This window comes from Neobacillus thermocopriae, assembly GCF_010975035.1.
GTDB lineage: Bacteria > Bacillota > Bacilli > Bacillales > Cytobacillaceae > Neobacillus > Neobacillus thermocopriae.
Window position 1 is genome coordinate 1 of sequence record NZ_JAAIUV010000013.1, and the last position, 57,455, is coordinate 57,455.

64 protein-coding genes (1 of these 64 running past the window's edge) are annotated in these 57,455 nt (G+C 38.1%); 43 read left to right on the forward strand and 21 right to left on the reverse strand.

Annotated features, from left to right (window positions below; all coding sequences use genetic code 11):
- On the reverse strand, positions 1-478 hold a 478-nt coding region (locus G4Z05_RS09425; protein WP_205597402.1), incomplete at its 3' end, for a transposase.
- A gap of 499 nt (positions 479-977) precedes the next feature.
- Between G4Z05_RS09425 and G4Z05_RS09430 the strand changes: the two genes are divergently transcribed.
- The 4 genes from G4Z05_RS09430 (at position 978) to yunB (ending at position 4,118) form a co-directional block, all read left to right on the forward strand.
- Positions 978-1,823 (forward strand): DUF72 domain-containing protein, encoded by an 846-nt coding sequence (locus G4Z05_RS09430; protein WP_163251798.1) that lies wholly within the window; start codon positions 978-980, stop codon positions 1,821-1,823.
- Positions 1,824-1,852: 29 nt separating this feature from the next.
- Positions 1,853-2,674 carry a sulfite exporter TauE/SafE family protein gene (locus tag G4Z05_RS09435; protein ID WP_163251729.1) on the forward strand — a complete coding sequence of 274 codons (822 nt, stop codon included), beginning with the start codon at positions 1,853-1,855 and terminating at the stop codon, positions 2,672-2,674.
- A 67-nt stretch (positions 2,675-2,741) separates the two neighbouring features.
- Positions 2,742-3,044, forward strand: coding sequence for a YunC family protein (locus tag G4Z05_RS09440; RefSeq protein WP_038537085.1), 303 nt, complete (start codon positions 2,742-2,744; stop codon positions 3,042-3,044).
- Between the two features lie 279 nt (positions 3,045-3,323).
- Positions 3,324-4,118, forward strand: coding sequence for a sporulation protein YunB (gene yunB, locus G4Z05_RS09445; protein ID WP_163251730.1), 795 nt, complete (start codon positions 3,324-3,326; stop codon positions 4,116-4,118).
- 34 nt (positions 4,119-4,152) lie between these two features.
- Here yunB and G4Z05_RS09450 read toward each other — a convergent pair whose 3' ends face one another.
- A complete protein-coding gene (locus G4Z05_RS09450; RefSeq protein ID WP_163251731.1) occupies positions 4,153-5,151 on the reverse strand; it encodes a M23 family metallopeptidase in 999 nt (332 codons plus the stop codon).
- 192 nt (positions 5,152-5,343) lie between these two features.
- On the opposite strand from G4Z05_RS09450, the gene lipA reads away from it, so the two are divergent.
- Positions 5,344-6,261 carry a lipoyl synthase gene (lipA, locus tag G4Z05_RS09455; RefSeq protein ID WP_038537078.1) on the forward strand — a complete coding sequence of 306 codons (918 nt, stop codon included), beginning with the start codon at positions 5,344-5,346 and terminating at the stop codon, positions 6,259-6,261.
- A 46-nt stretch (positions 6,262-6,307) separates the two neighbouring features.
- Here the strand turns inward: lipA and G4Z05_RS09460 are convergent, their stop codons facing one another.
- Complete coding sequence (locus G4Z05_RS09460; protein WP_163251732.1) at positions 6,308-6,943, reverse strand: YhcN/YlaJ family sporulation lipoprotein; 636 nt, start codon at positions 6,941-6,943, stop codon at positions 6,308-6,310.
- A 115-nt stretch (positions 6,944-7,058) separates the two neighbouring features.
- Here G4Z05_RS09460 and G4Z05_RS09465 point away from each other — a divergent pair, with 115 nt between their 5' ends.
- The gene (locus G4Z05_RS09465) at positions 7,059-7,334 is read left to right on the forward strand and encodes a YutD family protein (protein ID WP_038537073.1); all 276 of its coding nucleotides are present in this window, start codon (positions 7,059-7,061) and stop codon (positions 7,332-7,334) included.
- Between the two features lie 35 nt (positions 7,335-7,369).
- Here G4Z05_RS09465 and G4Z05_RS09470 read toward each other — a convergent pair whose 3' ends face one another.
- The gene (locus tag G4Z05_RS09470; protein ID WP_163251733.1) at positions 7,370-7,663 is read right to left on the reverse strand and encodes a cytosolic protein; all 294 of its coding nucleotides are present in this window, start codon (positions 7,661-7,663) and stop codon (positions 7,370-7,372) included.
- Between the two features lie 64 nt (positions 7,664-7,727).
- A complete protein-coding gene (locus tag G4Z05_RS09475; RefSeq protein ID WP_163251734.1) occupies positions 7,728-7,994 on the reverse strand; it encodes a DUF3055 domain-containing protein in 267 nt (88 codons plus the stop codon).
- Between the two features lie 269 nt (positions 7,995-8,263).
- Between G4Z05_RS09475 and G4Z05_RS09480 the strand changes: the two genes are divergently transcribed.
- On the forward strand, positions 8,264-8,701 hold the full coding sequence (locus G4Z05_RS09480) for a DUF86 domain-containing protein (protein WP_163251735.1): 438 nt from the start codon (positions 8,264-8,266) through the stop codon (positions 8,699-8,701).
- Between the two features lie 56 nt (positions 8,702-8,757).
- Positions 8,758-9,522, forward strand: coding sequence for a TIGR01457 family HAD-type hydrolase (locus G4Z05_RS09485; RefSeq protein WP_163251736.1), 765 nt, complete (start codon positions 8,758-8,760; stop codon positions 9,520-9,522).
- Between the two features lie 27 nt (positions 9,523-9,549).
- Here G4Z05_RS09485 and G4Z05_RS09490 read toward each other — a convergent pair whose 3' ends face one another.
- Complete coding sequence (locus G4Z05_RS09490) at positions 9,550-10,050, reverse strand: phosphatidylglycerophosphatase A family protein (protein WP_205597512.1); 501 nt, start codon at positions 10,048-10,050, stop codon at positions 9,550-9,552.
- 175 nt (positions 10,051-10,225) lie between these two features.
- On the opposite strand from G4Z05_RS09490, the gene yutH reads away from it, so the two are divergent.
- Positions 10,226-11,236: a spore coat putative kinase YutH gene (yutH, locus tag G4Z05_RS09495; protein WP_163251737.1), complete on the forward strand. Its 1,011-nt coding sequence runs from the start codon at positions 10,226-10,228 to the stop codon at positions 11,234-11,236.
- Between the two features lie 61 nt (positions 11,237-11,297).
- Positions 11,298-12,293, forward strand: a complete 996-nt coding sequence (locus tag G4Z05_RS09500; protein ID WP_163251738.1) for a 2-hydroxyacid dehydrogenase — start codon at positions 11,298-11,300, stop codon at positions 12,291-12,293.
- A gap of 91 nt (positions 12,294-12,384) precedes the next feature.
- On the opposite strand, the gene G4Z05_RS09505 is transcribed toward G4Z05_RS09500, so the two are convergent.
- Positions 12,385-12,621: a NifU family protein gene (locus G4Z05_RS09505; RefSeq protein WP_038537052.1), complete on the reverse strand. Its 237-nt coding sequence runs from the start codon at positions 12,619-12,621 to the stop codon at positions 12,385-12,387.
- A 152-nt stretch (positions 12,622-12,773) separates the two neighbouring features.
- Here G4Z05_RS09505 and G4Z05_RS09510 point away from each other — a divergent pair, with 152 nt between their 5' ends.
- Positions 12,774-13,100 carry a YuzD family protein gene (locus G4Z05_RS09510; RefSeq protein ID WP_163251739.1) on the forward strand — a complete coding sequence of 109 codons (327 nt, stop codon included), beginning with the start codon at positions 12,774-12,776 and terminating at the stop codon, positions 13,098-13,100.
- 244 nt (positions 13,101-13,344) lie between these two features.
- On the opposite strand, the gene G4Z05_RS09515 is transcribed toward G4Z05_RS09510, so the two are convergent.
- Positions 13,345-14,415 (reverse strand): NAD(P)/FAD-dependent oxidoreductase, encoded by a 1,071-nt coding sequence (locus G4Z05_RS09515; RefSeq protein WP_163251740.1) that lies wholly within the window; start codon positions 14,413-14,415, stop codon positions 13,345-13,347.
- 248 nt (positions 14,416-14,663) lie between these two features.
- Between G4Z05_RS09515 and G4Z05_RS09520 the strand changes: the two genes are divergently transcribed.
- Both G4Z05_RS09520 and G4Z05_RS09525 read left to right on the forward strand, forming a co-directional pair.
- A complete protein-coding gene (locus G4Z05_RS09520) occupies positions 14,664-14,903 on the forward strand; it encodes a YuzB family protein (protein WP_163251741.1) in 240 nt (79 codons plus the stop codon).
- 323 nt (positions 14,904-15,226) lie between these two features.
- Positions 15,227-15,592 (forward strand): HesB/IscA family protein, encoded by a 366-nt coding sequence (locus tag G4Z05_RS09525; protein ID WP_163251742.1) that lies wholly within the window; start codon positions 15,227-15,229, stop codon positions 15,590-15,592.
- 41 nt (positions 15,593-15,633) lie between these two features.
- On the opposite strand, the gene G4Z05_RS09530 is transcribed toward G4Z05_RS09525, so the two are convergent.
- Positions 15,634-16,629 (reverse strand): NAD(P)/FAD-dependent oxidoreductase, encoded by a 996-nt coding sequence (locus G4Z05_RS09530; protein ID WP_163251743.1) that lies wholly within the window; start codon positions 16,627-16,629, stop codon positions 15,634-15,636.
- Between the two features lie 403 nt (positions 16,630-17,032).
- On the opposite strand from G4Z05_RS09530, the gene G4Z05_RS09535 reads away from it, so the two are divergent.
- From G4Z05_RS09535 to kapD, 8 genes are all read left to right on the forward strand, one after another.
- The gene (locus G4Z05_RS09535) at positions 17,033-18,259 is read left to right on the forward strand and encodes an NAD(P)/FAD-dependent oxidoreductase (protein WP_200878226.1); all 1,227 of its coding nucleotides are present in this window, start codon (positions 17,033-17,035) and stop codon (positions 18,257-18,259) included.
- A gap of 302 nt (positions 18,260-18,561) precedes the next feature.
- Positions 18,562-18,687: a YuiA family protein gene (locus G4Z05_RS09540; protein ID WP_158332802.1), complete on the forward strand. Its 126-nt coding sequence runs from the start codon at positions 18,562-18,564 to the stop codon at positions 18,685-18,687.
- A gap of 139 nt (positions 18,688-18,826) precedes the next feature.
- Positions 18,827-19,150 (forward strand): YuiB family protein, encoded by a 324-nt coding sequence (locus G4Z05_RS09545; RefSeq protein ID WP_038537034.1) that lies wholly within the window; start codon positions 18,827-18,829, stop codon positions 19,148-19,150.
- A gap of 1,159 nt (positions 19,151-20,309) precedes the next feature.
- The gene (locus G4Z05_RS09550; protein ID WP_163251744.1) at positions 20,310-20,918 is read left to right on the forward strand and encodes a 3D domain-containing protein; all 609 of its coding nucleotides are present in this window, start codon (positions 20,310-20,312) and stop codon (positions 20,916-20,918) included.
- Between the two features lie 70 nt (positions 20,919-20,988).
- Entirely contained in the window at positions 20,989-22,497 is a 1,509-nt protein-coding gene (locus G4Z05_RS09555; protein ID WP_163251745.1) for a leucyl aminopeptidase, read from the forward strand.
- A gap of 119 nt (positions 22,498-22,616) precedes the next feature.
- Entirely contained in the window at positions 22,617-22,811 is a 195-nt protein-coding gene (locus tag G4Z05_RS09560) for a hypothetical protein (RefSeq protein WP_038537027.1), read from the forward strand.
- 218 nt (positions 22,812-23,029) lie between these two features.
- Positions 23,030-23,410 (forward strand): hotdog fold thioesterase, encoded by a 381-nt coding sequence (locus G4Z05_RS09565; protein ID WP_038537025.1) that lies wholly within the window; start codon positions 23,030-23,032, stop codon positions 23,408-23,410.
- A gap of 164 nt (positions 23,411-23,574) precedes the next feature.
- On the forward strand, positions 23,575-24,198 hold the full coding sequence (kapD, locus tag G4Z05_RS09570) for a 3'-5' exonuclease KapD (RefSeq protein WP_163251746.1): 624 nt from the start codon (positions 23,575-23,577) through the stop codon (positions 24,196-24,198).
- 37 nt (positions 24,199-24,235) lie between these two features.
- Here the strand turns inward: kapD and kapB are convergent, their stop codons facing one another.
- Entirely contained in the window at positions 24,236-24,616 is a 381-nt protein-coding gene (kapB, locus tag G4Z05_RS09575; protein ID WP_163251747.1) for a kinase-associated lipoprotein KapB, read from the reverse strand.
- 122 nt (positions 24,617-24,738) lie between these two features.
- Between kapB and G4Z05_RS09580 the strand changes: the two genes are divergently transcribed.
- The 5 genes from G4Z05_RS09580 to gndA all read left to right on the forward strand — a co-directional run bounded on the left by G4Z05_RS09580 (position 24,739) and on the right by gndA (position 29,006).
- Positions 24,739-25,473 (forward strand): peptidylprolyl isomerase, encoded by a 735-nt coding sequence (locus tag G4Z05_RS09580; protein ID WP_163251748.1) that lies wholly within the window; start codon positions 24,739-24,741, stop codon positions 25,471-25,473.
- Positions 25,474-25,559: 86 nt separating this feature from the next.
- Positions 25,560-25,766: a hypothetical protein gene (locus G4Z05_RS09585; protein ID WP_038537016.1), complete on the forward strand. Its 207-nt coding sequence runs from the start codon at positions 25,560-25,562 to the stop codon at positions 25,764-25,766.
- A 109-nt stretch (positions 25,767-25,875) separates the two neighbouring features.
- On the forward strand, positions 25,876-26,145 hold the full coding sequence (locus tag G4Z05_RS09590; protein WP_240465358.1) for a hypothetical protein: 270 nt from the start codon (positions 25,876-25,878) through the stop codon (positions 26,143-26,145).
- A gap of 164 nt (positions 26,146-26,309) precedes the next feature.
- Positions 26,310-27,512: an alanyl-tRNA editing protein gene (locus G4Z05_RS09595; protein ID WP_412758529.1), complete on the forward strand. Its 1,203-nt coding sequence runs from the start codon at positions 26,310-26,312 to the stop codon at positions 27,510-27,512.
- 81 nt (positions 27,513-27,593) lie between these two features.
- Entirely contained in the window at positions 27,594-29,006 is a 1,413-nt protein-coding gene (gndA, locus tag G4Z05_RS09600; protein ID WP_163251750.1) for an NADP-dependent phosphogluconate dehydrogenase, read from the forward strand.
- A gap of 303 nt (positions 29,007-29,309) precedes the next feature.
- On the opposite strand, the gene G4Z05_RS09605 is transcribed toward gndA, so the two are convergent.
- Positions 29,310-30,473, reverse strand: a complete 1,164-nt coding sequence (locus G4Z05_RS09605) for a MalY/PatB family protein (protein ID WP_163251751.1) — start codon at positions 30,471-30,473, stop codon at positions 29,310-29,312.
- 86 nt (positions 30,474-30,559) lie between these two features.
- On the opposite strand from G4Z05_RS09605, the gene G4Z05_RS09610 reads away from it, so the two are divergent.
- Entirely contained in the window at positions 30,560-30,823 is a 264-nt protein-coding gene (locus G4Z05_RS09610) for a DUF1871 family protein (RefSeq protein ID WP_163251752.1), read from the forward strand.
- A 153-nt stretch (positions 30,824-30,976) separates the two neighbouring features.
- On the opposite strand, the gene G4Z05_RS09615 is transcribed toward G4Z05_RS09610, so the two are convergent.
- Positions 30,977-31,183, reverse strand: a complete 207-nt coding sequence (locus G4Z05_RS09615) for a helix-turn-helix domain-containing protein (RefSeq protein WP_163251753.1) — start codon at positions 31,181-31,183, stop codon at positions 30,977-30,979.
- A gap of 221 nt (positions 31,184-31,404) precedes the next feature.
- On the opposite strand from G4Z05_RS09615, the gene yugI reads away from it, so the two are divergent.
- The 9 genes from yugI to G4Z05_RS09660 all read left to right on the forward strand — a co-directional run bounded on the left by yugI (position 31,405) and on the right by G4Z05_RS09660 (position 41,883).
- Positions 31,405-31,806: a S1 domain-containing post-transcriptional regulator GSP13 gene (gene yugI / locus G4Z05_RS09620; protein WP_163251754.1), complete on the forward strand. Its 402-nt coding sequence runs from the start codon at positions 31,405-31,407 to the stop codon at positions 31,804-31,806.
- 391 nt (positions 31,807-32,197) lie between these two features.
- Positions 32,198-33,397 carry an ornithine--oxo-acid transaminase gene (locus G4Z05_RS09625; RefSeq protein ID WP_163251755.1) on the forward strand — a complete coding sequence of 400 codons (1,200 nt, stop codon included), beginning with the start codon at positions 32,198-32,200 and terminating at the stop codon, positions 33,395-33,397.
- A gap of 55 nt (positions 33,398-33,452) precedes the next feature.
- On the forward strand, positions 33,453-34,724 hold the full coding sequence (locus G4Z05_RS09630) for a Glu/Leu/Phe/Val family dehydrogenase (RefSeq protein ID WP_163251756.1): 1,272 nt from the start codon (positions 33,453-33,455) through the stop codon (positions 34,722-34,724).
- 51 nt (positions 34,725-34,775) lie between these two features.
- Positions 34,776-35,939 carry an iron-containing alcohol dehydrogenase gene (locus G4Z05_RS09635; protein ID WP_163251757.1) on the forward strand — a complete coding sequence of 388 codons (1,164 nt, stop codon included), beginning with the start codon at positions 34,776-34,778 and terminating at the stop codon, positions 35,937-35,939.
- Between the two features lie 163 nt (positions 35,940-36,102).
- On the forward strand, positions 36,103-37,452 hold the full coding sequence (locus G4Z05_RS09640) for a glucose-6-phosphate isomerase (protein WP_163251758.1): 1,350 nt from the start codon (positions 36,103-36,105) through the stop codon (positions 37,450-37,452).
- Between the two features lie 115 nt (positions 37,453-37,567).
- On the forward strand, positions 37,568-37,972 hold the full coding sequence (locus G4Z05_RS09645) for a YugN-like family protein (protein WP_163251759.1): 405 nt from the start codon (positions 37,568-37,570) through the stop codon (positions 37,970-37,972).
- A 467-nt stretch (positions 37,973-38,439) separates the two neighbouring features.
- A complete protein-coding gene (locus tag G4Z05_RS09650) occupies positions 38,440-40,113 on the forward strand; it encodes a DUF6044 family protein (protein WP_163251760.1) in 1,674 nt (557 codons plus the stop codon).
- A gap of 20 nt (positions 40,114-40,133) precedes the next feature.
- Positions 40,134-41,153, forward strand: coding sequence for a glycosyltransferase family 2 protein (locus G4Z05_RS09655; RefSeq protein WP_163251761.1), 1,020 nt, complete (start codon positions 40,134-40,136; stop codon positions 41,151-41,153).
- A 100-nt stretch (positions 41,154-41,253) separates the two neighbouring features.
- Positions 41,254-41,883, forward strand: a complete 630-nt coding sequence (locus G4Z05_RS09660) for a LysE family transporter (protein WP_163251762.1) — start codon at positions 41,254-41,256, stop codon at positions 41,881-41,883.
- A 268-nt stretch (positions 41,884-42,151) separates the two neighbouring features.
- On the opposite strand, the gene G4Z05_RS09665 is transcribed toward G4Z05_RS09660, so the two are convergent.
- A complete protein-coding gene (locus G4Z05_RS09665) occupies positions 42,152-43,510 on the reverse strand; it encodes an amino acid permease (RefSeq protein ID WP_163251763.1) in 1,359 nt (452 codons plus the stop codon).
- Positions 43,511-43,562: 52 nt separating this feature from the next.
- Positions 43,563-43,724 (reverse strand): hypothetical protein, encoded by a 162-nt coding sequence (locus G4Z05_RS09670; RefSeq protein ID WP_163251764.1) that lies wholly within the window; start codon positions 43,722-43,724, stop codon positions 43,563-43,565.
- A 219-nt stretch (positions 43,725-43,943) separates the two neighbouring features.
- Here G4Z05_RS09670 and G4Z05_RS09675 point away from each other — a divergent pair, with 219 nt between their 5' ends.
- Positions 43,944-44,699, forward strand: a complete 756-nt coding sequence (locus G4Z05_RS09675) for a TraR/DksA C4-type zinc finger protein (RefSeq protein WP_163251765.1) — start codon at positions 43,944-43,946, stop codon at positions 44,697-44,699.
- 43 nt (positions 44,700-44,742) lie between these two features.
- Here G4Z05_RS09675 and G4Z05_RS09680 read toward each other — a convergent pair whose 3' ends face one another.
- Positions 44,743-44,955 (reverse strand): YozQ family protein, encoded by a 213-nt coding sequence (locus G4Z05_RS09680; RefSeq protein WP_240465359.1) that lies wholly within the window; start codon positions 44,953-44,955, stop codon positions 44,743-44,745.
- A gap of 81 nt (positions 44,956-45,036) precedes the next feature.
- On the opposite strand from G4Z05_RS09680, the gene G4Z05_RS09685 reads away from it, so the two are divergent.
- The 6 genes from G4Z05_RS09685 to G4Z05_RS09705 all read left to right on the forward strand — a co-directional run bounded on the left by G4Z05_RS09685 (position 45,037) and on the right by G4Z05_RS09705 (position 49,428).
- Positions 45,037-45,174 carry a hypothetical protein gene (locus G4Z05_RS09685; RefSeq protein ID WP_158332800.1) on the forward strand — a complete coding sequence of 46 codons (138 nt, stop codon included), beginning with the start codon at positions 45,037-45,039 and terminating at the stop codon, positions 45,172-45,174.
- Between the two features lie 69 nt (positions 45,175-45,243).
- Positions 45,244-46,140, forward strand: coding sequence for a cation diffusion facilitator family transporter (locus G4Z05_RS09690; protein ID WP_163251766.1), 897 nt, complete (start codon positions 45,244-45,246; stop codon positions 46,138-46,140).
- Positions 46,141-46,412: 272 nt separating this feature from the next.
- Complete coding sequence (locus tag G4Z05_RS09695) at positions 46,413-47,351, forward strand: magnesium transporter CorA family protein (protein ID WP_163251767.1); 939 nt, start codon at positions 46,413-46,415, stop codon at positions 47,349-47,351.
- 220 nt (positions 47,352-47,571) lie between these two features.
- Complete coding sequence (locus tag G4Z05_RS09700) at positions 47,572-48,792, forward strand: helix-turn-helix domain-containing protein (RefSeq protein WP_163251768.1); 1,221 nt, start codon at positions 47,572-47,574, stop codon at positions 48,790-48,792.
- Positions 48,793-48,803: 11 nt separating this feature from the next.
- Positions 48,804-48,938 (forward strand): hypothetical protein, encoded by a 135-nt coding sequence (locus G4Z05_RS16625; protein WP_276207639.1) that lies wholly within the window; start codon positions 48,804-48,806, stop codon positions 48,936-48,938.
- An 85-nt stretch (positions 48,939-49,023) separates the two neighbouring features.
- Positions 49,024-49,428, forward strand: a complete 405-nt coding sequence (locus G4Z05_RS09705) for a hypothetical protein (RefSeq protein ID WP_163251769.1) — start codon at positions 49,024-49,026, stop codon at positions 49,426-49,428.
- A 299-nt stretch (positions 49,429-49,727) separates the two neighbouring features.
- Here G4Z05_RS09705 and G4Z05_RS09710 read toward each other — a convergent pair.
- The 6 genes from G4Z05_RS09710 to metH form a co-directional block, all read right to left on the reverse strand.
- A protein-coding gene (locus tag G4Z05_RS09710) for an IS3 family transposase (protein ID WP_163251770.1) occupies positions 49,728-51,286 on the reverse strand; the annotation gives its coding sequence in 2 pieces (ribosomal slippage) (positions 49,728-50,653 and positions 50,653-51,286; 1,560 coding nt in all).
- Positions 51,287-51,380: 94 nt separating this feature from the next.
- Positions 51,381-51,764 carry a VOC family protein gene (locus G4Z05_RS09715; RefSeq protein ID WP_163251771.1) on the reverse strand — a complete coding sequence of 128 codons (384 nt, stop codon included), beginning with the start codon at positions 51,762-51,764 and terminating at the stop codon, positions 51,381-51,383.
- An 11-nt stretch (positions 51,765-51,775) separates the two neighbouring features.
- Positions 51,776-52,339, reverse strand: a complete 564-nt coding sequence (locus G4Z05_RS09720) for an NAD(P)/FAD-dependent oxidoreductase (protein ID WP_163251772.1) — start codon at positions 52,337-52,339, stop codon at positions 51,776-51,778.
- A gap of 123 nt (positions 52,340-52,462) precedes the next feature.
- Complete coding sequence (locus G4Z05_RS09725; RefSeq protein ID WP_163251773.1) at positions 52,463-53,659, reverse strand: MFS transporter; 1,197 nt, start codon at positions 53,657-53,659, stop codon at positions 52,463-52,465.
- Between the two features lie 13 nt (positions 53,660-53,672).
- Entirely contained in the window at positions 53,673-54,086 is a 414-nt protein-coding gene (locus G4Z05_RS09730) for a MarR family winged helix-turn-helix transcriptional regulator (protein ID WP_163251774.1), read from the reverse strand.
- Positions 54,087-54,339: 253 nt separating this feature from the next.
- Positions 54,340-57,455 carry the 3' portion of a methionine synthase gene (gene metH, locus G4Z05_RS09735; protein ID WP_163251775.1) on the reverse strand. Its footprint extends 334 nt past the window's final position, so 3,116 of the gene's 3,450 nt are visible here — the last part of the coding sequence; its start codon lies off the right edge, out of view — the gene reads right to left on this strand; its stop codon occupies positions 54,340-54,342.

Genomic DNA, 57,455 nt, shown 5'->3' on the forward strand with positions numbered 1-57,455 from the left:
ATTTACGTTTATTTGCACTTGCTTTAACATGCGTAGAATCAATAAATACATGTTCAGCACTAATCAACTTTTTATCAGAAGCTTCTTTTAGAATGCGGTAGAAGATTTTTTGAAATAGATCTGTATCCTTGAAACGTCTTTCATAGTTTTTTCCGAAGGTTGAGAAGTGGGGGACTTTATCATGAAACCCAAAACCTAAGAACCAACGATAAGCAAGGTTTGTTTCAATTTCTTCAATAGTTTTGCGCATAGAGCGAATACCGAAGGTATATTGAATAAAAGCCATCTTAATTAATACAACAGGGTCAATACTTGGACGACCACGTTCAGATGAATACATATTCTCAACTAATTTATATATAAATGAAAAATCAATAGCAGCTTCTATCTTACGAACCAAGTGATTTTCAGGAACCAGCTGGTCTAAAGTAATCATTTCTAATTGATCTCGATTTACTTGTGTATTTTTAGTAAGCATTTCAATATCACCTCGATATTCTATGACATAATTATACAAAAAATGTCGACAAAATCCTTTAAAAAAGGATTTTGTCGACAGTCTGAAACCCTTGTTTATCAAGGGTTTTTCTTATTTTTTGCACGTGCTAAGTTTTTTATCTTGTTTAGGTATATCCTAGTCAATTTTTTTCATTATAAAACAGTATGTTTCTCTTGTTGTTTTTGTACTTTATATTCTAATTTAGTAGATATGGTGACATCCGTTAACACCGAAAATCTGGTTAGTTACAAATTTTATAAATCCAAGAAATGTAATCTATTAATAAGGTGTGATTTCCAAGCCCAGTAGTAAAATGGGTTTCCTCTTCTAACTAAGGAATAACCACAAAACTTAGTCAACGATCTTTTAAATAGCAAAATACGGTCATTTTATAGCTGGTAACTTTTCTAAAATTTCCAAAAAGGTCATCATCCAAATAATTGGTTATGCTATTATAAATAAATGGAGGTGAGTTTTGTTGATCTATATCGGTGTAACGGGGTGGGGTGACCATGACAGCTTATATTCTGACAAAACCGCGCCGAGAGATAAATTAAAGGAATATGCAAGCCATTTTCCGATTGTCGAGGTAGACTCCGCTTTTTATGCGATTCAGCCTATACGTAATGCACAAAAATGGGTCAATGAAACTCCGGAGTGCTTTCAGTTTATCGTCAAAGCCTATCAGGGGATGACAGGACATCTGTCAAGCAAAATCCCATTCGAGTCCATGAAGGAAATGTTTCAGGCCTTTAAAGAATCATTAGTTCCTTACATAGAGAAAAACAAATTAGCCATGGTGTTATTTCAATTCCCACCTTGGTTTGATTGCAGAAGGGAAAATGTAGAATATTTAAGATGGTGCAAACGGGAAATGGGAAGCATCCCTTGTGCATTGGAATTCAGGCATCAATCTTGGTTTTTACCACAGTATCGAGAAAAAACCATTCATTTCATGATAAAAGAAAATTGGATTCATAGCATTTGTGATGAACCCCAATCCGGTGAAGGATCGGTGCCAACTATTTTGCAAACGACAGACCGTGAGAAGGTTCTTGTTAGGTTCCATGGCCGCAATATTCATGGCTGGCAAAAGAAGAATGGTGAAAATTGGCGGGAGGTTCGTTATCTTTACCGCTACAATCAACAGGAGCTGAAAGAGTGGGCAAATCATGTACGAAAACTAACTAAAGAATGTGAACATGTATATTTGCTTTTTAATAACAATTCTGGTGGCGATGCCGCAGATAATGCTAAACAATTGATGGAGCTATTAGAAATTGAATATGAAGGACTTGCACCAAGGCAGCTTCATTTGTTTTAGAAATACTGTCAAAACTAGAGGGTGGAATTATGGAGTGGATTATATTAGTTATTGTTGGGCTGGCTGCAAGTTCACTAGGATCATTGATTGGCCTTGGAGGAGGAATCATTGTTGTCCCTGCACTACTCTATATGGGAACATTGTCTGTTTTTGGTGATATATCTCCACAGGTAGCTGTCGGAACCTCATTGTTTACTATGATTTTTACGGGACTCTCCTCGACGCTTGCCTATATGAAACATAAGACGGTCGATTATAAAAGTGGATTCATCTTTCTCATTGGAAGCGGACCAGGAAGTATTCTGGGAGCTTGGGTCACGGAAAAATTGGACTTGCATTCATTTAGTCTTTATTTTGGAATTTTTATTATTGTAGTCTCCTTTGTTTTACTAATCAAAGATAAATTAAAGCCCTTGCCATATCAAAAAGATCGGGGAGTTGTTCGCTCATTTACAGATAATGAAGGAAAAACCTATGAATATGGCTTTAACCCGGCTCTTGCTGTTTTGGTTTCCTTTATTGTTGGCTTTTTATCAGGAATATTTGGGGTTGGGGGTGGCTCGCTAATGGTGCCAACCATGATTTTAGTATTCTTTTTTCCGCCTCATGTTGCTACCGCGACTTCTATGTTCATGATTCTGCCAACCTCGATTTTAAGCTCTATTACTCATATTTCGTTGGGTAATGTGGATTGGCTGCTAACACTAGCTTTAGTGCCAGGAGCCTATATTGGTGCCAAGATCGGCGTTTATTTGAATACTAAGCTAAAAAGTAAAACAATTGTATTAATATTGCGTACAATTCTGGTTATAGTAGGAGTTCGTATGATTATAGAAGGAATATACGGGTAAGCTTCTTTGGAATGAACACGAATTTCCTATTCCTTTCATACTGTAGTATGGAAAGGAGTGTGGAAAGTTGATTGATCTTTCACCAATCAATATTGCCGGCCATACTTTTTTGGCTGTTACAGTTTTACTTCCAAAAACAACATTACTAGCAGTGACGAGTGATAAAGGATACATCATGTGCGGTGCCTTAGATGTCGCTTTACTCAATGAAAAATTAAAGGATCGAAAGGTGATTGCCGGAAGAGCAGTAGGGGTAAGAACCATCGAACAATTATTAAATGCTCCACTGGAATCGGTAACGTATGAGGCTGAGGAATTAGGTATCCACAAAGGAATGATTGGCAAAGACGCCTTGTTAAAGATGATTTAAAGCCTGCTTTTAGCAGGCTTTTAGACTGTTGATAACCTCTATATCGTTTGGGGTTATTGACAGTCTTTTTTATTGCACATTTTACATAGATGCTTGATTGAATCTAGAAGCTTCCTTCCTTGGTTATTAGTGGGGAATGAGTTCTCCCTTCTCCTTGTATAAGGTAGAAATAGTGTTAACCAAAATAATCCACTAAATATGATTTGGATATAAATTGATGGTTTATTGGGCTAGTTCACTGTAGTTTCGCATACATATAGCTTGAAGGGGTGATTTACTTTGGCAAAGTTCCACAGGAGGCTGTCAAAAAGAGGACCGTTGCCCTTCCGTTATGTCTTACTTTTAACATTTGTATTTTTTCTTTTAACAACGGCTTTAGGAGTCTTATTGGTAAATAAGGGTATTGAACCGACATTAATGAGATATGCTGAATCGGAGACACGTAATATCGCTTCCCTTGTTATTAACCGGGCCATTACGAAGCGGACGACCAATGTGGGAGAGAATAATGAAGTGGTAAAAATTATCCCAAGCAGTGATGGTTCAAAGCATCACTGGCAGTTAAATACCGATTTAATTAACCGTGTATTGGCTGAAACAACTGCTCAAATCCAAAAGAATTTAAAGGAGGCGAAACAAGGAAAACTAGCCCAGCTTGAACAATTAACAGATGTCGAAATTGAAACAGAGGACTCATCAGATGAAGATTCGATCATTTGGTATGTCCCATTAGGGCAGGCAACGAATATTGCTTTATTAGGGAATCTAGGTCCAAAAATACCAGTGAAATTCCATGCGATCGGTGAAGTGGAACCAGATGTGCAGATTGAAACAAAAGAAATGGGAATTAATAATACGTGGGTGAATGTAGTGGTTGAAATTGAAGTTTCAGTACAAATTATTACCCCATTTGCTACAGATATTACGAAGCTTAAACAAAAAATCCCTGTTGGTAGTGCAATGGTAGAAGGTGATGTTCCGCAATTTTATAATAGCGGAGGCGGCGGTATCGCTCCATCCTTCCAGATACCGGATAAGAAAATGGAGAAATCCGAAACGAAAAAATCAAACTAATAAAGAGATGGACTCAAGTGATCCGAGTCCATCCTTACTTTTTCTTTAAACTTGCCCGTTCCATTCGTTTCCATTTCACTAAATGTGGATAGGGATCAAAGGACCATTCAGTTTTTCCATTATCCTTGTACATCCCATAGTGTAAATGAGGTGGGAATTTTCCTGAGGTACCCGGTGGCCCATAACCGGAACTACCAACACCACCGATGACCATTCCGGGCTCCACAATTTTGCCTTTTTCAATCCCCTTTGCAAAACCACTTAGGTGAGCGTAATAGTGATAGTTATTATTAATATCACGGATACCTATTCTCCAGCCGCCATATTTATTCCATCCCTTGATCTCAACGATGCCGTAGCTTGTAGCTCTTACAGGTACACCATAATCGGCAAAAATGTCGGTTCCTTCGTGTATTCTTCGACCTCCCCAACCTCTTGCGTCCCCCCACGTGCTGCGATAGCTGTGGTTGCTATTAAGCGGAACGGGAAATACGTTTGTATCCAAATCAATTCGCCCAAAATGTCGGTAAATTTTAGCATAGCTGGCGATGCTTCCGACCGTTCGATCTCTGTGGTAATAATTCCATAGTCCAATTTTTATATTATCATGGTCAACTCCGTAGGAAAGAAGATAGTTGGCAAAGGCATAGAGGACATCTTCATCACTTTTTAAACTTGCCTTACCATCCCCATCTCCATCGACCCCCATACCTTGAAAAAATTGAATAATAGCAGGATCTTCCTCTTCAAGATTAGGGTTTGTTAATCCTACCCAGACCTCTGGAGGGATATAAATGGAAATAGCACGATCCGGTTTTGGCAAATCACGGCGGACCATACGAACATTTCTTTCATATTGGTCAATGGCAGCAAGATAATACCAAGGAATGTGCGTCACCGTTTCAACCTTTTTATAAAGTTTCATTCTTTCCTCGTAGGGATTGGACTCTGCCGCACAAACATCCCTAGCGGAAAAGAAAGAACTAAAAAAGAAAACCAAAGTCCCAAAAATCAAAAAAGTCCGCACAGTCATTCTCCTTCCGAATAATGTACAAACTTATTTTATGACTTCTCCTCTATTTCATTATTACTAATATATGGTATTTGGCGGTTTGAATTATTTTTCTTATTATTCCCACTTCGGGTTTGCTTGTCGTTCGTATTCTAGTATGTTAAAGTGTGAACAGAAGGCTTGTACATAATGATTTGCCGAGGGGTGTTATGATTGAGTAAGAAGAATGAGATTTTACGTAAACCTGAATGGTTGAAAATAAAGTTAAATACAAATGAGACTTATACAGGGTTAAAGAAATTAATGCGGGAGAAAAATCTTCATACCGTTTGTGAAGAGGCCCGCTGCCCGAATATTCATGAATGTTGGGCTGTAAGACGGACAGCTACATTTATGATTCTTGGGGATACGTGTACCCGTGCCTGCCGTTTCTGTGCCGTAAAAACAGGGTTGCCAACGGAGCTGGATTGGAAAGAGCCGGAAAGGGTTGCTGATTCCGTACAGCTTATGAACCTTAAGCACGTGGTCGTTACGGCTGTTGCTCGTGATGATTTAAAGGATGGCGGAGCAGCTGTATTCGCTGAAACGGTAAGGGCGATTCGTAGAAAAAATCCATTTACTACCATTGAAGTGCTGCCTTCAGATATGGGTGGAAAAGAAGAGAACTTACGAATTTTAATGGATGCGAAACCAGATATCCTCAATCACAATATTGAGACTGTTAGACGACTTACACCAAGAGTTAGAGCACGTGCCACCTATGAACGCTCACTTGAATTCTTGCGTCGGGCAAAGGAAATGAATCCAACCATCCCAACAAAATCCAGCTTAATGATTGGATTAGGAGAAACGAGAGAAGAAATACTTGAAGTCATGGATGATTTAAGAGCCAATCATGTGGACATTATGACGATTGGCCAATACTTACAGCCGACCAAAAGCCATTTAAGAGTTGAAAAATATTACAGTCCTGATGAGTTTAATGAGTTCCGAGAAATTGCTTTATCAAAAGGTTTTAGTCATTGTGAGGCAGGGCCACTTGTCCGTTCGTCTTACCATGCAGATGAACAAGTGAATGCCGCAGCAAAGCATAAGCAGCTTTTAGGAGAACAAAACGCACAGGAAGCTTAAAAAAGGTGAAAAGAGTTCAGCCCATTCTAGGTCTGAACTCTTCAATTTAACGGCTGGTTTTTGTTTTGTCATCTGGAGTCAGGCCGTTTTCATCCTCACTGTTGTTTATACGGGAGCCTTGCGGTGAAGTTTTCATGCGTTTAATTACAGCATTTACTTGCTCTCGAGCTTTTTTGCTGGTACTGGTAAAATTAGCGAGATTTTCGACATCTCGTATATGCGCTTTATTGTCTGAAACATATACATGGTAGTATCGTGGTACAACGGAAAGGGCCGTTCTTTTTACTTGGTCGGCTGTTAATTCACGATTTTTCGTATCGGTTTGATAGGCAACGAGTACTTCTTGATCAGTGACCAGTGCTGCTACATCATTAACATTTGGAATTTCTGCAGCCAATTTGCTAATGATGTTCGCCAATTGTTCACGATCAAGTCCTATGTCATTATTATTGGCTGTATTATCATTCATCAGTGGGCTTTTTTGATTACGGACGTAACCATATTGGTTGCTAATATTTTTTGTTCCTTGCAATTGATCTTCACGGTAAAGTTCATTGCGTTTATTGTTGACGTTAATAGTATTCCCGCTTTCTTCGTATACATCACGATTGGCCATATTATTTGTACAGCCCGGGAGTAAAGTTAATGCACATAAACCAATGATGGGGATGAATTTTTTCAATTAAAACCACCTCCTTCTATTAGAATGGCCCAAAGAAACATTTTTTTTCTTAGTAATTGATGGGGAATCGGTTATAATGAGGATAGACCTGTTGGTAAATTGAGGTGATGCATGCATGATCGCAATTAATAATAATTTGTATGAGTTGGTGCAAGAATATCGCAATGGGTTTAATGAAGAAGCGCTAAAAGCAAGATACAGCGATATTCTTTCTAGATATGATTATATTGTAGGGGATTGGGGTTATGGCCAGCTCCGTCTGAAAGGTTTCTTTGATGATCAAAATCAAAAGGCCACCTTTGATACAAAAATTAGTACACTAACCGAATATCTATATGAATACTGTAATTTCGGCTGTGCCTATTTTGTCCTAAAAAAGGTGAAAAAATAAAAACGAAGGGTCATTCCCTTCGTTTTTTCTTATTCCTAAGCTTCATTATTGTTATATGGTGCCTGTTCATCTTTATGTTTATCATCATGTGGAGGATGAGCTCCATCCATTTCCCTTGGCATATCCTGATGTAACGCTTTAAATTCATAATTAAAATTACTGTACCACCGCTGTCCTTCTTGCCAAGGTGAGCTTTTTAATTCAACAGGATCATCCTTTCGAATTGGCGATCCATAAGGTCCTTCTGGAAATTCCTCTGCTGTTAGGAAATTACGCTGTACTTCCACATTAGACAAATCATCATAATTTTTGGAATCTTTCTTTGCCATCCCCTTCACTCCTTCTATCCTATAGTATTGCAAGGAGTGAAAAAAACATGTGTGGGGGATTTTATTAGATGATTTCCATTAAAAATGACCTTAATTCTTCTGCTTCTTCTTCGGTTAATTGAAATGCATATTCAAGATATCCTTCTTCTTCAAGATCATCCTGACCGATAATGGCGAAACGATTTCCTTGCATGTTAAGAACAAGGCTCTTTCCATAATGACGGTCGGTTTGAATAATGGCCAAATCATAGCGTTGGTTTTCCCCAACAAAGCTTACAAACCTTGTTTTTGTATTTTCAATATCATCATATAAGAAATAACGTTCTTTCATCGGATTTATTGTCTCCTTGTCCAATTCTTTGATCTAAATACAATTTCTATAGTATCAAAATAAAAGCTCCGTTGGTAGGTATACAAATTTTCTTCAACATAAAGGATGAAATTTCTACAGAGAAAATAAGAACGTTGTAAAAATATGTTACAATAGAAATAAATCGTTGCATGTTATCTTTAAGGCAATGGGGAATGATTATGCATCTCTAACTGCCTTCATTCAAGTAATAGCCACTTAGAACTACTATGCAAAGGATGTGGAGTCCCATGTATTTTGTGGATCGAGAAAAAATTGAAGAGACACTCATTTATTTAGAATCCCAAATTCATCTTTTTGAAAGTAAGAAGGAATGGACATCACCTATTGAAAAAGCGGCACTGGAACGGATAACACTAATGATGTTGGAGTCCGTGCTGGATGTTGGGAATGCTATGATTGATGGATTTATTATGCGTGACCCTGGAAGTTATGATGATATTATTGATATATTAGTGGATGAAAAAGTCGTTTCAGAGGAAACAGGGAATCGCCTAAAAACGCTCATTCCATTCCGAAAAAAGCTTGTTCAATTATACATGGAAGTAGACCATCATGAGCTTCAGCAGCAATTTTTCAACCAATTGCCTGCATTAAAGGTATTCCCAAAAAATGTCCGGGATTATCTGATAAATGAATTGGGACCTGTATCTGCATTTAAAAACTGAGGCCGTCCATCGGTCTTTTTCTTTTTAGCGTTTGCTACATAAGGAGTGATTTTTTGATGAAAAATTATAAGGGATATTTAATTGATTTAGATGGAACGATGTATCGGGGCTCTGAACGAATTGAGGCCGCATCCGATTTTGTGAAAAAGTTGCAAAGGAAAGGAATTTCATACTTATTTGTTACAAATAATTCTTCCAGAACTCCAGCCCAAGTGGCGAAAAAACTTCGTGACTTTGATATTCCAGCCGAGGAGAACCAAGTATTTACTACAAGTCAGGCAACAGCCAATTATATTTATAGCTTAAAGAAAGATGCTACCGTTTATGTGATCGGAGAAGAAGGGATCCGTACAGCTTTGGAAGAAAAGGGATTTACTTTTGCCGAGGAAACAGCTGAATTTGTTGTTGTTGGGATTGATCGTTCACTCACTTATGAAAAATTGGCGGTCGCTTGTTTAGCGGTTCGAAATGGGGCTGTTTTTCTTTCTACTAATGGAGATATCGCGATTCCGACTGAAAGAGGGCTATTGCCAGGAAATGGATCGATTACTTCTGTCATTAGCGTTTCGACTCAAACAAATCCGATTTTTATTGGAAAACCTGAATCCATAATTATGGAACAGGCATTAAAGGTACTGGGAACCTCGAAGGAAGAAACAATAATGGTCGGCGATTATTATGATACCGATATCTTGGCTGGGATGAATGTCGGGATTGATACATTATTAGTTCATACAGGTGTGACAACAAAGGAACTTCTGAAAGGGTATGATCGGAAGCCTACATATGCGATTGACTCTTTGGATCAATGGGAAATTTAAAAAAGGATGGCTGGGTAGCCATCCTTTTTATTCAACATTAGCGGCAGCATGTGCTAATCGGCTAGAAGCAGCAGCTGCGATTGCGCCGACAATGTCATCTAAAAATGTATTACACTTTCCAGTTGATTTATCATTTAAATAAGCTAGTATTCCCGGTTTTTGTTTATCAATGTAGCCGTAATTCGTAAAACCGATGGAGCCATATACATTTACGATGGAAAATGCCAGAATCTCATCCACACCATACAAGCTTTCATCGGTTGCAATAATGGATTGAAGTGGCTCTTCCAGCATGCCTTTTTCAGCGAGGATATCAAGCTGAATTCCAGTAATGATCGCGTTTTGAACCTCACGTTTAGAGAGAACCTTTTCAACATTGGCAATACAGTCTTCCATTTTTAAATTTTTATGATATTTTTCTTGTAAAAAATAAACCAAATTTGCGATATCTTTTACTTCAACACCTCTTTCCTTCAACCATTTGCGTGCTTTTTCTTCTACATGGTTAATTTTTTTGTCTTCAGCCATTCCGATTATCACCTTTTTCATCCATTTTTCTATATATATATCCTATTCGTTTATGATATGCATTTTTCATATCGACAATCAATAAAATTACTTTCATTTAAAAAAATGGTTGCTACAAGTTTTCCATTTTAATACATATAAATGACTTAGAGGGAAGAAAACCAGGGGTGAGAAAATGCTGCAAAAAATGCTTGAAGCTCAGTACGGAGTCAGGGCTGAAGAACAAATAAAAATTGATCAATATGATGCACTAAAAGGCAATGGATGGATTTATGTCATTGTTGATCCGGATGGTAAGGATGAAACGGATATACAAGAATTAGGGAAAATAGCTGAGCATTTACGAAAATATGGAGATCAAGATGTGCCTCAAGTTTTACAAACAAAGAGTGGTCAATATATTACAACTTGGGCTCAAGGAAAATTTTGTGTTTTGGCCAATCAGCAAAGAAAACGCCGACAGCGAAATATGAAATTAGGGAGGAAGCTCGCAAAATTTCATGAACGTGGAAGAAGAGTGCCCTTTCAAATTCAACGAATAAGTCGAATTGGGCATTGGAAGAATTTGTGGGAAAAAAGGCTAGAGCAAATGGAGAAGGTATGGAATGGGCTACTATACCAAACTCCAGAGGATGAGTTTGAAAAAATGTTCATTGAATCATTCCCCTATTACATGGCCTTGACTGAAAATGCTATTCAATATTTAGTTGATACGGAAATTGATGAACAGCCTAGTGTATTAGATGGGGGAACTGTATGTCACGTGCGATTTACCCAAACCACTTGGAATGGTAATTTTTTAATAAAAAAACCATTTGATTGGGTTTTTGATCATCGGAGTCGTGATTTGGCCGAATGGACAAGGGAAAGATATTTCCGCAATATGCAGACGTATGACGTGGAGTTGAAGCAATTTTTTGAGGAATACCAAACGGTTGTCACATTAACCTCTTTTTCGTGGCGTTTATTATTTGCCCGGCTGATCTTTCCACTTCATTACTTCGAGTGTATCGAAAATTACTATACAACAAGATCTGAACAGGAGAAGAAGTTATTGGAAGAACATTTAAGTAAAATGTTAAGACAATCTACAGAGTATGAGAAGTTTTTGTCACGCTTCTATCAAATGACTGATGCCCCGATCCGGCGGCAAAATCTTCCCCAGCTTGATTGGCTATACCAATAATTCTTTCCCTTCTATATGCTAAAATAGAGGGAGGATAGAAAAATAAGGAAGGGAATAAAAAATGAAGCCGTATATTTTTATCACTCGTAAGTTGCCAAACGATGTCGTTCGACCACTCCTTGAGAAATTTGAAGTGAAAATGTGGATGTATGAAGATCAAACGGTTCCAAGAGAAATATTACTGGCTGAAGCGGCAAAAGCAGATGCGTTATTGACAATGTTAACAGACAAAGTGGATGAAGCTTTGTTAAAGACCGGTAAAAAGCTAAAAGTGGTTGCTAATATGGCAGTCGGCTATGATAATGTGGATATACAAGCAGCCAGTAGGGAAGGGATTGCCATTTGTAATACACCAGATGTGTTAACAGATACGACAGCAGATTTAACGTTTGCATTGCTGATGGCAACGGCTCGGAGAATGGTTGAAGCTGCTGAGTTTGTCAAAGATGGAAAATGGCAAAGTTGGAGTCCGTTTTTATTAGCTGGTCAAGATATTCACCATAAAACAATTGGGATTGTCGGTATGGGGAAAATCGGTCAGGCCGTAGCAAAGCGGGCAACTGGTTTTGATATGAATATTCTTTATCATAATCGATCAAAAAATCAGGAAGCGGAAAAGGAATTGGGAGCCATCTATACTAGCTTTGACAAGTTGTTGCGTTCATCTGATTTTATTGTTTGCCTAACACCGTTGACAAAGGAAACAAGACACCTCTTTACCCGTGAAGCTTTCAGAAAAATGAAACCATCAGCCATATTTGTTAATGCCTCAAGGGGGCCAGTAGTGGATGAACAAGCCCTTTATGATGCACTTGTTAGTGGGGAAATTGCTGGAGCTGGGCTAGATGTATTTGATAAGGAACCAATTGGCCAAGACCATCCATTGTTGAAGCTTTCCAATGTAGTCGCTCTGCCACATATCGGAAGTGCCACCATTGAATCACGAACAGGTATGATGAGGCTTTGTGTTGAAAATATAGAAGCGATTTTAGAAGGCAGGCCGCCAAAAACGCTAGTAAATAAAGATTGGCAACCAGGAAGGGGAGCCACTTTATAACGAATTTGATATTGAAACTTCGTGAAAGAATATACCTACCAAAGTCATCAAAAAAAGCGATTGCCCCATTGGCAATCGCTTTTATAAAAAATTAGAATACTTGCTCTACTTCCACAACACCAGGTACTTCTTCAAGAAGAGCTCTTTCAATACCAGCTTTTAGTGTAATCGTTGAGCTTGGGCAAGATCCGCAAGCACCTAGTAAGCGAAGTTTTACAATACCATCCTCAACATCCACTAATTCGCAATCTCCACCATCGCGAAGAAGAAATGGGCGTAATTTATCTAACACTTCTTGAACTTGTTCAAACATATCTCGTTCAGACATTCTAATCGACTCCTTTCATAATTCTATTATACTGGCGCTGGCAGTAAAAATCCATTATCAGAAATTGGTGAACTGCCCATATTACGAACATTTTCATAGAGATTCTTAGGTTTATAATATACAATAAAAGAAAAAAGTTAGGAATGGTTTTTATGGAATTTACCGAGGTAGAAATTGTTCTTTATGGTGCCGAACAGGTATGTCCAAGCTGTGTCAACTCGCCATCCTCAAAAGAAACCTTTGAATGGCTAGAAGCAGCAATCTCCAGAAAATTCCCTGGCCAGCCCTTTAAAATGACGTATGTCGATATTCACCAGCCGCCGGAGGATGAGAATTTAGTAAAATTTGCTCAACGTGTTATCGAAGAAGATATGTTTTATCCTGTTGTCGTCATTAAGGATAAAATTGTAGGAGAAGGAAATCCTCGCTTAAAAACGATTTTTGCCGAACTCGAAAAATATGGTTACAAGGCACAATAAAAAGGAGCATTCCACCATTTGGAATGCTTCTTTTTATAGTTCGAGAATGTCTACTATTACCTTGAGAATTATCTAGCTCCAGCCCTCTAGCGGCGAGACACCTTCGCTCACCGCCCTACGATAAGTCAACATCGAATCGCCTTTTGGCTCTTCATGTTTCCTATATCTCAGTTGGTGTGCACCACAAGGAAGGCTACGGAAGCATAAACATCGCACGCTGAGCAGGGGGCTTTCGCTTTTCTTATTACCCATTATGGAATTTATACATCCAAAGTACACCGGATTTTAGGAGTCGAGCAACTCGTCCGGTGATTGGTCGTTCTGCCATTAAGCCAAAACCATGTTTTTTTCCAAGAGAACCGAGAACACCTTTTAATTTAATTGGTGGGAATGAAGCAGGTGGTTCTTCTCCGTTCCAGCGTTTCTTTAAAACCTCTACTATTTGCACTGCTTGTCCTTCCGCAAGCTGGGCACTTGGAGCATGAGGGAGGCTCGCGCAATCTCCAACAACGAAAATATGTTCATCATTTGGAAGATGATGCCTTGGAGTTAACACCATTCTTCCTAAATGGTCTTTTTCCCCTTCCATTTCACGTACAATTTTATTTGCTTGGATCCCTGCTGTCCAAACAATTACATCACAATGAATTGGTTCGTCATGGTTGTATAAGGTATTTTCTTCTACCCGAGTAATATTGGAATTATTAATAATTTCAACATTATCCTTATTTTTAAACCAGTTTTCTACATATTTACTTAACCGGTCAGGGAAAGCAGAAAGAATGTGTTTTCCTCGGTCAAATAATTTGATATGAAGGTCTTCACGGCTTTCACTTAACTCACTAGCAAGCTCAACACCGCTCAGTCCGGCTCCTACGATACCTACTACTGAACCTGGAGGCAAATTGTTCAGTACAGAATAAGTTTCACGAGATTTAGTAATCGTTTGAATACTATAGGTATATTGATCTGCTCCTGGCACACCATGGTACTTGTCTTCGCACCCAAGCCCGATTATAAGGTCATCATAAGTAATGGGTTCTTGGTCTTTTAATAATACCTTTTTCTCATTTGTTACAATACCAGTTACTTCTCCGTATTTAAATTGAACCCTTGGATGTTCAGGAAAGGTTACTCGGATTTCTTTATCAGAAATCGTTCCTGCTGCAAGAGCATAGAATTCAGTTTTTAAGCAATGATAAGGAACGCGATCCACAAGTGTGATCATGACATCTTCCGGCAGATCATTTGGCAGAAGCTCGTGTAAAACCTTCATCCCTCCATAACCGCCGCCTAGAATTACAAGGTTTTTCATTTGAATTTCCCCTTTTTTGCAGTGCTTGAAATGTCCTATGGTTTAGTTCAGAAATACCGCTTTCAAATTAGTTATTTTTAGATAAAATTTAAAAATTATTCGCTAAACACACAAATATCAGTATATCTAAAATGTAACAAAATCACAACACTTATCGAAATGAAACTTGACAAACTTGGAAGTAATGTGTTATTTGACGACATATTTGAAAAAAGGTAGGATTAGTAGATAGTAAAGAGGTGAAAGCCATGATTCAGCCAATCATTGAATTTTGTGTCAGCAATCTTGCAAGCGGGGCACAATTAGCGTTAGAAAAACTGCAAAAAGATCCAAATTTGGATATTATTGAATATGGGTGCCTAGGGTATTGTGGAAAATGTGCATCCACTCTTTATGCACTTGTAAATGGAGAGGTTGTTACAGGAGATACGCCTGACGAATTGGTCGAGCATATTTACGAATACCTTGAAGAAAATCCAATGTTTTAATCTAAAGGAAGCATGATCATCCTTTTAGCATAATTTAAGAATAAGGAAGTCTATTTCGATTTCGAGAAAGGTTTAGCGCAAGCGCTCCTAGCGGTGAGACCCCTTTGTTATTTCGTGTTTCCTTTATCTCAATTGGAGAGTCTCCACTAGGAAATCTCCGGCAGCATAAGCATTGCATGACCGAAAGCGATAGCTTTTGGGAGGAGGCTATATACCGCTAGGCAGGGTGCTTAGGCTTTTCTAATAAGTCATATTTGTTGAGTTGGTATAGATCAATGTATATACTATTTTAAAAAGCCTCGTTAATAAGGAGGGATATTAAGATGAGTAAGGATGTTATTTTTTTAACGGAAGCAGCATCTCTTCAAATAAAAGAAATGATGAAGCATAATGAAGAAGAGGGGGCCTATTTACGCGTAGGTGTCAAGGGTGGCGGCTGCAGTGGTCTATCCTATGGAATGGGATTTGACCATGAAGTCAAGGAAGATGATCATCTATTTGAACAATTTGGGATTAAAATCCTAGTTGATAAAGAAAGCGCACCGATTTTACAAGGTACAAAAATTGACTATAAACAATCAATGATGGGCGGTGGGTTTACCATTGATAACCCGAATGCCATTGCATCCTGCGGCTGCGGGTCATCATTTAGAACGGCAACAGTAGCGGGTACACCTGAGGAATGTTAAGTTTAAAAAAAGGCGTCCAAATGGGGGGCGCCTTTAACAGTTTATTTATCAAACATGGACGAGCTATGCAATGGCTGGATTTTTGCTTTTGGGTCCATAAAGGCTTTTGCATTGTTAACAGCCGTTGGTGCTTCACCGAAGCCGCATGCAATTAATTTTACCTTTCCGTCGTACGTACATATATCTCCAGCTGCGTAAATACCAGGAATATTTGTTTCCATTTTGGAGTTTACTTTAATTGCATTCTTTTCAATCTCAAGCCCCCACTCTTTAATAGGACCGAGGGAAGAAACAAAGCCATAGTTACAAATGACGGCATCAACTTCAAGATTTATTTTTTCTTCACTATTTACTGAACTAAGAATGACCTTTTGGATGCCATTTTCGTCACCAACTAATTCAATAGGAATATATGGGGTTTTTACGTCTACTTTTGACTTAAACAGGTTTTCAACACTATGCTCATGGGCGCGGAATTTATTGCGGCGGTGAACGATTGTTACCTTCTTAGCGATTGGCTCTAGCATTAAAGCCCAATCAACAGCCGAATCTCCCCCTCCGAATACGACAACTTTTTGACCAGCAAATCGATTGAGGTCATCAATAAAATAGTGTAAATTTTTTCCTTCATATTGAGTAGCATTTTCAAGCTCTAATCGGCGGGGCTGGAATGCACCATTTCCAGCAGTAATAATCACTGTTTTGGTAAAATGGCTTTCTTTATTAGTGGTTAATTTAAACGTTCCATTTTCTAGCTTTTCAATTTTTTCAACGGATTGTTCTAAAACAACGGTTGGTTCAAATTTTGCCATTTGCTCTTTTAAATTATTTATAAGTTCCTGTGCACGAATTTTTGGAAAACCGGCTACATCGTAAATAAATTTTTCAGGATAAAGTGCAGATAATTGACCGCCTAACTGCGGTAAACTTTCAATAATTTTGACCGTAGCTTGTCTCATGCCCCCATAGAATGCAGTAAAAAGACCAACGGGACCACCACCAATAATGGTAATGTCATAAATTTTTTGCTCTTCCACTCCGTATCCCCCCAACTTGTAGTAACCATTCCACTCACTATCATAACATAAAAAATATAAATCCTCATATTTTTCTGATAATTCACCATCGTTTGATGTTTCTTTTTTAAAAATATTCAAACTAATATTTTCATTAAATTATATTCTCGAAATGGCTTGAAATTCTAATGGAAGTAGCATATGATGTATTGTGGATATATTGTTAAGATTTTGTGACAATACAGGCACATTTATATGACGCCTCTTCACAAATTGGCAGTTAGTTAGACAATTGTATTGGTTTATTATTTTGATTTAGTACGTGAATTATATCACATACTAATTTTCTGATATTCAAAATAATATAAGACCAAGCTGTGGAAGATAAGGATTAAAGAATTATTAATACATTACAAGGGTGGAAGTGATTGCGTTGAGAAAGCCTAAAATTGTTATTCTTGGTGCCGGTTACGGCGGATTGATGACAACTGTTCGTTTACAAAAACATTTAGGGATTAACGAAGCAGATATTGTCTTAGTCAATAAAAATGATTACCATTATGAAACAACCTGGCTCCATGAGGCATCTGCTGGAACATTACATCATGACAAAGTCCGTTATGACATTCTTGATGTCATCGACCGTAATAAAGTGGAGTTTGTACAAGGTACGGTTCAACAAATTAATAAAGAAGAAAAGAAAGTTATTCTTGAAAACGGCGAAATCGATTATGATTATCTAGTGATTGCTCTTGGCGGAGAGCCTGAAACTTTTGGTATCAAAGGTTTAAAAGAGTATGCTTTCGGAATTACAAATGTAAACTCTTCTCGTCTTCTTCGTGAGCATATTGAATATCAATTTGCTACTTATAATACAGAAGAGGAAAAGAACGATACACGTCTAACGATTGTTGTTGGTGGCGCTGGATTTACTGGTATTGAATTCCTTGGCGAATTAACTAACCGTATCCCTAAATTATGTCATGAATATGATATAGATCCTCATAAAGTGAAAGTTATTTGTGTGGAAGCAGCACCAACTGTTCTTCCGGGATTTGATCCTGAATTAGTTCAATATGCTGTGTCACAATTAGAACGCAAGGGTGTTGAGTTCTTAATTGGAACAGCAATTAAAGAATGTACGCCTGATGGTATTCTAGTTGCTAAAGGCGAAGAAGAACCACGTGAAATTAAAGCTGGAACTGTTGTGTGGGCTGCGGGCGTTCGTGGTAACTCTGTAATTGAGAAATCCGGCTTTGAAGCGATGAGAGGTCGTGTGAAGGTAGCGAAAGATCTTCGTGTTCCTGGTTTTGATGATATATTCATTATTGGTGACTGTTCTCTTGTTATCAATGAAGAGATTAATCGTCCTTACCCACCTACTGCTCAAATTGCTATGCAGCAAGGTGAGTGTGCTGCACGTAACTTAGCAGCATTAGTTCGTGGAAAATCTGACCTTGAAGAATTTAAGTTTGATAATAAAGGAACTGTATGTTCACTTGGTGAACACGATGCAATCGGGGTTGTTTTTGGCAAAAAACTAACTGGAACTAGCGCATCAATCATGAAGAAAGTAGTCGACAATCGTGCACTTTATATGATTGGCGGCGCAGGCCTTGTATTAAAAAAAGGAAAATTTAACGTATTTTAATGTGGACAGGGGAATCCTGTCCCTTTTTTATTGAATGTTTTTCATTCCTTTAAAGAGAATTTGTTTTTTGTCTTAGAAGCCATTTTCAATTTGTGTAAGCCCAGCAGAATTCTTATTGTGCTTGGTTTTTTTAATTTTTTAAATTTTTAGAAAATTTGAGTCACGCTTAGAAAATGAAAGAAAACAAGATATGTATCCGCTTTCTTATGTTGATTTTGAATAAATTTCGCTCTTTTCATTTCTCCTAATCCTTGATATATTATCAGAAAATTAAGTCAATATTAAAAGGAGGAAAATTGGTGATGACGGTAAAGAGTTTAGAGGCGAAAACATGTGAGTATTGTAAAGGAAAAGGATATTTTCAGTTGGTTCTTGGTGGATCAGAAACTTGTTCAAGCTGTGAGGGTACCGGAAAGAAAAAAGAGTAGTTACTTCCAATAAAGACGACTGCTTTGCTATTATCCTAGGCTATTTTAGCCTTTCCTATCATCGATAAGTTGTCCGTTTTTATTGACTCCCTTTTCGACTTTAAGTACACTTAAGGTTGATGCAAAAGGGGGAATTCCAATGCAAATGAGCATTGTTGTACTAATTATTTCAGTGGTATTATTTTTTGTTTTATTTTTCGGAATCGGTTTTATCTTAAATATGCTACTTCGGATGTCATGGATAATGGCAATTATTTATCCAATTGTAGCGATTTTAATTATTGATCAGGTTCGTTTTATTGAGTATTTCACAAATAGTAAAGCAGCTTTTGAAGATCTTGGCTATAGACTAAGCCATTTGGCAACAGCTGATATATTAATATTATTAAGTGGTTTGGCCGGTGCGATTGCATCAGGTTTCACCATTAAGCTATTACGAAAAAATGGTTACCAAATGTTTTAGAGGGTGTCCCAAAAGTATTCCTTTAGGGACACCCTTTGTTTACACTAAACCTCCACTCTAAGAAATGTTGTTTATTGAGATGATGAGAGATATTTTCTACTAGTAAGCTTCCAAATTTGTCCTTCATTATTGGGCACTATTAGCAACCATTACATTATTACTAACCTCTTCTTTTGTAGATATTCCTACCGGTCGTTTGATCCAAAATTATACTTTGAATGGTTTCACGAGTCATTTATAGAACATTTACATCTCCTTACTCCCACACCCTTGTTCCAGAAACACATCGTTTTTCCTTTATTTCGGTTGGAGGCTACCACAAGCTTCGAAAGCATAATCATCGCACGATCGAAAGCGATAGTTTTTTGGAGGAGGCTATACGCTGCTGACCAGGGCGCTTTCGCATTTCTAAATAGGAAAATATCTTTTTACTTCGAGAACTGTCTAGCTCCAGCCTCCTAGCGGCGAGACGCTTTCGCTCTCCGCCCTACGATAAGTCAACATCGATTCGCCTTTCGTCTCATCGTTTTTTTTTTTCCTATATCTCAATTGGAGGTCACCACAAGGAAAGCTCCGACAGCATTAACATCGCACGACCGAAAGCGATAGCTTTTGGGAGGAAGCCATACGCCGCTGACCAGGGCGCTTTCGCATTTCTAAATAGGAAAATATCTTTTTACTTCGAGAACTGTCTAGCTCCAGCGCCCTAGCGGCGAGACGCTTTCGCTCTCCGCCCTACGATAAGTCAACATCGAATCGCCTTCGTCTCATCGTGTTTCCTATATCTCAGTTGGATACCACCACAAGGAAAGCTCCGGGAGCATTAGCATCGCACGACCGAAAGCGATAGCTTTTGGGAGGAAGCCATACGCCGCTGGGCAGGGGGCTTCCGCTTTTCTAAATAGATAAGAAAATATTTTTTTACTTCGAGAACTGTCTAGCTCCAGCGCCCTAGCGGCGAGACGCTTTCGGTCTCCGCCCTACGATAAGTCAACATCGAATCGCCTCCGGCTCTTAGTGTTTCCTATATCTCAGTTGGAGAACCTCCAGGTCATACGCCGCTAAGCAGGGCGCTTTCGCTTTTCTAATTTTTTCACTCTTTTTTTGAATAATTCTTTTCCGCTTGGGAATGAATATTTTGGGAGGAGTGAAAAATTTCATGAATAAAATGAAAAAATGGACCAAGCGTTTAGGAATGACTTGTTTGTTTCTAATGGCATTAACCGTGACATTCCATTCTATTACTGGTTTGCAAGCACATTTGTTTGTTTCGCACCTGATGGATACGATTCCTGTTGGTGAAACGGTTAATGGGGAGGCTCCGACATTAGAGGAGTCGATCGATTGGTCTAAGTACCCAAAATACACAGTTACCGCCACTGGTTATACGGCAGGGGTGGAATCAACTGGGAAAAGTAAAGGGCACCCTGAATATGGAATCACGTATTCTGGCGTGAAAGTAAAACGAGACTTATATTCTACGATTGCTGCAGATTTATCAATTTTTCCAATAGGAACCATTCTCTTTATTCCTGGATATGGTTATGGCGTAGTAGCTGATAAAGGTGGAGCCATTAAAGGGAATCGTCTCGATCTTTATTATGAGACTGTTGAGGATGTTTATCGTCATTGGGGAAAGAAAACAGTTGATGTGTATGTAGTGAAAAAAGGTAATGGAAAACTGACGGAGGAACAGCTTACAGCATTAAATGAAGATAAATCAATGCAAGTTTTTCGCCAACAATATATAAAATCGGAAAAGAAGTAACAGGCTCAATGCCTGTTTTTTATTTTTTTATTCGATATAATTAAATCGTAAATAAATGGGGGTGAAGAGGTTGTTTCATGTAAAAGAGGAATTGGTGTTATCTGATAAACAGGAAGCTTTAGTTGTAGGTTTATTTGATCAGCCGGTGAAATTTTCGGGGGAATTAGCCAATCTTGATAAGGCATTTGATGGACAATTAACGGAGCTCGTTAAATCAGGAGATATTTCTGCAAAATTAAATAAAATTAGTAAAATACATAGTTTGGGTAAAATTGGGATCAAACGAATTTGGTTTGTTGGACTTGGAAAAGAAAAAGAACTAACCTTTGATCATCTTCGAAAAGCTTTTGGAAAAACTTTTAAAACGATTAAAGCAAACAAGTTAGAAGAAGTATCGGTTTACTTAGATTCTTTTTTAACAGAAACAATAAATGGACTAGATGCAGCCCACGCTCTTAGTGAGGCCATTGCTCTTGCGACCTATCAATTCGATCATTATAAGCAAAAGCCAAATGAACCAATGAAAAGACTAGAAAATATTACGGTCTACTCTACCGCTGCGGAGATGAAGGAAATTAACGCCTCCTTAACGGTTGGCTATGCATTTGGACAAGGAACAAATTCAGCAAGAACACTTGTAAACACTCCGGGAAATATGCTGACAGCTTCAGATTTGGCCGCTTATGCTGTCGAACTTGCAGCCAAGTATAATTTTGAAGTAGAGATTCTCGACAAAGCGGACATTGAAAAGCTTGGTATGGGTGCTTTCCTTGCTGTCAATAAAGGATCTTCTGAGCCGCCGAAAATGATTGTTTTAAAATATCAAGGTAAGGAAGAATGGGAAGATGTGATCGGTCTAGTTGGAAAGGGTATCACTTTTGATACAGGTGGTTATTCGATTAAAACGAAAGCTGGCATTGTCGGCATGAAGACAGACATGGGAGGAGCAGCTGCTGTTCTTGGAGCAATGGAGATTATCGGTGAAACGAGACCAGAACAAAATGTGGTCGCCGTTATCCCATCTACAGACAATATGATTAGCGGTAATGCTTTTAAGCCAGATGATGTCATCACTTCTATGAGCGGAAAAACAATCGAAGTATTGAATACGGATGCAGAGGGCCGACTGGTGCTGGCAGATGCGGTTACCTATGCTAAACATCATGGTGCAGACTATTTAATTGATGTTGCTACTTTGACTGGTGGAGTCATTACTGCACTGGGTGTTCATACTACTGGAGCTATGACGAATAATGATTCTCTGTATGAACAGGTTTTAGAAGCGGCAAAAGAAGCAGGCGAGCAAATGTGGCAACTTCCGTTGTTTGAAAGTGAAAAGGAAAGAGTCCGTAATAGTAAAGTGGCGGATCTCAACAATTCTCCTGGCAGCGAAGGTCACGCGATCGTCGCTGGTGCGTTTATTGGTGAATTTGCTGAGGATACTCCTTGGGTGCATCTCGATATTGCTGGAACAGCCACTACTTCCAAAGAGCACGATCTTGGGCCGGCTGGTGCTACCGGCGTCATGACACGCACGCTTGCTCTTTTTGTGGAACGTTTTGAACCTCTTAAAAAATGAAAACAATCAACTAATGTATATTAGGGCTTTTCCTCACCAGATTGGGCCCACGCCAAATGCTAACTTTTCGCATATGAAATAGTGTAGGCAAGTATCTGAGAAAAGGAGGCATGGCCTTAATGTACCCATATTATCGAATTCCGTATCCCGCTTCTGACCATAGATTTTTGGGACCTTGGGGATGGGGGTTACCCTTGGCAATTGGCGGACTAGGTTTCTTGGGAGGTTTACTAGGAGGCGCATTAGTAAATCGCCCATATTTCGTTTATCCCTATGGATATCCTGGTTATCCTGGACCACCATACTATTACTAGTGTTGAAAAAATATCTAAGAGAAAGGGCTCCGTAAATGTTAGACATGAATCATACATTTACGGGGTGTTTTTTTTATGCAAGGGAAATTTAATTTGGTCAAGCTCTAAAGCTCTAAATTAAAAGAATGCTTGGCATGATCGATTTCGATAAAGGGAAGAAGGAACGGCGATAGAATATAGAATAGGGAAGAGGAGTATATTTACTTGGAGGGATTTGAATGATCGAAGGAACATTGCTTAAGTCGTTGGGGATTGAGATAACCTTAGTCGAAAAAGGAAAAGTGTGCGCCACGATGCCAGTTGATGGACGGACTCGTCAGCCATTTGGCATTTTGCATGGAGGGGCTTCCGTTGCATTGGCAGAGACGGTTGCGAGCATTGGAGCTTACGAATTGGTTGATAAGGAAAACGAGATTGTGGCGGGTCTTGAAATTAATGCCAATCATGTAAGGTCAAAATCCGACGGTATTGTAACTGCTGTTGGAACAGTGATTCATCAAGGTAAAACAACACAGGTATGGGATATTAAAATAACTGATGAACAGGACCGACTTATTTGCGTATCCAGATGTACCATAGCCGTATTGAAAAAGAAATAGAAGAAAGGGAGGGACCATTTCCCTCCTTCATTTCTTTTATTTGTTATAAAATTTAAAAAATTCATCCTGATTACATGCTATAATGTAAGAAATAAGCACAATTTTTTGTCCATGTTTCTTTATATACTGTAGTATAAATTACTTGTAAAAAGGTGGTGAACAAATTGACAACCAAGCGCCAATATTTATTTATTGATTTTGAATTTACAATGCCAGAAGAGAATGTCCGGGTAAAGGATTTCTATCCGGAAATTATTGAAGTTGGGATTGTGGCAGTAATGAATGAACAAATTATCAGGCAATTTTCCTCCTTTGTAACTCCGCTTAAATTCCCTATCCTTTCTGAACGTTGTAAGTCATTCTTACATATTACACAGGAGCAAGTTGACAAGGGACTATCTTTTTATGATTTTATTCGAAAACTGGAGGAATTTAATAACGATTCGGTTGAAACAACAATTGTAACTTGGGGGAATATGGATATGAAGGTATTGCGCCAAAATTGTCTGGCAGCCGGAGTACCATTTCCTTTTCAGGCCGAAGAATTGGATCTCTCCATGGAATATAAGCGGTTCTTTGGCAACCAGAATCAAACAGGTCTTTGGAAGGCTGTACAGGAGTATGGCAAGGAAGGGACAGGCAGGCATCACCGTGCACTTGATGATGCACTAACAACCTATAATATTTTCAAATTGGTTGAAAAGGATAAACAATATTTAGAAAAACCGAAACCAACGACAATTGGTGACAGAGTAGATTTCTCCAAGCTATTAAATGATTTTGCATGAATGGCCAAATCGCTCAATGGGATTTGGCCATACTTACTTATTGAAAGTAATCTTTTTCCAGTGATTCCACCATTTTTAAGCTCATTTCAGCCCATTTGGATTCGTTTTCTTTTAATTCCCTTTTCATTTTATCCACAGCTTCCCTCAGTGACGTTTTATACTCAGGAATGTCCCCTTCATACAACTTAACCATTTGTTTAGGGATGTTGGCTTGTTCTCGATAGCTTAGTGCTCGTCTCTCATGAAAAAAGAGGACATTAGCTTCCTTAGGATGATGTAAATCTCCTTGCATTGGATGTTTTAGGACTGCTAACACTCTGACTAAATAATGTTGTGGACGGATATCCGTAATTTCTCCGATATATTTCCCCGTTTTATAGATACCTGTTACTTTAGAGCCAATTTGTAATTCTGCCACTAGAAAACCCCCAATCATTTTCCACGTCATGCTACTTTCATTTTATAATGAAATAGACTAAATGAAAAACTCGGTGCCAAATTTTGAATGAGATTAAAGAGAAAAATTGGAGGGAATATATAATGAGAAAGAGATTGTTTTGGCCATTCATTTTAATGGTTTTGCTGCTTGCTGCATGTGGGACAGGCAATAAGAAAGAAGAAGTCAAAACAAATACTGTTACGCCAAAAACGGAACAGAAGGAAGGTGACCAGTCAGTGGCAAATGCAGTTTATCCTCAGATGACTACAGAAGTTTTAGAGAACGAAAGACTAGTGGAAATAGAAACTACAATGGGGAATATAAAAATAAAACTATTTCCAGAGTACGCTCCAAAAGCTGTGGAAAACTTTATTAAACATAGTGAGGAAGGATATTATGACGGGCTGATTTTTCACAGGGTAATAAAAGATTTTATGATTCAAGGCGGCGATCCTAACGGCAATGGTACAGGTGGTGAAAGCATTTGGGGAAAACCATTCGAGGATGAGTTTTCAAAAAACTTGTTTCATTTACGCGGGGCTTTTTCAATGGCGAATTCTGGTCCGAATACAAACGGCAGTCAATTTTTTATTGTTCAAAGCACTAAGCTTGATCGTTCTTTGAAGAAGAAAATGGAAGACGCTGGATATCCGAAAGAAATCATCGAAGCTTATGAAAAACATGGTGGAACTCCTTGGCTTGATGGGGCCCACACTGTTTTTGGCCATGTGATCGAAGGAATGGATGTCGTTGATCAAATAGCGGAAACGAAGGTTGATGCGAAGGATAAGCCTGAAAAAGATGTATTTATTAAAAAGATTAACGTACTTAAGTAAGAAAAGAACTCAATCCATGGAATGAAACAGATTTTATTGTTATAATGGGAGAATTAGAGCAGGTCTCTTTAGAAAGGGAGAATCAAATGTTTCATCCATTTATCCTATCCTTGTTTTTATATTTTCCGGAGGATAAATCCGAATATTTTCCGGCACTTATCAGTTTTTCTATTTTCTTAATTGCAGCAATCTTTACAATGAGATGGATCATTAGGATATCCAAGCGGGAAGCTCAAAAGGCAAAGGAATTGGAAGAGAAAATCAATCAACAATCTGCCAGGAAGGACAGCTAATGCATGCTGTTCTTTTTTTGCCCATTTTCATTTTAATAGGACATCCATCTAAGCTTATCCCATTCATTGTACATACACTACCATGAGACAATGAAGGAGGGATTCAGCAATGGATAAAAGACAGTTTGGAACATTTCCAGGGCAGTTTGGGCAGCAAATGGGTTACCCGCAAATGACTGGATATCCACAGCATGGCTTTCATATGGGTGGCCACTATCCTAGTTTTGGGGGGCATCACCAACAGTTTCCGCATTTTGGCCAACATCATGGTCACCATTTCGGACATCATCATGGGTACCCTTATTCAATGGGAGGATATCACCATGGATTTCCGTACGGTATGATGCCATCTTATGGCCAACGGAAAGAAGACAAATAAATTTTTAGCCAAGTGTCATTTTATAACCTCATAAATGGTAAAGTTTTTGCCCCATCATTGTGGGGCATTTTTTTATATGAGAAAATGGTTGTACATTCTTGATTTCTTATCCATTTTTTCCGAAAATGAGTGTAATAAATTAACAAGGATTGGGAATTTACATGATGGAAAACAAATTATTTTATTCAGACCCATACATAAGGACCTTTAACGCAAAAGTTTTAAAACAAGAGCAGGATGAGTTGGGCAAGTGGTATGTAGTCTTAAACCAAACCGCTTTTTATCCTACTGGAGGCGGACAGCCATTTGATACAGGAATGATTGATGAACAAAGGGTCATTAATGTAGAAGAAATAGGCGGAGAGATTCGACATTATTTAGATGGACCAATCTCTAATTGTGAAAAAATAGTCCAAGGTCAAATAGATTGGGATCGACGTTTTGATCATATGCAGCAGCATGCCGGACAACATATTCTTTCAGCTGCTTTTGAAAGCTTATTTGCATACAAAACAGTTGGGTTTCACTTAGGTGAAAAAATAGTCACAATTGATCTTGAAACCGAACAATTAACAAAGGAGGAGGCTAAAAAAGCGGAGCAACTGGCAAACCAAATAATTTTGGAAAATAGGCCCATTCAAGTGAAGTGGGTGACCGAACAGGAGTTATTCCAGTACCCACTACGTAAAGCTCCAAAGGTGAAAAAAGACATTCGGCTTGTTATCATTCCGGATTTTGATTACAATGGCTGCGGAGGCACACATCCAAAAACTACCGGTGAAGTAAGAGGAATTAAAATTTTGGGATGGGAACGGCAAAAGAAGAAAATTCGCCTTCAATTTGTTTGCGGTGAACGTGTTCTCCTCCAGTTGGAAAACAAACATAATGTATTATTGTCGTTAACGAAGCTATTAAATGCCCCAGAACTGGAGCTGGAGCAAGCGGCTGTCCGGATCATCGATGCTAGAAAAGAGCAAGAAAAGACGATCGAACTGCTCCAAGATCAGTTATTGCAATACGAGGCAAAGGAATTATTATCAAACGGTCCTCCCAATCATTGGGTTGGCAAAGTTTTTAAAAATCGTACAATACAAGAATTGCAAAAGCTAGCTCGTTTTATTACAGTAGTGAATGAAGCTTCTATGGCTATTCTTGTTTCCGAAAGTGAAAATCGACTACAGTTGGTTTGTGCCCGAGGTGCAGCCAGAACAGAAAATATGAAACACGTCATTGAAGCTGTCCTACCACACATTGGTGGAAAAGGTGGAGGAAATGATTCCTTCGCTCAAGGTGGCGGAGAGGCGAGAATTTCGGGACAAGAGTTGTTAGAAGTTGTGTGGAGGACTATGAAAATAGAAGCAAAGTGATTGTTTGAGTGGGATATTCTCTCAAGCATCAACTTTCAATATATAAGCTTAATAATTAACAGCAAGAAGGGATGGTTCAGTTTGAAAAAACAACAAGTTGGTGTCGTCGGAGTTGGCGTAATGGGGCGGAGTTTAGCTTTGAATTTTGAAAGCAAAGGCTTTTCCGTTTCTATCTATGATCTTTCTGCTGAAAAGGTCAATGAAATTTTAGAGAGCAATAAAGGAAAAAACATTGTCGGAACAACAAATATCGAACAATTTGTTCAATCTTTAGAAATACCAAGGAAAATTTTGTTAATGGTGAATGCTGGGGAAATTACAGATAAAGCAATAGAGTCCTTAATTCCTTATTTAGATAAAGGAGATATCCTCATTGATGGAGGGAATAGTTATTACAAAGATACGATTCGAAGAAATACATACCTTGCAGAGAAAGGTATTCTCTTTATTGGTGCGGGTGTTTCCGGCGGTGAGGAAGGGGCATTAACAGGTCCAGCCATCATGCCAAGTGGTCAAAAAGAAGCCTATGAGCATGTTGGTCCTCTTCTAACGGCCATTTCAGCAAAAGTAAATGGTGAGCCATGTTGTACATATATCGGGCCTAATGGAGCTGGCCACTATGTGAAAATGGTCCATAATGGTATCGAATATGGAGATATGCAACTTATTTGTGAGTCCTATCATTTAATGAAATCTTTGCTTGGATTATCTGCTGAAGAGCTTCATGAAGTATTTAAAGAATGGAACCAAGGGGAACTTGATAGTTATTTAATCGAAATTACAGCTGATATCTTTACAAAAATGGATCCGGAAACAGGACAGCCGTTAGTAGATGTTATTCTTGATAAAGCTGGCCAAAAAGGAACTGGAAAATGGACAAGTCAGAGTGCATTGGATTTAGGTGTTCCTCTATCAATGATTACGGAATCCGTTTTTGCTCGATTCTTGTCTGCAATGAAAGAGGAGCGCGTGAAGGCTAGCAAGATTCTTAAAGGACCAAAAGAAAATAAATTTATTGGCAATAAAAAAGAATTTATTGAGCTAATTCGTAAAACCTTATATTTCAGTAAAATCATTTCTTATGCCCAAGGGTTTTCTCAATTTAAAGTGGCATCAGAAGAATATAATTGGGATCTAAAACCTGGTGAAATTGCAAAGATTTTCCGTGGCGGTTGTATTATTCGTGCAGCCTTCCTGCAAAATATTATGGATGCATATGAACGAAATCCGGAATTAGAGAATTTGTTGCTTGATTCTTATTTCCAAGTGATAACCGCTGATTATCAAGATGCAGCTAGGGAAGTGGTGGCAACTGCTATAAAAGCAGGTATTCCAGTTCCAGGGCTTGCTAGTGCACTTTCTTATTATGATAGCTATCGTACAAGTGTGTTACCTGCTAATCTGCTGCAGGCTCAAAGGGATTACTTCGGTGCCCATACGTATCAACGAATTGATAAGGAAGGAAACTTCCACACAGAATGGCTTGAAAAGTAAAAATAGTGAGGGGCTGACCCAAGAGGTTCTTTAAAAAGGACTTTTTTGGGGCTCAGCCTTTTTTTCATGTACATAAGAAAATTGTTTCATTCAATAGTTTGGTCATGAGCACTTAACGAAAAATAAATATCTTTTTTTATAGCGAGTTTCAAGTTTCCTTTTCCATACAGTTAATCGGATTGGACGTCACGCCCATTTCAGCAGGTCCACTATGTTTACGGAAAGAAAAGATTCTAGAACGGGATCATACATTCAACAAAAAGAGGGACCTTAAAAGGTAATCCTTTTAGCCCCTCCTTTGCTTTAACTAAGAGCTTTTTTTAACCTGTTTAATCCTTCTATTAAATAATCTCTCGGACATGCAATATTCATACGGACAAAGCCATTTCCACCTGGTCCGTATTTTGGTCCTGGTTCGAGGGCCAGCTTTCCTTTTTCAAGAAGCAATTGACGTAGTTCTTCATCACTAAAACCAAGTTCTCGGCAATCGAGCCATAGTAGATAGGTGCCTTCTGGCTCCATACAAGTAATTTTGGGAAGATGTTTTTTAAGAAAGGCGATAGCATAGTTTTTGTTTTCTTCTAGATAATCAATTAAATCTTCTAGCCATGCTTCTCCTTCACGATAAGCGGCCTCCATGCCGACAATTCCAAAGATATTTAAGCCGAAGTGACCTTGTCGTTTTTGTACCTGGTTAAACTGTTTTCTTAATGTTGGATTTTTAATTATGGCCACAGCGGAGTGCAATCCTGCAAGATTAAACGTTTTACTTGGTGCAACAAAGGTGACCGTTTTTTCTGAAATCTCATCTGATATGGATGCCATAGGTGTATGCTTATATGCCTTATAAATTAGATCGGAATGAATCTCATCGGAAAGGATGAGGCAATTGTATTTTAGACATAATTCTCCAATTTTCAATAATTCCTCTTTGGTCCAAACCCTGCCACCGGGATTATGTGGGTTACATAATATAAATACCTTGCAACCTTCTTTTAAGGCAGATTCAAAACCAGCAAAATCCATTTTATATTTATTTCCTTCACGAATTAGTGGAGAATTAACTACTTTACGGTTATTCTTTTCAACCATGTCAAAGAATGGTGTGTAAACAGGCGATTGAATGATGATTGGATCTCCTTCGTTCGTAAAGGCCGTTATTGCGGTGCTGATAGCTTGAACAACTCCCCCACAATAGGAAAGCCATGAAGGGTTTACTTCCCACTGGTGTCTTTTAAATAACCATTCAACTATGGCTTGGGATGTGGTGTTAGGTACAAAGGTATAGCCAAAGATACCATGGTCCAATCGTTTTTTCAGCGCGTCAAGCACGGCTTTTGGTGGCTTAAAATCCATATCAGCCACCCACATGGGCCATAAATCCTCTTCTCCAAAAATTACTTTCGTTAGCTCCCATTTCACAGAGGCTGTCTTTGAACGGTCTATTTTTTCATCAAACACTGACATAATCTTGCCTCCTATATCTTTTATCACTGTCTTATATTTATGATAAAATATTTCTTAAAGAATGGAAAAATTTTAGGGGCGAAAAAATGAGAAAAGAAGTTCAAACGAATCTTAAGTTGGTGGATCTTTTAAATGATTGGAATCCATTTGGATTGGAAAAAGGAGATTACGATACGGAAATTGTGGATGTCATCCAAGCTGTTTATGAGTTGGATGATTCCGTTAAGTTAGCAAAAAGAATACAACAAATTTATGAATTCTCATTCGAGAAGGTAATTCCAATGGAGAAATGTTTAAAAATAGCTGAGGCCTTATTGGTAGTGAAAGAAAACAATTCCTGTACTTTATAAACAAAAAAAGTGAACAATCCGATCGACGGATGTCCACTCAAAAAGGGGGGAATACTAGAAAGCTTATGGTTTAAGGTTAACCAAAATTTCCCTCCTTTATACTTTTTTTACACAAAAATGAAAAAAATATATAAAACAGGTGCTTTTAGCGTTTTATATATTTTGTTTTTTCAAAAGTTCGGAAGTAGGTATATCAAGTACTGTAGATAGCTTTAAAATGGTTTGATTGCTAGGGATTTGTTCCCCTGATTCGTATTTTTCGACTGTATGTGTTCCTACCCTTAATTTTTGGGCAAGCTCCTCTTTTGTCAGATTTCTTCTTTCACGTGCAGCTTTAATTGTATGACCAATGGTATTCATACAGTTCACCCCCGAGTAAGATCGTCTGCTACTTTTATTTTATCATGGGATTCTTTTATTTTTTTCATTAGATTTTGTCCATTTTGTTACGAACTGTTAATGGGTCGTTTGTTTAGTACATTATAAAGAGAAGCGTTTTTTTGATAATTGAAGTTTGGTGTGTTATAATTTTTTAATGCGTATAAAAGGGAACTATAATTAATTTACTTAGGAGTGTTTTCATGTCACAAAAATTTGAAACAGGAAGTGTAATTACTGGTAAGGTGACCGGGATCCAACCATACGGTGCGTTTGTTGCACTGGACGAAAATACACAAGGTCTTGTTCATATTTCAGAAATTACGTACGGCTATGTGAAAGATATTCATGATCATTTAAAAGTTGGTGATGAAATTAAGGTAAAAATTTTATCAGTAGATGAAGAGGCGGGAAAAATAGGACTTTCCATCAAAGCAACCGAAGAGCCTCCTGTACAGCAGGCTGTTCGTTCAAGAAAACCTCGTAAGCGTCAGGCTGCAGCCATTGTTGCTGAGGGAGACGGTTATCAAGGTTTTAATACATTAAAAGAAAAGCTTCAGGAATGGATTGATCAATCCCAGCGTGAAGATTTAATAAAAAAATAATGAAAAAACAGCCTAGGAACTTCCAAAGAAAAAGTACCGGGCTGTTTTTTTATTAGGCTATGTAACAAATTTTTTTGATTGGATCAGTCCCAAATTACTTGAGGACTTAATGTTTTAACAAAGATAGTAAGTATCTGTTAGCCTCTATGTCCACATGAAGGAATTTTCTTGGTTGAAGAAAATATATGGAACAGCTTTTGATTAAAGAAACGGAGTCGTATAGGAAATATAAATAAATAGGGTGTCCAAAAATTTTATTCATTTATTAACATTAAAATTTAACAGAGACTGTTATTATAAATCTTATAGGTTACAGATTCATTCTTTTATCGTTGTGGGCTACAATAAATATGGATGTCCATACAAAAGTTTGAAATGGAGGAATGGAATTATGCGTGGCAATAGAAATACCCAAAGTATTATTGAACAAACAGAGAAATATGGAGCACACAATTATCATCCACTTCCAATTGTCATTTCAAAGGCAGAAGGAGTTTGGGTAGAAGACCCAGAAGGAAACAAATATATGGATATGTTAAGTGCCTATTCTGCTGTCAACCAAGGCCATCGCCATCCAAAAATCATTCAAGCATTGAAGGAACAAGCAGATAAAGTAACACTAACCTCCCGCGCTTTCCACAATGACCAACTTGGACCATGGTATGAAAAGATATGCAAAATGACGAACAAAGAGATGGCTCTACCGATGAATACGGGTGCTGAGGCAGTAGAAACAGCTATCAAGGCGGCCCGCCGCTGGGGTTATGAAGTGAAAGGTATTGCTGAAAACCAGGCTGAAATTATTGGTTGTGTTGGGAATTTCCATGGACGGACAATGGCGGCTGTTTCTTTATCTTCTGAGGATGAGTATAAGCGGGGATTCGGTCCTATGCTTCCTGGGGTTAAATTGGTCCCATATGGTGATTTAAATGCCTTAAAAGAAGCCATTACTCCTAATACCGCTGCATTTTTAATTGAGCCGATCCAAGGGGAGGCTGGTATTATCATCCCGCCAGAAGGCTATTTGAAAGCAGCGTATGAGTTGTGTAAAGAAAATAATGTATTATTTATCGCTGATGAAATCCAAGCTGGGCTTGGACGTACTGGGAAGATGTTTGCTTGTGAATGGGAAGGATTCGAACCAGACATGTATATTTTAGGAAAGGCACTAGGGGGCGGTGTTTTCCCAATTTCTTGTGTGGTCGCAAACAAAGATATATTAGGCGTATTTAATCCTGGGTCCCATGGTTCGACTTTCGGTGGCAATCCGATGGCTTGTGCTGTTTCTATTGCTGCGCTTGATGTTTTAATAGAAGAAAAGCTTGCTGAAAAATCCCAAGAGCTTGGTGAGTATTTTATTAGTAAGTTAAAAGAAATCAAAAATCCTATTATTAAGGAAATTCGTGGCCGAGGCTTGTTTATTGGCATGGAATTAACAGGGGCAGCAAGACCGTATTGTGAGCAGTTAAAAGAAGAGGGACTTTTATGTAAGGAAACACATGATACCGTTATACGTTTTGCTCCACCTCTTGTGATTACAAAAGATGAGCTGGATTGGGCCATTGAAAGAATTCATAAAGTGCTAGGTTAGGTAGTCTAAAAGAGGGTAAAAACAAAGGCGAATTTATCAAATTCGGGGGACCAAAATGGGGAAAATGGATGAAGAAGATATCGAAAAACAAATGGAAAGCCTTCTTACTTCAACACAGAGGATGATTCAAAATGTCCTACATAAGCTTGGGTACTCACAAGAGATGTTCCACTTATTAGCGGAACCTTTAAGAACTCTCGTGGTCCGAATCCCTGTCCATATGGATGATGGTTCGAAAAAGGTATTTACAGGTTATCGTGTGCAGCATATGGACTCGGTTGGACCGACGATGGGGGGGATCCGTTTTCACCCAAAAATAGATGAGGATGATATAAAGGCATTGGCAATTTGGATGAGTATGAAATGTGGAATTGCCGATCTGCCTTTTGGGGGAGGAAAAGGCGGTATCATTTGTAATCCAAGGACTATGTCTATGGGTGAACTGGAACGACTGAGCCGGGGATACGTCCGAGCTATTAGTCAAGTAGTAGGTCCGACAAAGGATATCTTGGCACCTGATATGTATACCAATTCGCAAATAATGGCTTGGATGCTAGATGAATATAACCGTCTAAAGCAAGTCGGATCACCAAGTTTTATTACAGGAAAACCACTCTCACTTGGGGGATCATCATGCCGGGATACTGCCGGAGCAATGGGAGCTGCTATATGTATCGAAGAAGCCGCTAAAAAAGCAGGAATTCCTATTAAAGGATCTCGGGTCATCGTCCAAGGCTTCGGAAATGCCGGGGGTTATTTAGCAAAAATCCTGTCTGATGAAGGGGCAAAAATAGTTGGTATTTCCGATGTCTATGGAGCCCTTTATGACCCAAATGGGCTTCCAATTGACTACCTATTAGAACGTCGTGATAGTTTTGGGACGATTACAACATTATTTGAAGGAGCCATATCCAATGAAGAACTTCTTGAGCAAGATTGTGATATTTTAATTCCTGCGGCCATTTCTAATCAAATCACTGCGGAAAATGCTCCTCATATTAAGGCAAAATTGATAGCAGAAGTTGCTAATGGTCCGACCACACTAGAGGCGACAACGATTCTTGCCGAACGGGGAATCGTTATTGTTCCAGATATATTAACAGGTGCTGGGGGAGTCATTGTTTCCTATTTTGAATGGGTACAGAATAACCAAGGTTTTTATTGGAGTAAGGAAGAAGTCAAAGAGAAACTGCGAGAAAAGATCATCGCTTCTTTTCATGAAATATTTAAAACGGCGGAACAAAGAAAGATGAATATGCGACTTGCTGCTTATATGACGGGAGTGAGAAAAATGGCGGAGGCGGCTCAGTTTAGAGGTTGGATTTAATTTCTATAGGATAGGGCACCTAAATTAGCGAAGCAAAGGAGAGGAAATCAGTTGCAAAACTTTATTTTTCAAAACCCTGTAAAATTAATTTTCGGTAAAGGACAACTTGAGCAATTAAAAGTTGAAATCCCCCGCTATGGGAAAAAGGTATTGTTAGTTTATGGTGGAGGTAGCATCAAACGAACAGGTTTATATGATCAAGTAATAGCCATCTTAAATGAAATTGGAGCACAAGTGTTTGAACTGGCCGGAGTAGAACCTAACCCACGTGTTTCTACCGCTCGGAAAGGAGTGGATATTTGTAAACGCGAGGGAATCGAGTTTATTTTAGCTGTAGGCGGTGGGAGTGTTATTGACTGCAGCAAATTGATAGCCGCCGGGGCAAAATATGACGGCGATCCTTGGGACATTGTCATTAAAAAGGCGGTTGCTAAGGAAGCTTTACCGTTTGGGACTGTATTGACATTAGCAGCGACGGGTTCCGAAATGAATGCTGGATCGGTTATCACCAATTGGGAGACAAAGGAAAAATATGGGTGGGGTAGTCCAGTTACTTTTCCTAAGTTCTCGATACTGGATCCGGTTTATACCTTTACTGTCCCAAGGGATCAAACAATTTATGGCATTGTTGATATGATGTCCCATGTTTTGGAACATTATTTTCACCTTGAAGAAAATACTGATTTTCAGGACCGCATGTGTGAGTCCTTACTCTTGACTGTCATGGAAACGGCTCCAAAATTATTGGAGGATCTTGAAAATTATGAACACCGAAAAACAATCCTATATTGCGGAACAATGGCATTAAATGGGATTTTAAATATGGGCTATCGCGGTGACTGGGCGACTCATAATTTAGAGCATGCTGTTTCCGCTGTTTATGATATTCCTCATGGAGGCGGGCTTGCCATCCTATTCCCGCATTGGATGGAGCATACCCTTCATGTGAAGCCTGAGCGGTTTAAACAGCTGGCTGTGAGGGTATTTGGGGTGAACCCTGAAGGAAAAACAGCTGAAGAAGTGGGGCTTGAAGGCATCCGTAAGCTACGCGAGTTCTGGAATCAGATTGGAGCCCCATCACGATTGGCGGATTACGACATAGATGACAGCAACATTGATCTAATGGCAGACCGTGCAATGGCAAATGGAGAATTTGGCAACTTTAAGAAATTGAACCGGGATGATTGTTTAGCCATTTATCGTGCATCCTTATAATATTTTGGAGCTCAGATTATTTACTGAGCTCCTTTTTCGACAAAATTCCTCCTCTGTAAAAAAATGCTCGAAATTGGTTGCGTTTACAAAAGTGACTTCGCCTTGATTATCCATTCCTCATTGTTTAAAGTGGTAATGAAAATAAAATTTTGGAGGAACATGTATGACACACGTTCGTTTTGATTACTCAAAGGCCCTCTCCTTCTTCGGAGAACATGAACTTACATATTTACGTGATGCTGTGAAAGTTGCTCACCATTCCCTTCATGAAAAAACGGGTGCAGGGAATGACTTTTTAGGTTGGATTGAGCTCCCAACGAATTATGATAAAGAGGAATTTGCTCGAATTCAAAAAGCAGCAGAGAAAATTAAGTCTGATTCTGATGTACTGCTTGTCATCGGTATTGGCGGTTCCTACCTCGGCGCAAGAGCAGCTATTGAAATGTTGCAACATAGCTTTTATAATGCTTTGCCAAAGGAAAAGAGGAAGACCCCGCAAATCATTTTTGCCGGAAATAATATTAGTTCCACTTATATGAGAGATATTATGGATCTTCTCGACGGAAAAGATTTTTCCATTAATGTCATTTCCAAATCTGGAACGACCACGGAGCCAGCCATTGCCTTCCGTATTTTCCGTAAATTATTAGAAGAAAAATACGGTGTGGAAGAAGCGCGTAAACGAATCTATGCAACAACAGACAAGGCTCGCGGGGCATTAAAAACATTAGCAAGTGAAGAAGGCTATGAAACGTTTGTGATTCCGGATGATGTTGGTGGACGTTATTCAGTTTTAACAGCTGTTGGTTTGCTACCGATTGCTGTCAGCGGAGCAGATATTGAAAAAATGATGGCAGGTGCAGCAAAAGCACAGGAAGATTTCAGTGAATCCGAGCTTGAATCTAACCCTGCTTATCAATATGCGGCTGTAAGAAATGTTTTATATAACAAAGGTAAAACGATTGAAATGCTCGTTAACTATGAGCCAGGGTTACAATATTTCTCTGAATGGTGGAAGCAGTTGTTTGGTGAAAGTGAAGGAAAAGACCAAAAAGGAATTTTCCCGGCTTCAGCTAATTTCTCTACAGATTTACATTCATTAGGTCAGTATGTTCAAGAAGGCCGTCGCGATTTATTTGAAACGATTATCAAAGTTGATCAGCCTCGCCATGAGCTAACAATTGAGGCGATGGACAATGATTTGGATGGACTAAATTACTTAGCAGACAAGACGGTTGATTTTGTAAATAACAAAGCATTTGAAGGTACCATGCTAGCTCATACGGATGGTGGCGTACCTAACTTAATCGTTACTATTCCAGCCATGGATGAGTACACTTTCGGTTATCTTGTGTACTTCTTTGAAAAAGCTTGTGCGATGAGCGGATACTTACTAGGAGTTAATCCATTTGATCAGCCTGGTGTAGAAGCTTATAAAGTCAATATGTTTGCCCTATTAGGGAAACCTGGATATGAAGAGAAAAAAGCAGAGCTTGAAAAACGATTAAAATAATAAAAAAAGCAGGTCGAAAAGAAATCGACCTGCTTTTTTTATAAGCCGTGGCATTTGATTGATTTTATGATTATTGGAAAAACTAATTTCATGAAGAAAAAAGGGGGTTACAAGAATGATTGAAATACCATCCAAGGTGGAAGGTCTACAGTTTGATTTGTACAAGTTGGAACAAAAATTAAAGCCAATCGGTTATTCAATCGGTGGGAATTGGGATTATGATCATGGGGCATTTGATTATAAAATAAGTGAAGATTCCGGATATCAATACCTTAGGCTCCCCTTTAAAGCCATTGATGGCCAGTTGGATGCCCGTGGCTGCACAGTGGAGTTGGGTCGGCCCTTTCTCTTGTCTCATGAGTATGAAGAAAATATAGATGAGCACGGAGAATCTGGTGTTTTTTCCGGGGCATTCAATCAATTTCAAGAACCTACCAACAAAGATGCAAATTTCCCAAGCCAATATATTGATGTTGGAAAGGCTCTTGTTCAAGAATTGGAAGATCTTTTGTTACAATAACTCCATTAATAATGGAAGTTAGTTTAATAACGATTAGTAATAAAAAATTTTTGCCACATGACTCGTATGAGTACATTCATGCCAAGCATCGAAAAAATGATGTTAAGATTGATTCTAAACGAGAAGGGCGATCATCGAGTGAATAAAAGACATTTTCGGTTAGTGTGAAACTGGAAATGTCTTTCATTGCTCATGGTAAATATTTTTCTAACTAGTATTAGAACTTATCATTCTTTGATTAGTCCAATGACATTTCTTTCAGAACATGTAAGTGTTATTACTCATTAATAATATGACATTCCTCATTTTTGAAACATTTCCATCTCCATAAATCGCTTTACATTTCCTCTGAAAATAAGAACAATTACTGGCCATTTCCTTCTTGAAGGAATAATTTTCATTGTTAATGCAAAATTTAAAGGAAAAATGAACCATTGGAGAAAAGAGCCTTGAGGTGTGGAAAATTGATGAAGGAAATAAAAACAGAACAAAGGTGTATCCTATTAGCCATGTTCATTTTGGCACTTTATCTTTCCCCTTTATTTATTTTACAAGAGAATGCCCATATTCGAGTCCACGACAATTTAGATTCCAACATTGCCTGGTATAGAGTATTGGCGAGAAGTGGGGAAATGTTCGGTGGGGTTCAAGGGGTTATCCCACAAATTATTAATGGAATGCTGTCTCGAAACGCCTTTGGAACAGAATTTAGTATCATCGTTTGGCTTCATTACTTTTTCCCTACCATGATTGCTTATGGATTAAGTCAAGCATTAACAAGATTTGTTGCCTTTTTTGGGATGTACTTGCTGTTAAAAAAACATTTATTGCCGGGTGAAAAATGGGTCATTATCAATATTATGGCCTCCCTTGCTTTTGCATTGACTCCATTTTGGCCATCAGGAATGTTGAGTACATTAGGAATGCCACTTGCACTTTGGGCTTTTCTCAATATTAGAAATGGGGAAGGATCCATTAAGGACTATGTCGTTCTGACTCTTCTCCCTTTTTATGCGAGCATTGTGTTAGGTTTTTTCTTTTTCTTAAGTGCCATGGGGATTTTTTGGTTAACAGATGTTATTCGAAAAAAAAGATGGAATTTCTCTTTTCTCCTATCGATTGTTTATATGACTTTTGTTTTTTTACTAGTAGAATACCGGCTTGTTTACTCTTTTCTTTTTAAAGGAGAACCAAACAGTAGGGATGAATATTTTCATGCGGAGCTGCCGCTTTGGCGTGTAATCCGGCTGACATTTAAAAACTATGTGTTTGGACATACCCACGTGATGACTGTTCATACGTTTATCATTCTCCCTGCCACATTAATTGCGATGTATTTGGTTATTTCTAAAAAACTATGGAAGCAGGAGAAAATATTTATTTTTCTGTTTGGTTTGAATTTTATTTTATCGCTTTGGTATGCCTTTTGGTTTTATGAAGGCTGGCTTCCATTGACAAAAAAATTTCACTTCATGGATACCTTTAATTTTGCCCGCTACCACTTTTTAAGGCCACTTGTGATTTATGCTAGTTTTGCATTAGCATTAAAAATCATTTCACTTCAAGGATTCCACTGGTCCCGGATTGCCAAGGGGCTGGCGATTATGCAGATCATTTTGTTATGTGGATTTAATGATGAAATCATTTATAGGGATAAACCGACTGTTAAGGAGTTTTATGCAGAGGAATTATTCCAAGAGATTAAGGAGTATATTGCCTTGCCTCAGGAAGATTACAGGGTAGCGAGTATAGGAATTCATCCCGCGATTGCCCAATATAACGGCTTTTATACGCTTGATACCTATAATAATTTCTATCCTTTAAGTTATAAACATCAATTTCGGAAAATAATTGAAAAGGAATTGGAAAAAAATAAAACCATCAAAAAATATTTTGATAAATGGGGTGGACGTTGCTATATTTTCACTGCACAGCTTGGAAAGAAATATATGATCAAAAAAGATTCCAAAAGGCATCTAAAAAATTTGGAATTAAATACAAACGTTTTTAAAGAAATGGGTGGACGCTATATATTCTCTGCATTGCCAATTGATAATGCCGAACAAAATCAGTTATCACTAGAACGAGTTTTTGAATCGAAAAATTCTGCTTGGAAAATTTACCTATACAAAACTTTTTAGACATCGGAGGGATACAGCAGATGACAGAACCAGTCCTTACTATTGTTGTGCCATGCTATAACGAAGAAGAAGTTTTGCCGGAGACCATGTCTGCCCTACAAAGGCTGCTTAAGGAGTTAATGGATGAAGCACTTATTTCTCAGCAGAGCAAGCTTCTATTCGTGGATGATGGAAGTAAGGATGGTACATGGGAACTGATTTATAAAGAAGGATTACAAAATTCAATGGTCAAGGGGCTTAAACTATCACGAAATGTCGGGCACCAAAATGCCCTTCTTGCTGGCTTGATTTCAGCAAAGGACCTTTCCGATTGTGTGGTTTCCATTGACGCCGATCTTCAAGATGATATTTCAGTCATTCGGGAATTTATTTTGAAATATTACGAAGGTTGTGACATTGTATATGGCGTGAGAAAAAGCCGAGAAACGGATAGCTTTTTTAAAAGAAGCACGGCGCAGGGCTTCTATAAAATGATGAAAAGATTAGGAGTTGACCTAGTCTATAATCATGCTGATTTCCGCCTGATGAGCAAACGGGCACTAAATGAGTTGCAACGATTTAAAGAAGTAAATTTATTCTTGCGAGGAATTGTGCCTCTTATTGGCTTTAAAACGGACATTGTTTATTATGACAGATTGGAGCGGAAGGCCGGTGAGACAAAATATCCTCTAAAAAAAATGTTGGCCTTTGCCTTTGATGGGATTACCTCATTTTCGGTTTCTCCGATTCGCTTTGTATTATTAATTGGATTTATTTCCTTTTTAATGAGCCTGATGTTTGGAAGTTATTTTTTGACGCTAAAATTTTTAGGTCATACTCAAACAGGTTGGACCTCGTTGATCACATCCATTTGGCTGATTGGTGGACTGCAATTAATAGCGATAGGCTTAATTGGAGAATATATTGGGAAAATTTATAAAGAAACGAAACAACGTCCTAAATACATTGTAGATATCGATACTTTTAATTTAGGAGTTCCTAGACGCCTCTTGGATCCAGTGGAAGAGGATTTGGGGAGAATTTCTGAGTCAAATCAATAATTATTTGGAAGAGGCTGTTTGGGCCTCTTTATTTTTTTAGTCGTACAACCCCTTCTTTTTGAATAATAATGGGTAGACAAGCTTTTTTGGAGGGGTGTGAATGAACGTTTTTTTAAGCTATATTTTGTTAGGGATTTCGCTAGCGGCTCCCATTGGCCCCATCAACGCAGCGCAAATAGATCAAGGAATAAGGAATGGATTTATGCACTCATGGCTAATTGGTGTGGGAGCCGTGATTGCAGATGGGATTTATATGTTTATTGTTTACATAGGAGTTGTCAGGTTTCTTGAGACACCATTTATGCAAATCTTTCTTTGGTTGTTTGGTTTCTTTGTCCTTCTTTATATAGGCATGGAAACGATTAAGAATGCAGGGAAAGTTCATTTAAATCATACGAGGGGAAGAGATCCATTGACAAAATCGTTTTTTACTGGATTTTTCATGTCTATCTCTAATCCGTTAACGATATTATTTTGGCTTGGCATTTATGGTTCGGTTCTTGCTAAAACAGCAGCAAGTTATGAAACAAGCCAGTTAATTATTTATAGCAGTGCGATTTTTATTGGATTAATTATGTGGGATATCACGATGGCTAGTGTGGCTAGCAGTTTCAGAAAATTTTTAACCTCGCGGCTATTAGTGATGATTTCTCTTTTTTCAGGTGTTTCATTAATGGGGTTTGGTATTTATTTCGGCATTCAGGCCTTTAAGGTCATATTTACTTCATAAAAAAGCCGGCAGATTAATGCCGGCTTTTCTTTATGAAATATATTTGTGAGTTCAAAAATTGTCTAGCTCCATCCCTCTCTAGCGGCGAGATGCCTTCACTCTCCGCCCTACGATAAGTTAACATCGTATATCTTCCGCTTTTCGTGTTTCCTATATCTCAGTTGGAGACCACCATAAGGAAGGCTTCGTCAGCCTCAGCATCGCACGACCGAAAGCAATAGCTTTTGGGAGGAAGTCATACGCCGCTGACCAGGGCACTTTCGCTTTTCTATGCAGTTGGCCATGGTTTTAATACACGTTTTTTGTTTTTGCTTTTGTTCCATTTTAAGTTCATGATTAAGGTAATAATCCCAATGATCGCGACAAAACCAAGGCTGATGAAAAATCCGATTCGGCTGGAATCTTGGAACAAGGTACCACTAACTGCGATGAGAATGAGTAGAAAGCCGATGAAGTATTTGACTTTCTCTATTGCGTTAATTTTTAGTACCTTCCTGGGTGAGATAAGAATAAACATCCAATTATACATGAGCATTAAACTTGCAGCTGTTGTTATATACTCGTAAATTCGATTCGGCATGAACAAGGCAGAGATGACTGAAGCAGCGATGCCTAGCATGGTAACGGTTAGCGTAGGAAGCGGCACCTTTAGTTTCTTTTTTTTGGCAAAGCTAGCAGGGGCATCCCCTTCTTCAGCTAAGGTGACAAGTATGGTAGTGACTCCGTAGAGTGAAGCGGTCATTGTAGAAAAACCTGCAATAATGAGTGTGGCATTAAAAACATGCGGGATAAATGCAAGATGATAGGCATCCAAGGCAATGACAAACGGGCTTTCTTTTGCATTAAATTTTTTCCAGGCAACCATGATTACCGCCAACCCAATGGAAATTGCATATATAACCATTAAGGAGAACAGCATGACTCTTCCTGCCTTTGGGGCTTCCTTAGGATTTTTTAATTTGGTTGCCATCAAGCCAAGAATTTCAATGCCTCCAAAAGCGTAATAGGCAAAAATGACTGCAGACCATAATCCGATAATTCCACCGGGGAAAATCTCTTTCATTTTATTGGGATATTGGATTGGCTGGTCCCCATCTAAGACTCCAAAAATCGCTAAGAATGAGATGATAATAAACATGAGGATCGCTGACACTTTGATGATAGCCAGAATATTTTCTAGTTTATTTAATATCCCCACCCCAATTAAAATGACTGTTAAGCCAAGGATTGCGTAGCCAGTGGCAAATAGCCAAAGTGGCACTTTTGGAAACCAAAACTGAGAAAAAATGGCTAATGCAGTCATTTGACTGCCCATAATTAATACTTCAGATGTCCAGTAAACCCATCCACTACTAAAGCCAGCCCATCTTCCGTATGCTTTTTTAGCATAGGAACGGAAGCCTCCTTGAAGCGGTTCATTTGCTGTCATTTTTGCAAGTGCATCAAACACAAAATATGTACCGACAGCTGCTATAAAGTAAGCGATTAAAATAGAAGGACCAGCCATCCGAATGGCCAGACTTGAGCCTAGAAAAAATCCAGTTCCAATCGTACACCCTACCCCGAACAAGGATAGCTGCCACCATTTCATATTGTTTTCCTTCGCCTTAGACTTTGACTGCCCCATAACACTACTCCTCTTTCGAATTAAAAGGTTGAGGCGATTTCCTCAACCTTTTTTATATTTTTCTACCTGTCGACCCAGGTGATTGATCGGTAATGCTTTGATTATTAAACTGTTCATCATTTAGACCTGTTTTTTGTTTTCGGTCCGTACCTAAATATTCTGTTTTATGTTTACTTAAAACTTGTCTAAATTTATCAAAATTTTCATTGACCACGTGGATTGCCTCATTTCTTTTGTTTTCATTTATTATTTAAGATATACCTTGGCAGTTTTCTTATACTATTTGTTTCGAAAAGGTTTTTGATGGAATTCATTTTTTCTTACATAATCAGCAGCAAATTCAATGAAAATAAAAAGGAACTTCTAATGTCTTCATGCCCATTCAATTATAAAAAAATGTATTAGTGTTTTTCTTGAAAAAGGGGGATTCAAAATGTTATCGACGGAACAGCTTGCCAATTTACGCTTACGATTGTTAAAAGAAAAAGAAGAGTTGGAAGAGAATTTGAATCAAAATGACCATTTTGGTTTTGAACGTGGTCATTACCACGAATCAATGGGGGAGTTGTCCAGTTATGATAACCATCCAGCTGATGAAGGAACTGACTTATATGAGCGCGAGAAGGATAACGCCTTGTTAGAACACTATAAAATACAGCTAGGGAATATTAATAAGGCTTTACAATCGATGGAAAATGGAACCTATGGAAAATGCGAGGTATGTGGCAAGGATATTCCTGTCGAAAGGCTGGAAGCATTGCCAAATACGACCTATTGTATTGAGCATAGTCCGGATCAGATGACTTCCCATAAACGTCCAGTAGAGGAAGGCGTTTTAATGCCTCCTTTTGGAAAATTTGATATGGATGAAAAGGATGAGAATGTTGCTTTTGATGCAGAAGATGCCTGGCAGGTTGTATCCCAATGGGGCACATCTGAAACTCCATCGGATTTCGCATTTACAAAAGATCATTATAATGATGTATCCGATGAGGCGGAAGAAAATGAAGGTTATGTAGAAGACTTTGAAAACTTTGTTGGCAATGATATATATGGAAAAAATATTACTGTTTATCCAACACCACAGCATGAACAATATGAAAATGCTTTAGATGAAGAAGGCATCATGACAAGTTTCGGGGATTTACCTGCTTTTGAACATGATCCATATGTGGAAGATGATAGATAAAAGCAGAAAACAGCTTTCATGATGAGAGCTGTTTTCTCTGATTTTATTCTGTTTTATTGTCTTCTCGTGGAATTTGTTCTTCTTTTCCATTCTCTTGTTCGACGACGGCGCCAATTTCACCTTCTGCATATACGTCACTTACTTGCTCATGAGTCGTAGCAATTCCTGATGCAAGCGGGTTACTGTTATGATAGTAACTAGGGTGAAAAAAGCTTCCCGCTACCTCGGTGGCTTTTTTTCGATCTTTTTTTTCCAACATATATCACTCCTTTGTCGTAAATACATGAGTATTTTCTCTATTTTTATTAATTTTCATCCATGAAAGGAGTTTCCTTAAATGAATAAAAGAAAAGACTTTCCTACAAGAGAGGAATTGGACCAAGCTTTTCACTATCTTCATGATCAAATTAACCGAATCTCTGTTTTAGAAGTAATGGAAATAATGAAAGAAGAAAAAGAAGGGAATAAAGAGTAAAGAGGTTTTTTTTATAAAAAATTTCGCACCTATTCTTGGCGTGCAATGCTTCTTTAGGGAGGGGTCATAATGGGAGCAAGAGAATCGCTGGCTAAAAAAATTGCCTGGATTAGTGTTGTCAGTAATATCATTCTTACTTTAGGAAAAATGATCATTGGCTGGTATGGTAATAGTGATGCTGTATTTGCTGATGGAATCCATTCAGCAGCAGATGTGGTCGCATCGGTTATTGTCTTATCCGTGATTAAAATTGCCAATAAACCTGCTGATGAAGAACATCCGTATGGTCATGGGAAGGCAGAGGTCATTGTATCTGGTGTTGTCGGGATTTTGCTGTTTTTAGTAAGCATTTATGTGATTTATGAAGGAATTGTTGGATTTATTCATCCATTTGAATCGCCTACTATGCTGACAATGTGGGTGGCGTTATTCTCATATGTTTCTAAAGTCATTTTATATCGAAGCTCACTGCGAGTTGCAAGACAACATAACAGTAAAGCGATTGAGGCTATTGCTTTTGATCATAAGGCAGATATTGCAGCTTCCATGGCAGCCGCTATCGGAGTGTTATTATCATTGGCTGGGGAGCGGTTTGATATTGGTTTCTTGTTATACGGTGATAAAGTTGCGAGTATTTTTGTTGCCTATCTAATTTTTAAAATTGCTAAAGAAATGCTAACAGAAGCCTTTGATATATTACTTGAACGGAATATTAACCATGAGACATTACAGGAATATATTACTATTATCAATAAATTTCCTGAGGTAAGGAGATTAGACCGTATTAGGGCTAGAGAACATGGACATTATGTTTTAGTTGATTTAAGAATTTCCATTGATCATTTTAAAACCATTAAAGAAGGTCATGATCTTGCCAAAGCTATTAAAGAGAAATTAATGGATGAATACGACAATATTGAAGAAGTATTGATTCACTTAAACCCATATTTTCCAGAAAATGAGTAATGGACAAAAATCTCATTTGTACTTTCGGTCATTTGGGTTTATGATAGGAAGGGGAAAAAGGCTGAATAAGTATTATACAGCCTGCATTCAGTAGAAAGTAATTAGTGTTGAGAGGAGTTGATATTTTTGAGTTATTCCATAGACCCGGACCCAAGCAGGCGAGGGGAAGTCAATATAATCTTTGAATGGGTGAAAATGGTTTCGGCAAGAATATCAGCTCTCAATGAAGGTAGTTGGCTTCCTCAAACAAAATGAATGAGGAGGTTCTTAACATGTTGGAGATCTACAAAAGCACCGATGCTAGGGTTTTAGAAAAAGTGGATGTCATTACAAAAGGTTGTTGGGTAAATATGTCTGCTCCAACCCCCGAAGAAATTGCTAGAGTATCTAATGATGCTCAAGTGGATATTGATATCATTAAGGATGCGCTCGATGATGAAGAGCGTCCAAGAATTGAGCGAGATGACGGTCAAGTGTACATCATCGTTGATTTTCCATACATTGTACACGATGAATCAGGTCTTGCTGTTTATGAAACAATCCCAATTGGAATTATTTTAACCAATGATCATATTATTACCGTTTCTTTAAAGGATTCTCCAATTATTGAAGAATTTCGGAAAAACAGGGTGAAGGAATTTTATACGTTTAAAAAAACACGCTTTGCCCTTCAGCTTTTATTCGTGATTTCTTCCTATTATCTACGCTATTTAAAGCAAATTAATAAGAAAACGAACGAAATTGAACGGGTTGTCCATCAGTCATTGAAAAATAAGGAATTGTATGCTTTTCTAGCCTTGGAAAAGAGTTTGGTTTATTTTACAACCTCCCTTAAATCAAACAAAGTCGTTCTTGATAAAATTCTTCGTTTTAGCTATTTAAAAATGTATGAAGAAGATAAGGATTTATTGGAAGATGTGATTATTGAAATCACACAGGCAATTGAAATGGCGGAAACTTATCATTCGATCTTAACTGGAATGATGAATGCCTTTGCTTCGATTATTTCCAATAACTTAAACATAGTTATGAAGTTTTTAACATCAATCACCATTATTTTGGCTTTGCCGACGATGGTTGCTAGTTTTTATGGAATGAATGTGGAACTTCCATTTCAACAAACAAATATGGCCTTTGCGATACCGCTTATCCTTTCAGCGTGTTTAGCCAGTTTAACAGCTTATATATTTTGGAAAAAGAAATATTTCTAGATTACCAGCTTTTCATAAGCTGGTTTTTATTTTAGTAAAAACTAGAGTTTTTTATAAAATTTGAGAAATTTTCCCAACTTATTCTACTTGACTTACATAACTAATAAAGAATTTAATTTATATATTTTAAATAAATATAAATAATTCAATAAAATTCTGTAAGACAGGCTCCATTTATTGTAAAATAATAAAAAAAAGAAAGGCAAGCCTGGTGATCGAAATGGAATATGGTGCATTAATAAAATATTACCGAACCCAAAGAGGTATTACACAAGCGGAGCTTGCTAAAGGGATTTGTTCGGTCCCACATCTAAGTAAAATAGAAAATAATTCAAAAGAAGCTAACAAAGAAACCATTTCTCTGCTGCTCAACCGGCTAAATGTTAATCTGGAGGAAATGGAAGAAAAAGAGGGCATTATTCAAGATTTACTCGCAGATTTGGAAGAAAAAATAAATTACTATCTTATTGATAAAATAGATGAGACATATCGCAAATTGCAAGAAATTGAACATATTATTCCTTTTTCCAAACATATTTACAAGTATGAACTCTATAAATATAGATATTTACTATTTAAAGGATATTTAGCCGAAGCAGCGAAACAAAAGGAATTGTTATTTAAGCAACGGATAAATTTTTCCCAACATGAGGAGTATTTATATAATTACTTTAATGCGATATTTTTAATGATGAAGGGAAAATTTAAAGCGGCAGATGAGTTGTTTGATGCATTAGATATTGAGCCAAGTACAGAAAAAACGAAAGCAGAATATTTTTATCATCGAGCACATGTAAAAGCTGCACTTGAGCAATCAGGTCATGCCATTCATTTTGGAAAATTGGCCCTTCAGTTGTTTATGAACGAGCATAATTTTTTACGTATTCTCCATTCACTTATGCTTTTGGGAATTAATTACACACACTCGAATATATACGAGGAAGCAGAAGAGTGTTTTCGTCATTTAATTAGAAATGCCGAGTTATTAAAGCAAGAAAAGTTACTTCCACAAATTTATCATAATATGGGTTTCCTTCAAAATAAGAAAAATAATCCAAAGAAAGCATTAAGTTATTACGAAAAAAGTTTAGCATTACAGCCAATCAATAATCCACATTATTTAGTAACTTTATATGCTATTGGGGAAATACAATATTCCCTTGGTGAAGCAGAAAAGGCAAAAGAGTGCTTTAATGTAGTAAGCAGTTTAGCAAAAGAATTGGGGAATAAGAAGTACCGCTTATTGGCCGATTTTTATTTAGTTCATATGCATTCACCAGATCGAGCCTTTAAATATTTAGTATCAAAGGTCATTCCTCATTTAGAAGAAACGAATGAACACAAAAATGATTTAACTCGCTTTTACAAAATGCTTTCAGATTACTATACCGAACAAGGAATGTATCTGGAAGCAGTAAAATATTTAAATAAAATAACGTAGGAGGTATTCAAATGAAAAAACTTGCTATTGTATTGTTTTCACTTTCATTACTCGTTTTTTCTTCGCCTGTGAATAGCGCGAATGATACCAATGTAGTCGTAGAAAAAACATCTAAAGTTAATCATCCAATTTTACCCCCAATTTGATCCTAGCTAACTTCCCCCCTGATAATATTTGAACCATTCTAGAACTATTATTACTATCAATCTATTAAAAGGGGAGAGATTTATAATGAAGCTTAAACGTTATTTTTCTATCTTGGCACTTACAGGTGCACTAGTCTTTTCCTTAAGTATTACTAGGGCTTATGCAAATACTCCAACTCAAGTACGTTTGACACCTAATGAGTATTCGGATGTAACTGAATTAAGATGGTACAATGCTGGTCAAAAAATCAGAGTTAACTATGAAAGCTATGATTCAAGTGTTCGTGGATTCACACTGCACTTAGGAATAAAATGGGCAGATACTTCACATTATGATGTACTTAAATCGGTATGGGTTCCGATGGGAACAAACTATACAGGATTTGATTACACAGTACCAGCATCTGGCTATTATCTTGTAAAGCTTCATTGTAATGGAGATGGAAGCAAAAATGGTTGTGATGCATGGGCTTCAATGGATGATTATTAATAATTAATAGATGAAATTAGAGTGCATACCGTTCCATCTTTCAATCAGAACAAAAGAAGGACAGCCTTAATCTTGACGGTTAGCTGTCCTTTCTCGTTGAGTTATTACGGAGAACATGTTCTTTCTCGTACATATGAACTATCAGGGGGTTTTTGTTTATTTATGAGAATGATATTTTTAAATATGCATAAGGCAAGTTCTCCAAGCGAATAACACCATTATTAGTGAAATGAAAAAGCACCGGTAGCAAATATGAACTGCCCCCTGTCAAGTAGACAGTGGAAATAATAAAAAATGATTCAAGCGGCTTTAGACCTGTATTCAACAGGGCTAAGGCCGTTTAGCTTTTCTTGAAATCTTTCATTATTATAAAAGTAAATGTAATGATCAATATCTTTTGACAATTCCTCAAATGTCTCATACTTATGTAAGTAATATTTCTCACTTTTAAGGGTTCCCCAAAACGATTCCATTGGTCCGTTATCAATACATCTTCCTACTCGCGACATACTATGGGTTAATCCAGCCTTGTCTATTCTTCGTTTAAACCCATGTGAAGTATATTGAAATCCACGATCACTATGAATAAGTGGATATTCGTCATCTAATTGAATTAAAGCTTTATCTAACGTTTCAAATACAAGTTTATTATTATTGGAATTCCCTAAAACATAGCTAATAATTGAACCATCATATAAATCTAGAATCGCACTTAAATAAGCCTTCTTCGAAGGACCATATTTGAACTCGGTAACATCTGTTACCCATTTTTCATTTGGTTTCTCAGCTGTAAATTCACGATTTAATATATTCTCTGCAACGTGCTGAGGTTTTGAACGCCTATATCGTGTCTTCTTCCTCCTAATAACAGATTGAATCCCGGCCATTCTCATTAGCCTATATATTCGTTTATGATTAAAACTCTTTCCAAACTTTCGGTTTATATTTATTAACATTCGACGATAACCATAGATACCCTTAACGTTCTTATGGATAGCTTTCATTTCCTTAATAATTTCTTCATTTTCAAGTTCTCGCAAGGAAGGCTTACGGTTTAACCATTTATAATAAGCAGCTCTTGCAACGCCTGCAATGTCGCATAACATGACAATGCTGAGTTGCTCATTATCATGAAGTTCTTTAATTGCGATATATTTATCTTCAAATCTTACTTGACTTATTTTCTCCTCCTTTCGATCTCCTCTAACTTTTTTAAGAATGCATTCTCCGCACGTAAACGTTCATTTTCTTTTTCAATTCGACGAATCACTAACTTCATTTTTTCTTCTGGAGTTAATTCTTCTTCGTTCTTCGAACGTCCTCGACGATCTTTTAACGCATCCCAACCGCCAGCTTCATATTTACGTACCCATTGATAAACTTGATGGTATGATACTTGATGGTGTTCAGCTGTTTGTTGATAATTTTTTCCATTTCCTAATGAATCTTGTACAATTTCAATTCTTTCTTTCCAAGTTGTCTTTCTTCCTTTAGTCATAGAGTTCGATCTCCCTTTTCCCGTATCTTTTAATTCTCTATGACCATTATACTTCTTTATCCATTGACGTAGAGTGGAAGTACTTGGAATCTCATATTTTCTAGTAACCTCCCGAAGGGAGAAATCTCCACTAAGATAGTCCTTAACTGCCTGTATTTTAAGTTCCTTTGAATACTTCCTCCATGAAGAAGACTCTTTTAATCCTTCCACTCCGTATCTTTCAAATTTATATACCCAATCATAAATTGTTACGTTATCCGTATTATAAATAGATTCCAATTCAGAAATGGAATAAGTCTCATTTTTAAAATCATTAATAATCTTTATTTTTTCTTTTAAAGAACGTGCCCGTCTTGACATTAAAAATACTCCCCTTAGGTAAACAGATTTTTATTTTTTTAACCTGTCTACCTTATGGGGAGCATATCAATAAGCACCGGTGCTTTTTTATCCTTTATCTTTGGAAAAACTCTATCCATTCTCCTTCAGGTCCTCGGAAAAAGAAATAGCGGTATCCATTTGGTAGGGTAACGATTTCTTCATCAATTAATGGCACATTTAATTGTTTAATTCGTTCGAATTCGGCTTCAATATCATCAACCGTTACAGCCAAATGATGAACTTTGCCTTCTACCGGAAGATTATCATTATATCCTTTGATTAGCTCTAGCTCGGTTTCGTCCGATCCGTCAAAACCAAGAAAAGCTAGTGAAATTGACATATCTGGATGGGCGAGCCTTCCTTTGAGCTCCATACCGACAACCTCTTGATAAAACTGAATGGCCCGCTCCATGTCTTTTACCATAATGCCTACATGGTCTATTTTCCTTCTAGCCATGTTTAACCCTCTTAGGACTTTAGAACATCATGGTCAACGTAACGTTCACCGTTTAATTCACTGATAATATTAATGGCAACCTTTGCACCGTCACCAGCGGTAATAATGGTATGCACACTTACCCCAGCAACCGTTCCGGCAGCCCAAATACCATCGATATTTGTTTTTCCTTTTGCGTCCACATCCAAAATGGTTTTGATTCTTGGTTCTGTACCTGCTTTTGTTGTTAAACCAATTTTTTTGGCCAGGTCAGTAAGGGCACCAGTTGCTAAAAGGACATGCTTTGCTTCATAAGAATGTTGATCTGTTTCCACTTTAAATCCGCCATCAATTTTACTGATATTGGTTACTGTCTCTTCAACTAGTTCAGCGCCAAATTTGCGGGCTTGCTTTTTTCCAATTTCAACAAGTTCCGGTCCAGTAATTTCAGTTACTCCATAATGATTTTCAATCCATGCACGTTTCGTCATACTTTTATCGTTATCAATTACCAATGTTTTTTTTCCGGCTTTTGCTGTAAATAGTGCGGCACTTGCTCCGGCGGCACCTGCTCCAACAATAACAACGTCAAACATTTCCATGCCTCCTCTTCATTCATTTCATAAATAACTGTAGCGAAACTGTCAGTAAAAGTAAAATAATCTGCTTATTTAGAAATATCAGTTATTAAGAAGAAGCGATGACAGGAACCAATTCTACTATTGTTTTTGATTGTTTACTTGTGGAATAGTTGTCTGTTGTTTTCGGACACGCACAAAATAATAAAGGACCATACCTATTAGAATATAGATTGAACATAATAGATAAAATGAATGAAAGCCTATTTTCGCAATTAGTAATCCAACTACAAATGAGCCAATACCAATTCCTAAATCATAAATAGATAGGAATGTGGCTGTGGCTAAGCCTCTTTTTTTAGGAGGAGCATCCTGGACAGCAATCGTTTGAAAAGTTGGAAACAAGGTTCCCCAGCCTAATCCGATCAACCCCGCAGATAAGAGAAAGGTCACTTCACTGTTTGTATTTCCTAACACAAACATGCCAATTGCAAATAAAATAATTGATGGAAAGACAATCACATTGGCTCCAAAACTATCAAACCACTTACCGGTAAATGGTCTTGAGATTAATAGTACAATGGCAAACACTACAAAGAAAAGATTGGATACATTGTCAAGATGAATCTCATTGGCATAGACAGAAACAAAGGAAAGGATCGACGAATAGACTAACCCAAAAAATGCTCCAATTAATGAAATGGAAACAGCTGATATTTCAAAAATATTACGGAAGGTAAACGGCTGCTTTACGTTCGAATGAACCTCTTGGGGGTTAGTCATTTTGACAAATAACCCGGCAATGAGTGAGGCTAAAGCACCAATGACACTTAAGGTAAACAAAATGGTTGGACCAAATTGCTGCATAGCGGAAATACCGACAAATGGGCCTAAAACCATGGCTAGATTGGATGACATAATAAAATAGCCCATTCCTTCTCCTCGACGTGAACTAGGAACAATTTCTGCAACAATGGTACCTGCCGATGTTGTTGCCATACCAAAACCAATACCTTGTAAAAAGCGAACGGCAAGAATACCATATAGAGAAGATGGGAAAAAGTATAAGATGGAAGCTCCGAAGAAAACGATCAGTGCAACGAATAACATTTTTTGATAACCGATTCGTTCAAGCCATTGACCAGCAAACGGTCGGGAAATAATTGCCGCAAATAAGAATACAGTCGTCATCAATCCGGCTTCGGATGCACTGCTATGATACTTCTCTAATGCAAGATTTGGAAGAGTGACGAGCAAGAAATAAAAAGTTAAAAATAGAAAAAAATTACTCATTGAAATACTGATAAAATTTTTAGACCATAATTTTTGTTGATTCATTTGATGCACTCCTTCACAAAAGCTTTTGTAACCAGCTTTTCTGTAATGTTAGTAATTCTTTTTGTGAGGTTTCTGGTAGGTGTTCAAGTAAATACCGATTCGCTTCATTTACGGCGCGTTCCCATTTCGGGTATTGTAGTAAAGCTTCTTCAGTTAAAATAATTCGTTTTTCCCGTTTATCCTTGCCAGGTACTTGTCGTACATAACCTTGTTTTACAAGTCTTTGGATTGTTCTGGTCATTGGAGGTGCCTCGACAAACAAATAGTCGCAAAGTTCTTTTTGGGATAAAGTTCCTTTTGTTTTTAAGACAAAAAGTACGGCCCATTGAGCACTATATAATCCAAAAGGTTTTAATGCTTCATTTAAATGATTGGTAAAATGGCGTGATAATTGATGAAGAGTGTGAAATAATTCGTGGCTATTCATAGACTGCTCCTTATAGATAATAGTTACCTAGGTAACTATAATAGAAGGGGAAAAGCATGTCAATAATGGTGCAAAGAATGAAACATAGTAAAGGTAAAATGAGGGTTCTAGTAGATAATTAATATTTTAATAGGGCATTAGTGAAAAGAACAGTGGGGGATAAGGGTCTAGTCATTCAATAAATATAAATGTTCAATAAAAAAAGATCCGTGGAAATCAATGAATTATTCCTCGGATCTTTTTTATTAAAAGATTATTTTAATACATTAAAATATCTGGCTTCCGGATGGGCAAATACCATCGCTGATACGGAAGCTTCTGGCTCCATCATGTAGCCATCTGTCAAGCGTACACCAATATCTTCTGGTTGGATAAGTTTAAATAGCTTCTTCTGATCCTCTAAATCTGGACAGGCTGGGTAACCGAACGAGAAACGCTGTCCTTGATAACGAGCAGCGAAACGATCTTGCATCGTAAATGTTGCTGGATCTGGAAAGCCCCAACGATCGCGCATGAGCCGATGAATGAATTCAGCAAGGCCTTCTGCTGTTTCTAGTGCTAATGATTGAAGGGCATGGCTTTCAAGGAATCGGCCATCAAGTTTTAATTGGTCTGCTACCTCGCGAATTCCTTTGCCAGCTGTAACTGTAAAAAAGCCAACATAATCCATTATCCCGCTGTCCACTGGTTTTAGGAAATCTGCCAAACAGAGATATGGAGCAGATTCCTGCCGTGGAAAATCGAATGTTTCAATGACTATAGAAGGATTTTCTGGATCATATATATGAATCTTATTACCATCAGACTGTGCTGGGAAAAATTGATAGACGGCAGCTGGGTCGATCCACTGATTGGCACTGGCATCCGCAAGTAGCTGATCAACCATTTCTTTTACTTTTAAAGCTTTTTCATCTTTCTCAGCCAGAAGTTTGGAGATTTTCCCTTTTACCCCCAGATGGTGGCCAAGCAGCATCTGCATATTAATATATGGTTCAATATGTGATAAGGAATAGGATTTTATGACATGCCGCTTCGTATCCATTGGGACAAATACCGGTACCTCTGTGGAGACAGATGATCTAGGTTTTGTGGCGACTGCTACCGAAGAACGTTTTGGTAATTCTAGTGGAACATCCAGTGTCTCCAATTTTTTCTGTTTTTCAGCAAGCAGCTTTTCATGTTCCTCCACCGATTGCAGCTGATTGGCGAGTGCCAAACCGGTCATCGCATCCTTTGCATAAAGAACAAGACCATTATATTCTTTTGCGATTTTTGTATCGGTAAATTTTCGTGAAAGGGCGGCTCCTCCTACTAATATCGGAAGATCTATTCCCGCTTCCTTCATATCTTGGGCAGTCAACACCATTTGCTGAGCGGATTTGACCAAAAGGCCAGAAAGTCCGATAATATCTGGTTTTTCCTCCCGAATCGCTTTAATTAACTCAGCGGGAGTCACCTTAATCCCCAGATCAATTACTTCATACCCATTATTGCTAAGGATAATGTCGACAAGATTTTTGCCGATATCATGGACATCACCTTTTACGGTGGCTAAAATAACTTTCCCTTTAGAGGCGGAAACATCGCCTTTTTCCATATATGGTTCTAAAAAGGAGACAGAGGCTTTCATGACTTCTGCACTTTGCAGCACTTCGGCTACGATTAATTGATTATCGTTAAATAGACGCCCCACTTCCTTCATCCCATCCATTAACGGACCATTAATAATATCCAGGGGGGTAGGGTACTTTTGAAGGGCTAGTTCCAAATCAGGAATAAGACCTTCTTTCGTCCCTTCCACAATATAATAGGCGAGCCGTTCCTCCAAGCTCATTTCTGGAACCGTTCCTTTGGCCTCTTTCTTTTTGTCTCGGTAATAATCAGTAAATACCGCCAGTGTTTCATCCGTTGTTTTGAAAAGAAGATCCTCAGCTAGCTTCACTTCTTCTTTTGATATGGAAGCAAAGCGTTCAAGCTTCTCTGTGTTCACAATCGCATAATCAAGACCTGCCTGAGTACAGTGGTATAAGAACACGGAATTCAAAATTTCTCGTCCAACTGGTGGTAATCCAAAGGATACGTTACTGATTCCGAGAATGGTTTGAACGCCAGGCAATTGTTCCTTGATGAGTCGAATGCCATCCACAGTTGCTTGGGCGGAGCCGATATATTGTTCATCGCCGGTGCCAACCGGGAAAACTAATGGGTCAAAAATCAAATCCTGCGGCTTCAGCTTGTATTTGTTTACCAGCAGATTATAGGAGCGTTTGGCAATCTCGATCTTCCGTTCTGCAGTGACACCCATTCCTTTTTCATCAATCGTACCGACAACGACAGCAGCTCCGTAGCGGTGGATGAGCGGCACAATCGCTTCTAAGCGTTCTTCTCCGTCCTCAAGATTGATCGAATTAATAATCGCTTTGCCCTGAGAATATTTCAAGGCTTTTTCAATGACTTTTTCATCAGTAGAATCAATAACAAGTGGTACCTTTACTTTCTTCACTACTTCTTTAATGAAGTTTTCCATATCGGCAAGTTCATCGCGGTCTGGATCGGCAAGGCAAATATCAATAACATGGGCACCGCCTTTGACCTGAGCTCTGGCAATTTCCGCAGCTTCTTCAAATTTCCCTTCTGCAATTAATCGTTTGAATTTGCGAGAGCCGATGACATTGGTCCTTTCTCCAACCATGATCGGTCTTAAAGTCGGATCATCGTAAATAAGAGGCTCAATTCCGGAAACCATGTGAAGGGAGTGATGTTTAACTTCCCGAGGTTTATAAGATTTCATTGTTTCAGCAATGGCACGGATATGATCAGGTGTTGTACCGCAACAGCCGCCAACAATATTAAGCCATCCATGGGCAGCAAAATCTGCCAGTTTTTTCGCTAAAGTTTCCGGTGTTTCATGATAATTTCCTTCCTCATCAGGAAGACCGGCATTTGGATAGCAGCTAACCGCAGTGGAAGCAAGTTCGGATAATGTACGAATATGATCCTGCATGAATTCCGGGCCGGTTGCACAGTTGAGCCCTACTGCCACGGGATTCATGTGTTCAATTGAAATATAAAATGAATCAATGGTCTGACCGGCTAAGGTAGTACCCATCGGCTCAATGGTACCAGAAATAAACAATGGTAGCGTTTTTCCTGTTTTTGCAAATGCACGCTGGATTCCAGAAAAGCCGGCTTTTACATTCAGCATATCTTGGCTTGTTTCCAAAAGGAGTAGATCTACACCACCATCAATTAAACCGATTGCTTGCTCTTCATAGGCAGTTGTTAGAGCGTCAAAGGTGGTTCCGCCGGTTACACTTAATGTTTTAGTTGTAGGCCCCATCGAACCGGCCACATATCTTGGCCATTCAT

Bases quoted from the DNA above. Each gene is read 5' to 3' on its own strand.
- G4Z05_RS09730 (WP_163251774.1), bottom strand. From the start codon at position 54,086: ATGAATAGCCACGAATTATTTCACACTCTTCATCAATTATCACGCCAT.
- G4Z05_RS09560 (WP_038537027.1), top strand. From the start codon at position 22,617: ATGTACCCATATTATCGAATTCCGTATCCCGCTTCTGACCATAGATTT.
- G4Z05_RS16625 (WP_276207639.1), top strand. From the start codon at position 48,804: ATGAAAAAACTTGCTATTGTATTGTTTTCACTTTCATTACTCGTTTTT.
- G4Z05_RS09720 (WP_163251772.1), bottom strand. From the start codon at position 52,339: ATGTTTGACGTTGTTATTGTTGGAGCAGGTGCCGCCGGAGCAAGTGCC.
- G4Z05_RS09505 (WP_038537052.1), bottom strand. From the start codon at position 12,621: ATGTCTGAACGAGATATGTTTGAACAAGTTCAAGAAGTGTTAGATAAA.
- G4Z05_RS09485 (WP_163251736.1), top strand. From the start codon at position 8,758: ATGAAAAATTATAAGGGATATTTAATTGATTTAGATGGAACGATGTAT.
- G4Z05_RS09715 (WP_163251771.1), bottom strand. From the start codon at position 51,764: ATGGCTAGAAGGAAAATAGACCATGTAGGCATTATGGTAAAAGACATG.
- G4Z05_RS09645 (WP_163251759.1), top strand. From the start codon at position 37,568: ATGATTGAAATACCATCCAAGGTGGAAGGTCTACAGTTTGATTTGTAC.
- G4Z05_RS09520 (WP_163251741.1), top strand. From the start codon at position 14,664: ATGATTCAGCCAATCATTGAATTTTGTGTCAGCAATCTTGCAAGCGGG.
- G4Z05_RS09510 (WP_163251739.1), top strand. From the start codon at position 12,774: ATGGAATTTACCGAGGTAGAAATTGTTCTTTATGGTGCCGAACAGGTA.
- G4Z05_RS09660 (WP_163251762.1), top strand. From the start codon at position 41,254: ATGAACGTTTTTTTAAGCTATATTTTGTTAGGGATTTCGCTAGCGGCT.
- G4Z05_RS09630 (WP_163251756.1), top strand. From the start codon at position 33,453: ATGGGGAAAATGGATGAAGAAGATATCGAAAAACAAATGGAAAGCCTT.
- G4Z05_RS09590 (WP_240465358.1), top strand. From the start codon at position 25,876: ATGGATAAAAGACAGTTTGGAACATTTCCAGGGCAGTTTGGGCAGCAA.
- G4Z05_RS09700 (WP_163251768.1), top strand. From the start codon at position 47,572: ATGGAATATGGTGCATTAATAAAATATTACCGAACCCAAAGAGGTATT.
- G4Z05_RS09585 (WP_038537016.1), top strand. From the start codon at position 25,560: ATGTTTCATCCATTTATCCTATCCTTGTTTTTATATTTTCCGGAGGAT.
- G4Z05_RS09625 (WP_163251755.1), top strand. From the start codon at position 32,198: ATGCGTGGCAATAGAAATACCCAAAGTATTATTGAACAAACAGAGAAA.
- G4Z05_RS09655 (WP_163251761.1), top strand. From the start codon at position 40,134: ATGACAGAACCAGTCCTTACTATTGTTGTGCCATGCTATAACGAAGAA.
- G4Z05_RS09580 (WP_163251748.1), top strand. From the start codon at position 24,739: ATGAGAAAGAGATTGTTTTGGCCATTCATTTTAATGGTTTTGCTGCTT.
- G4Z05_RS09435 (WP_163251729.1), top strand. From the start codon at position 1,853: ATGGAGTGGATTATATTAGTTATTGTTGGGCTGGCTGCAAGTTCACTA.
- G4Z05_RS09705 (WP_163251769.1), top strand. From the start codon at position 49,024: ATGAAGCTTAAACGTTATTTTTCTATCTTGGCACTTACAGGTGCACTA.
- G4Z05_RS09465 (WP_038537073.1), top strand. From the start codon at position 7,059: ATGATCGCAATTAATAATAATTTGTATGAGTTGGTGCAAGAATATCGC.
- G4Z05_RS09515 (WP_163251740.1), bottom strand. From the start codon at position 14,415: ATGAAAAACCTTGTAATTCTAGGCGGCGGTTATGGAGGGATGAAGGTT.
- G4Z05_RS09480 (WP_163251735.1), top strand. From the start codon at position 8,264: ATGTATTTTGTGGATCGAGAAAAAATTGAAGAGACACTCATTTATTTA.
- G4Z05_RS09695 (WP_163251767.1), top strand. From the start codon at position 46,413: ATGTTGGAGATCTACAAAAGCACCGATGCTAGGGTTTTAGAAAAAGTG.
- yutH (WP_163251737.1), top strand. From the start codon at position 10,226: ATGCTGCAAAAAATGCTTGAAGCTCAGTACGGAGTCAGGGCTGAAGAA.
- G4Z05_RS09640 (WP_163251758.1), top strand. From the start codon at position 36,103: ATGACACACGTTCGTTTTGATTACTCAAAGGCCCTCTCCTTCTTCGGA.
- G4Z05_RS09685 (WP_158332800.1), top strand. From the start codon at position 45,037: ATGAATAAAAGAAAAGACTTTCCTACAAGAGAGGAATTGGACCAAGCT.
- G4Z05_RS09525 (WP_163251742.1), top strand. From the start codon at position 15,227: ATGAGTAAGGATGTTATTTTTTTAACGGAAGCAGCATCTCTTCAAATA.
- G4Z05_RS09690 (WP_163251766.1), top strand. From the start codon at position 45,244: ATGGGAGCAAGAGAATCGCTGGCTAAAAAAATTGCCTGGATTAGTGTT.
- G4Z05_RS09545 (WP_038537034.1), top strand. From the start codon at position 18,827: ATGCAAATGAGCATTGTTGTACTAATTATTTCAGTGGTATTATTTTTT.
- G4Z05_RS09490 (WP_205597512.1), bottom strand. From the start codon at position 10,050: ATGGCTGAAGACAAAAAAATTAACCATGTAGAAGAAAAAGCACGCAAA.
- G4Z05_RS09595 (WP_412758529.1), top strand. From the start codon at position 26,310: ATGGAAAACAAATTATTTTATTCAGACCCATACATAAGGACCTTTAAC.
- G4Z05_RS09605 (WP_163251751.1), bottom strand. From the start codon at position 30,473: ATGTCAGTGTTTGATGAAAAAATAGACCGTTCAAAGACAGCCTCTGTG.
- G4Z05_RS09725 (WP_163251773.1), bottom strand. From the start codon at position 53,659: ATGAATCAACAAAAATTATGGTCTAAAAATTTTATCAGTATTTCAATG.
- G4Z05_RS09450 (WP_163251731.1), bottom strand. From the start codon at position 5,151: ATGACTGTGCGGACTTTTTTGATTTTTGGGACTTTGGTTTTCTTTTTT.
- G4Z05_RS09475 (WP_163251734.1), bottom strand. From the start codon at position 7,994: ATGAAAGAACGTTATTTCTTATATGATGATATTGAAAATACAAAAACA.
- G4Z05_RS09550 (WP_163251744.1), top strand. From the start codon at position 20,310: ATGAATAAAATGAAAAAATGGACCAAGCGTTTAGGAATGACTTGTTTG.
- G4Z05_RS09610 (WP_163251752.1), top strand. From the start codon at position 30,560: ATGAGAAAAGAAGTTCAAACGAATCTTAAGTTGGTGGATCTTTTAAAT.
- yugI (WP_163251754.1), top strand. From the start codon at position 31,405: ATGTCACAAAAATTTGAAACAGGAAGTGTAATTACTGGTAAGGTGACC.
- G4Z05_RS09470 (WP_163251733.1), bottom strand. From the start codon at position 7,663: ATGGCAAAGAAAGATTCCAAAAATTATGATGATTTGTCTAATGTGGAA.
- G4Z05_RS09540 (WP_158332802.1), top strand. From the start codon at position 18,562: ATGACGGTAAAGAGTTTAGAGGCGAAAACATGTGAGTATTGTAAAGGA.
- G4Z05_RS09500 (WP_163251738.1), top strand. From the start codon at position 11,298: ATGAAGCCGTATATTTTTATCACTCGTAAGTTGCCAAACGATGTCGTT.
- G4Z05_RS09665 (WP_163251763.1), bottom strand. From the start codon at position 43,510: ATGGGGCAGTCAAAGTCTAAGGCGAAGGAAAACAATATGAAATGGTGG.
- G4Z05_RS09615 (WP_163251753.1), bottom strand. From the start codon at position 31,183: ATGAATACCATTGGTCATACAATTAAAGCTGCACGTGAAAGAAGAAAT.
- G4Z05_RS09565 (WP_038537025.1), top strand. From the start codon at position 23,030: ATGATCGAAGGAACATTGCTTAAGTCGTTGGGGATTGAGATAACCTTA.
- G4Z05_RS09650 (WP_163251760.1), top strand. From the start codon at position 38,440: ATGAAGGAAATAAAAACAGAACAAAGGTGTATCCTATTAGCCATGTTC.
- G4Z05_RS09675 (WP_163251765.1), top strand. From the start codon at position 43,944: ATGTTATCGACGGAACAGCTTGCCAATTTACGCTTACGATTGTTAAAA.